Raw genomic sequence first — 57,671 nt, 5'->3', positions numbered from 1 at the left:
ATGCTGACTGGAGTTTGGAAAGAAAAACATAAGGTTTATTCCAACTCGTATAAGAATCCGAATGTCGAGGAATACCCATACTTTTTTAGAAGGGTAAGAGAACAAAGACCCAATTTACAAACGTACTCCATTGCCAACTGGAGGTCTGTACATACTATTCTACAAGAAAACGATGCAGTAGAAACCGTAAACAGAAATACGGATGCAGGTGTTACAAAAGAGGTAGTTAGGACCTTGAAAAATATTGATGTAGATGTTCTCTTTCTACATTTTGACAATGTAGATCATGCTTGCGTCATAAATATGGCTATATCTTGGAAAATAAGAAAATAACATAGGAGCCATTGAGAAAACCGATAAGAAGGTCGGGAAAATACTAAGGGCCTTGAAAAAGCGAAAGGATTTTGAAAAGGAAAATTGGCTTATTTTGGTTTCTACGGATCACGGAGGTGCGGAAAAGGCCATGTAAAGGATACACTGGAGCATACCACTATTTTCTATATAGCCTCCGGAAGGGATGTAACCCCAGGGGAGTTATTAAAACAAGTGAACGTGGTAGATGTCGCTGTTACTGCCTTAAAGCATTTGGAGATCGATATTAAGGAAAAGTGGCAACTAGATGGTGAAGTTTCCGGATTTAAATAGATTTAATGAAATTACATAAAGTATACGTTTGTCGTTTGATTGGGAATGTCGTACACGTCTAATGTAGTGTGCACGGTGTGTAAGTGGTGAAATGTATTAAAATAAGGAAAATTGTGAATAAATCTTAAAAGATTAATTATTTTAAAAAAAAACTTAAAGAATCTTGATTATGAGAAACATACGATCAGAATCTATAAAAGATGGGTATATTAAAATAGATGCTTTGATCTCCTCTTATGAGGTTGATAGCTTGCGGACAATTTATGATGAATTACTTGCCGAGAAGGATAAGACCAAACATTTGCGCAGTGACCTTGCCGGAGGTGATGATTCCCAATCTGGAAAGGTGGAACGAATAACTCAAATTATGAGGCCGAGCACTATATTTCCTGAGCTTCTAAAACACAAGGCTCACAAAGTAGCCCTACAGTGGGCAAAGGATCTGCTGGGGGACGATATGGAACTGGATTTTGATATGATGATAAATAAGGCTCCCCACACTGATGCAGAAACACCTTGGCACCAAGATGCAGCTTATTGGATAGCTATGCCCGACAAAAGGTCCGCCAGCTGCTGGATCGCATTGGATGAGGTGTACGAGGAAAATGGTTGCATGTGGTTTATACCAAAAGATAAAGGGAGTAATATTCTTCCACATAAGAATCTACCCAATGGAGGAGCGCTTTATTGTGAAACGGAAACCGAAAATGCAGAAAGTATTTCTTTATTCCCTGGAGGTTGTACTTTTCATGACGGACATACACTTCATTTTAGTAAAGGTAATAGTACTGATTCCCAAAGACGGGCATTAATATTAAATTTTAGACCTCAAAAAATGATCGACCTAGAAAGGGAGCAGGGAGTGGACCATACCGGAGAAAGGAAGCAAAGAGCATAAGCACTTTAATTAAGTATAAATAGATGGAGTTAAAATTTATTTACCCCAGATGGGGAAGTGCTGAGTTACCATGGCCAATTTTTTTAAAAAAGATAAAGGAGGCGGGCTATCATGGGGTTGAGATTGATCTACCCTTAGATGGTAAAGAAAAAAGTGGAATCTGCGCTATGCTGTCCGATTTCGAATTGGAATTTGTGGGCCAACATTGGGAAACCAAGGAAGTCGATTTTAACAAGCATGCGGAGTCTTATAAAAGGCATTTGTATAACTTGGCCGAAGCCAGTCCCTTGTTCATAAATTCACATACGGGGATGGACTTCTATAGTGTTACTCAAAATTCTAAGTTATTGGAGTTGGCGCATGATATCGAAGTAGAAACAGGAGTTGAAATTACCCACGAAACCCATCGCTCCCGACTCATTTGCAGCTCATGCCTGTTTGCCTTATTTAGAGGAATACTCTTTTCTAAAACTTACATCCGATTTTTCACATTGGTGTTGTGTTGCCGAATCTATGTTGGAAAATCAATCCTATGCTGTAGAAAAAGCTATTGCACATACCTATCATATACACGCACGTGTGGGGGCTCCACAAAGTCCACAGGTGATAGATCCTCGTGATATAAATTATCACAAAGAGCTGGAAATATTTAATGAATGGTGGCTATTGATGATAGCAAATGCTATGAAAAATAATCGTTCCTATATAACCATTACCCCGGAGTACGGCCCATACCCCTATATGCCTTACATACCCAATACCCACAAGCCGATGGGAAATCAATGGGAGGTAAATCAATTCATCAGAAAAGAAATTATTGGCAGCAATAAAAATCAAAAACATATTATTTAAAATAAATACAAAAGCTATGTTAATCAGATTACCTATTATTTTACTTCTACTTATAGTTTGTTCTTGTAATGGGGATGAACATGAAAGTTCGGAAGAATTGGCGGCTCACAACGTCCTTAAAAGAACTTTGGGCCCTGAAGAGGCTTCTAAATTTACGTTTAAATATATAAATAATAACTCTTTGGATACGTATGAAATTGAGGTGAAAAACAATAAGGTAGTAGTTAGGGGGAGTTCTACAACCGCAATGACCAGAGGCGCTTATGACTATCTTAAAAACGTTACAAACTCTATGGTCACTTGGTCGGGAAAAAATATTAATATTCCAGCAGAGTTGCCAGATGCAACCTTAAAGGCTAGCTCTCCATACGAGAACAGATATTATCTAAATGTTTGTGCATTCGGTTATTCAACACCCTACTGGGACTGGGAACGGTGGGAAAAAGAGATTGATTGGATGGCCTTACGTGGTATGAACTTTCCTCTTGCTTTGGTTGCTAGTGAAGCCATTGCCACACGTGTATGGAAGAAGTTGGGGTTGTCACAAGAAGAAATTAACAAGTTCTATACCGCGCCTTCCTTGCTTCCCTGGCAGCGTATGGGGAATGTAAATAATCTGGGAGGAGATCTACTAACGAAAGAATGGCATGATGGGCAGGTAGCATTGCAGCATAAAATTTTGAATAGGTTGAAAGAGCTTAACATGAAGCCTATCCTACCCGCCTTTGCTTAGCTTTGTACCCAAGGATATTAGTAGAATTTTTCCAGATAGCGAGCTGTTACTGGTAAGTTGGGGAGGCTTTCCTGAAGAATATCAAGGTGCTATAATAAAACCAAAAACTCCGTTGTTTCAAAAGATAGGGAAACTTTTTATAGAAGAATGGGAAAAAGAATTTGGAAAGGGTAAATATTATCTTGCCGACAGTTTTAATGAAATGGACCTTCCAAAAACCGATGAACCGATTACGGAACTTTTGGCGGAATATGGAAGTGCTATCTATGAATCCATTAAATCTGGAAACCCAGACGCCGTTTGGGTGGTGCAGGGGTGGATGTTCACCTATCAACGGAATATTTGGAACAAGGAAACTGCCAATGCACTTTTCAGTAAAATCCCGGATGATAAATTGATGATTCTCGATTATGCCTATGAGTATAATGGTATTGCCTATAAAAACGGATATAACTATGAGGTTTTTGAAGGATATAACAATAAACCATGGATCTATGGTTTTATGCTGAACAGTGGAGGGAAAACGGGTCACACGGGGGTGCATAACTATTATGCCACCAATCCTGCAGAACTTTTAAACTCTCCTTACAATAAGAGTAATTCCGGATTTGGTTTTGCACCTGAAGGCATCGAAAATAATGAAGTCACCTTTGAGCTGGTGTCAGATATGGCCTGGACTACAGAAGAAATTGAATTGGATAATTGGTATATAGGCTATTCCAAAGCACGATACGGTGAAGCTCCAGCAGAAATGGCACAAGCATGGCAGTTGCTAAGAGAAACCAGTTACGGTACCATGACAGACCATCCTCGTTTTGGTTTTCAAGGAAATGGTGGCTCCTTTTCTACAGGCACTATCAATAAAGACCCTCGCATTTTCCAAGCCATAGAGAAATTCCTTTCATGCTCGGATGAGCTGAAGGATTCTGAACTTTATAGAGCTGATGCGCTAGAATTTGCGGCTACACTTTTGTGTCATAAGGCAGAAGACTGGTTTGGTTATGCTTATAATGCCCATCAAATTAAGGATTTTAAAACGCGAGACAAGGCCGGGGAATGGGCTTTACAGTTGCTAACTAATGCGGATAGATTATTGGAAAATCATCCCACCTTAAACCTACAGCGTTGGATTGACTTTGCCAGGACGGCCAGTAGCGATGTAAAACAACAGGATAAATATGAAGAGGATGCAAGAAGAATATTAACCGTATGGGGACCACCAAAATTAAAATTGGGAGTTAATGATTATGCGGCTAGAATGTGGGGAGGATTGATCCGTGATTATTATCGAGAACGGATGGCAGGCAAGTTAAAAAGTTTACGATTAAACCAAGCTTATGATAATAGAGCTTTTGAAGACGCATGGGTGAGTGCTAAAGGAGTGAGTGAAATAACCCCTTTGCCGATCCATTGGAGTCAGCCAAGAGCTTAGTGGCACAAGCTATGGAAAGACCTGCTCCAGTTGTGATAAAAGAAGATGATGTCATTGTAGGCGATTGGTCTTCAAAGGATGAATCCATTGAATGGCCCATTAAAAGAGCTCATTTGCCAAAAATTGAGGAAATTAAATTCATTTATTCGAATGGCACTTCGCAAGTAAGTATTAAGGATGTAATGCTAATCGCAGATGGTAAATCCATAACTAAAAGCTCAGAGGTCAAATTTATCGATAGCCAAAATGCAGCTGTTAGCTTTCCCATCAAATTACCCAATGGTGTTAGAGCAAATAATGGTGCGTCCCTAAAAGTAACAATCGATGGTGATGAAAGTGATAGAAAAGCTAAAGGAAGAGTAGTTTTAATTCTTAAAGACTAACGATATAAACGTAATGACATATTAGAAAAGGCTTAAATCCCTGGATGTTTTCCGGGGATTTGCAATGCTTTGGATGCTTAGATTCATTCTGTGACAAGGGTTTGAGGTAATCCTATAATTCAAGTCCTGTCCAACCTAGCTGATACTTGCTATCTGGTATGGAGTTGCTACCTCTACTCGGACATAAAATTTAAGACTGTTTTTTACAAAACAAATATTTTAGAAACATGAAAAAACGCTATTACAGTCCTGAATTAAAGGAGCAAGCAGTTCGGTTAAGTTACCAACGAGAGAACATAAAAGAACTGGCATTTTTAGGGAAGCTTACACTTTTCATAAATTCCAATCCTTTAAAATAAATTTCCAGGTTTTATAACATACTTGTATTTTTATAGAATTGAAGTTGAAAAATTGCAAAATAGTTCAAAATTAAGGATACCTAAAAGGTTACCTTGAAGAGATAATTCAACGTAATCCTTTCTAGTTCTAAGATTGGAAGCGAAAGAAGAACACCTTGAAAAATTCAAAAACCATCCTAGACAAATCCTAGCAGCAATGACATGGTCACTGGACGAGAATGTAGGGAAACTGACTAGAAAGCTAGATGAATTCGGAATTAGAGATAACACACTCATATATTTTTTGAGCGATAATGGAGGAGCTCACAATAATAGTTCTTCCTCTGGCCCTTTAAAAGGCTGGAAAGGAAATGAATTTGAAGGAGGACATAGAGTGCCATTTGTAGTCAGTTGGCCACCTGAAATTGAAGCAAACCAAACTTTTAATGGTTTAAGTTCATCACTAGATATTTTTAAAACTTCATTAGCCGCTGCCAAAATTGAATCCAAATCAGATATGATTCTGGACGGAAAGAATCTTCTCCCTTACTTAAAAAATCAAAAGCAAGGTAACCCGCATAAGGAATTATACTGGAAAAAGTTAGACGAATCGGCTGCAAGACTTAATAATTACAAATTAATCAGCTTGAATGGTTTTGGTTCTGTATTGTATGATTTAGAAAGTGATTTAAGCGAAACCATAGATCTTTCAGGTAAAGATTCAATTAAATTTAAAGAGATTAGCGAAAATTATCACCGATGGGAAGCCGAACTTATTGATCCCTTATGGCGAGAAGGTGAAGAATGGGAAAGTGTTACTTATCATATTCATAAACGTTTAATGCAAAACAAAGAAGCTTTATATAAATCTCCTTCTCAAAATAAACGTTATAAGAAAAAGATTTCAAATTAATTAAATGCGTAAAGCTTCACGAATATGAAGAAAGTCCTGGACAAGTATTTGGAATACAATTCATTACACGAAATAAAAAGTTATATTTGGCCCCTTGAAATCTTTGGTAACTAGGCAAGGGGCACAAAAGAATAGAAGGATACTACCATTGAAAATCAGAATATCCGTGTTTTACTAGCACTCGATTAGGAATGTGATTTTTTATTTATAGCAGACCGTTAGAGGTCGCAGAATGCCATATATGGTCGTTTTGTATGGCTTCCAATTGAATTTGAAAATAGCAAACCGATAATAAAATTTAAGAACGAGTGGAATCTCAACTTCTTTAAATGGATGGAGAATCATAACAAATAATATTGAGAAAAGTTAGGATGAAGAAAGCAATCTAGGTAAAGATACCAATACCTGGCAGGGGCATTTGAACCACTTATGAGAATTGTAAGAGTATAAAGAATAATTCAATTCTTCTTTTGAAGTTTATTCATTGTCCAAGTGTGTTGCAATCTTAATTTTTTACTGTGTAAAATTTAAAATTAGGCAAAAAAATAACAGGGGTCGCGACCCCTGTTATTTTTCTATTGACACAGACCCTTGACACACTTTATGAGACAGTGCTCTGTTATTTTTTTATTTACAAACTTCATGAGATAGTGCTTTCATAATATTGTTATTGTCGATTTTCTTAATTGAATTATTGGAGATTAGGCTTTATAATAAAACTGTAGAAATATTGTTGAGAAGGAATTATATATTGGTTATGTACCAGCCTTCCCCAAGATGTATCACCTCCAACACCCATTTGTAAATGATCTATATTCCATTGTATATTTTTTCCTAATTTAATATTAAAGGGAGTTATCTCCAAGGATCACGTGCATATGCATATAGATTATCGTCCATCTGTAAACCTGAGCGATTTAATCAAAAAGTTAAAGGGCAGAAGTTCTAGGAAATTACAACAAGAATTTCCTGAATTAAAAAGGAAATATTGGGGTAGGTATTTTTGGGCTATCGGCTATGGATGTTGGAGTACTGGTAATATTACAGATGAAATGGTGAATGAGTATTTGGAGCACCATAGAAAACCAGAGGATAGGGGAGGCACAAATTTTATTATAGAGTAATAATCATTGCGGTGACTTTAAGTCACCAGCCTGAAACTATGGACTTCCAGTCCATAGTGGTTCATTAAAATGATAGCTAGAAGACACCTTAGGTGTCTTTTGGAGATTGTTTTTTTGGACTATATAGTTGATTTGATTATTCAAGGCACTAATAGAAGACTATTTTCGGCGTGGGTTTGTTTTAGGTCAAGTCCGGCTATACCTATTGTTTTTTTTAATAAAATACTTCCAATCAGGCAGGATTTAACTATAATTTTCAAGAAAATTATATCTATTATGCTCATCAAGCAGTTTTAGGGTAAATATTAATGCTATACTTAAGTAAAGCCAGTTCTAATTAAACGAATGCTTAGAATCTTCTACATCGGAAGTTTAAGTTGAGAAATTGAAAAAGTCCTGTACAACTACAATGTTTAAACTTTCTTCCAATAAATACTTCGACAGCTCTGCATTGGGAGCTGTTAAGTAAACACCTGTGCACAATTAAGAATTTATTTATTGGGTTTCTAGAGAATTACACTTCTTATTTATTATAAATATTACCCGAATTATTAGATCAAAATATAATTTGGGCAAATATAGGATAGTTAACTGTTAATTTTAAGAACCAGATAAGCTTTTATCCTGTATACTTTTGTTTACCCGGGTTCTTAATTTATCTGCCCCGTTTTAAATATCGTTTTATATCATGGATAGCTAGATAATTTTGCACAACTAAATATATAATATGGATAGAATATTTTGGAAAGACGATGAAGAGCTATTTAAGTTAGCTCGAAAAGAATTGTTCACAGCGGTTATAGGAGATGCCATGGACAAGATGGGCTTGTTTCATCAATTCCTGCTTAGCGGAAATTCAGCCTTTAAGGCAAGATATGTTTACTATTGGAAGAGCCATGACCGTTCTAGAAGCAGATACTTTTGAGGAATTGAGTTTTGGTAGCAAGAATCCTTTAATGGAGAAACCTTTTGGTTTAATGTTAGAGGCTTTGGATGATTTAAAGAAAAATGAAATATATATATGTTCAGGCGCATCTCCCAATTATGCGTTGGTAGGAGAATTGATGATGACCCGTGCAAAGTATTTAGGAGCTGCAGGAGCTGTAGCAAATGGTTATTCAAGGGATACAAAAGGATTACTGGATATGGATTTTCCTGTTTTTTCTTATGGTAATTATGCTCAAGATCAGGCGCCTCGGGGTAAAGTTATAGATTTTCGAGTGCCTATAGAAATGAATGGAGTAAGAATAAATCCAGGAGATATTGTGGTAGGGGATATAGACGGAGTTTGTGTGATCCCAAAAAAGCATGAAGATGAAGTATTAAGAAGAGCCTTTGATAAAGCAAGAAGCGAGAAGGCAGTATTGAAAGCCATACAGCAAGGAATGGGTGCTGTAGAAGCATGGCGAAAGTATCAGATAATGTGATTTTTGTAATTAATTTAAATTGAAACAATGTATATTTTTAAACGTTTTTTTATAGTTTTTTTCTTTTTTATAGGTGTATTTGCAAGTTTTGCCCAGCAAAATATGGATGAGATCCTGAAAAATGTAGACATTAAGATTCCTCGCCTTTCACCAGTACCAGAGGAAGTTAAGGATGTTTCAACTCCTGTTTTTTCTTTAAATGGAACATGGCAGTTTAATGTACAGAATCAGAAGATGGGTTCCATTTCTGTACCCGGCGAATGGGAGATGCAGGGTTTCAAAGTAAGTCCGGGAGAAACAGGCTATTACGTGAAAAGTTTTGATATTCCCAAGGGATGGCAAGAAAACTTAACCTTTATTAGGTTTGATGGTGTAAGTTCTCAAGCGACCGTAAAAATTAACGGCCAGGAAGTTGGTAAACATGAGGGCGGATTTGTTCCTTTTGAATTTGAAATTACAGATGCCTTGAAGCCGGGAGATAATAAAATTATGGTTGAAGTGAAAGCCAATACCATAAGTGATATTTTGGCCTGTACTTCTCAATATGCGGCCCATACTGTTGGAGGAATTCTAAGAAAAGTAACACTATTTAATCTTCCCGATATAAATATTTCTGATATTAAAGTAGAAACGAAATTTGATAAACGCTATAGAAATGCAGATTTAATTATCAAATCCAAAGTTGAAAATCAAGGGAAAGAGCAATGGCCATCTGATGTCAGTCTTCAATATTCACTTATTGATAAAAACGGTAAAGAAATTAAAAGGACACAAGTCAATTTGCAAAAACCCATTGAGTTTAACGGAAATGTTACAAATATCCAAAGAATGCAGATTAGGAAACCAAAGCATTGGAATCCGGAACAACCTTACCTTTACACATTGAAAACAGAAATTTTAAAAGGAGAGGAAGTTTTACAATTAAATAGTCAAAAAGTTGGTTTTAGAGAGGTTGAAGTAAATAAAGGACAATTATTAGTGAATGGAACTCCTATTAAACTGCACGGAGTAAACCGACATATAGTACATCCACTAACCGGGAGATCAATTACTCCTAAAGTTGCTAAGTTAGATGCAAAATTGTTTAAGCAAGCAAACTGCAATTATATTCGTACATCTCATTACCCGCCTTCTGAAGAATTTTTGAAGGCAGCGGATTCTCTTGGGATATTTGTGGAGAGTGAAGCAGCTTTAACCTGGATAGAACACCATGCATCTCCTATATGGGAGCATTGGGATTATAAGGACGAAAGATTTTTACCATATTTTTTGATGGCTAACATAGAAAATATCCAGGCTTATAAAAATCACCCTTCTGTAATTATTTGGTCTTTGGCTAATGAATCTAGGTGGAGTCCGCTTTGGGAAAAAGTTAAAACGGTTGTGGATCAACTAGATGAAACTAGACCCAATTCCTTTCATGATCAAGTTTGGGGTGGATTCAACAATGCTGGAAGTAAAGCTGATATAGCAAATTATCACTACCCCGGAATAAATGGCCCAAAAGCTACAGATACTATGTCTAGACTAGTGCTTTTTGGAGAATATGCTCACTTGTCTACTTATAATAGGAGAGAGTTACTTACAGATCCTGGTGTTCGTGATGCGTATAATGTGCCATTAGTAAACTTTTATGATAGTATTTACAGCCATAAAAATAATTTAGGTGGTGCTATTTGGAGTGGTATTGATGATACTTTCCATTTGCCTGATGGTAAGATAGTAGGTTACGGGCCATGGGGTCCTTTAGATGGATGGAGAAGGCCTAAACCAGAGTATTATGGAATGAAAAAAGCTTACTCTCCGATTAAGGTAGAAAACAAAGGTGTTGTTAATGGGAAATTGCAATTACAAGTAGAAAACTAGGTACGATTTTACTAATCTCAAAGATTTAAAGCTTTTGGCGGAAGTAGATGGAGAAGAAATTAGATTGAAAAAAATATTTCTCCCAGAGAAAAAGATATTATTTTAATTCCTGTAAAATCAAATACTGCGAGAGTGAAATGGACCTTTTATGATCCTGCTGGATTTATCGCTGAGCAAGGTGTGTTAGATTTTGAAAAATCAAAAAATTTAGATTTAAAATCGGATAAAAAGCTTCTGGTTGAAGAAAATAAAGATGCTTATCTTATTCATCAAGGTCTAATTACCTATACAATATCAAAAATAAACGGATTAATTTCCTCTGTCAAAAAGAATGGTGAAACTATCTTGGAAAATGGTCCAGAATTTACAATTGTTCCTATGAATAAAGAAGATGGAGGGAAAAATGATATTGCTGGGGAAACGTATCAGCGAAATATCCAGCCTTTACAAAACTTCCCATGGTATGCAAAATATGCTAAAAACTTTGACATCGTGAAGGAGTCTGATTCCCTTTTTGTTTCAACTGATATTATTTTTAAAGAAGGTAAGGGAAAGGTGACATATGTTTTTTATTCGGATGGTAGGTTTGAAACCCGATATAAAATTAGCGATATTTCTCAAACATTAACCCCTTATCAATACGGTTTAAGGATTGTACTTCCCAAGTCTTTTGATCAATTAACCTGGAAAAGGGAAGGTGATTTTAGTCTGTATCCAGATGATCATATTGGAAGAAATGAAGGAAAGGCTGTAATGAATGCTACTCAAACTACGGGTGTGGTACCCTGGAGAAAGAAACCTGAACATTCATGGAAAGACGATGCCAATGAATTAGGAAGCAATGACTTTAGATCTACAAAAAGAAATATAATAAAAGCTTCCCTATCCAAAGATTCGCAAACCAAAGTTAGTGTGATGTCCAATACGAAACAAGCCTCTCGATCCTGGCTTCAGGAGGAATTTACCCATTGGTTAATTGCTGATTATACAAATAATGGTTCAGAGCCATTCTATGGTACCCCTCACAGTTCGGGTAGAATAAAACTGGATAATGAGAGTGTCCTTGAAGGAGTGTTAACATTGATAATTCAGCAGTAATTAAAAAGAAAAAAGAATGAAAATTACAGATGTAAAAGTGTGGTTGGTAGAGGGTGTTAAATATAATTGGACATTCCTGAAAATTTATACAGATGAAGGAATAACAGGCGTCGGTGAAGCCACAAATTGGCCAGGAAGCCAAATCGTTGAGGCAGCTGCAAAAGAAGTAGGAAGACGTATAATTGGTTTAGATCCAATGAAAGTAGATTTTATTTGGACGAAACTATATCGCGATCTCAATTGGGTAGGACCTTATGGGGCAAGCATGTGTGCAATTTCTGGAATTGACATGGCTTTATTGGACCTTAAAGGCAAAGCGCTTGGGGTGCTTAGGTTTACCAATTGTTAGGAGGAGCGTTTAGAACCAATATTTCATTGTATGCTAATTATTGGTTTACTCAAGGGGAGCATAATAATGATGATTATGCAAGACAGGCAAAAGAAGTGAAAGAAGCCGGGTTTACAGGTTTGAAATTTGATCCATTTGCACATACCAATTACTTCTATGGGGAGGATTTAAATACTAATTTATCTTTGACGAAGTTTCAACAGAACAAAGCATTTGACGTAAGTAAAACTGTACGAGAGGCAGTGGGAGATGAGATGGATATTATGATTGAAACGCATGCAATGTTAAATTTTAAAGTAGCTGTAACCATGGCAAAAAGGCTCGCTTCTTTAGATATTACCTGGTATGAAGAGCCTGCTGGCCCCGAAAACTCTAATACACTGAAAGCTTTTAGAGATAGGATAGATTCTACTGTCTCTATATGTGTTGGAGAAAGACATTATACGAGGCATGGGATAAGGCCAATTTTAGAAAAACACATTTGTGACATTATTATGCCTGACATTACTCGTTGTGGAGGTCCTTCAGAAATGAAGAGAATGGCTAGTATGGCAGAAGCTTACAATGTTCTTATGGCCCCTCATAATCCTAATGGTCCATTGTCTACCTTAGCTTCTGCACACGTTTGTGCTACCATTCCTAATTTTTTTAAGCAGGAATTTATATTTAAAGATGCTCCGTGGCGCGATTCGGTTATTACTCATCCGTTAAATATTGAAAAAGGTGAATTATTATTAAGTGATAGACCGGGATTAGGAGTTGATTTGGTTGAAGAAGAAATGGAAAAACATCCAGGAATAAGAGAACATAGAGACGGATTCTACATTTAATAAAAGAATATGCTTAGTATTAATTTAAAGGGAAAAACAGCTTTAATTACAGGAGTAAGTAGTGGTATAGGTTTTGGAATTGCAAAAATCCTGGCCAGGGCAGGTTGTAACATATCAGGCTGTGCGACTTCTAAGCCAGATTCTTCTAAGGCTTTAGCTTTTAGGGAAATGCTAGATGAAGAAGGTGTATCTAGTATTTACAGCTGTTGCGATGTCACTGATCTTTTACAATTGAAGGGGTTGGTAAAGGATACCTATACAGAATTTGGAGGTATAGATATTTTGGTGTCCAATGCTTAGTGTCAATGTCTTTAAAGGAGCTGAACTCTGTGAAGAGGAGGAATGGGATTTTAACGCAGACTTGAATTTAAAATCACATTGGCAACTTAGTAAACTTTGTAAACCTCTGTTGGAAAAAAGTAAAAAAGGAGTAATATTAATTATGTCCTCTAATCATGGTGAAGCTACTATTCCAGGATGTTTCCCCTATAATGTAACCAAAACGGCCTTAAAAGGTTTGATACAGTCACTAGCAATAGAATGGGGGCCTAATATTCGTACGGTGGGAATTGCCCCGGGTTTTATTGAAACCGAAGGTAATCAGAAATGGTTTGAAAGTTTTATTAACCCCGATGAAGAACGCCGTCGTACCATTGAAATGCATCCCGTTAAAAGGCTAGGTACACCTGATGAGGTTGGAGCTTTATGCGCATTTTTGGCCACTGATGCGGCCAGCTTCATAAGCGGAACCGTTTACCTTATGGACGGGGGGCGTTCGGCTTTAATGCAAGATTAGAGATTTTTACTAGTAACATATTGTTTATCATGAATAAATATTTTTTAAAGAAATGTGCTTTTTTAGTGAGCACAATACTAATTGTTTCGGCTTGTAATAAAAGTGAAGAAATTCTACCTGAAGTTTATCTAAAAGATGTTGTAGCTCCGGAGATATTAATTAATGGAGATTGGGAGGTTTCTACAAAGTTGTCTGATGAATTTTGGAAAACACCAGATACCTTGAATTGGTCTGATGTAAAAGTGCCTGGGGAGCTAATGATGCAGGGAATTGCCATCAAGAGTGATGAGCCCTTTCTTTATCGAAAAAAAGCACGGGTTCCTGAAGATTATGCGCAAAAGCGAATCTATCTACAGTTTGATGGTGTTTACAGTTATGCAAGGCTCTGGGTGAACGGTGAATACATAAGGGATCATTACGGAGGGTTCACAAGATGGAAAGCAGAAATCACGGACTATGTTAAGCCTGGTGAAGAAGCTTTGATCTTATTGGAAGTTACAGATAGGGCCGATAATATATCCTATGCCAGTGGATACGCAAAACATCAGATTGGTGGCGTTTTGAGAGATGTAAAATTATTGGCACGACCAGAAAATCCTTTGGAACAGCTTGTTGTAGAGACCGATTTAGATTCATCCTTTACAGATGCAGTTTTGAAAGTATCGGGTAAATTACTTAATGAGGCAAAGGAAACAAAGGTTCAAATTTCTCTTAAAAGTCCAGAAGGTAAATCGATACATTTGAAAGAACCTTTAATAAGCTTAAATGGAAAAAATCTTTTTGAAATTGAAAACCGGATCTCTAAACTTACCAAATGGGATGCGGAACATCCTAATTTGTATAAGCTAAGATTGTCATTTATTAAGGATGACGAAATTATATGGAGTCAAAGCAAGGACGTTGGATTCAGAGAGGTTCAAGTAGAAGGAAATAAACTAATTGTCAATGGGGAACCAGTCAAATTACGGGGTGCTAATAGGCACGATGTACACCCTACCTTAGGTCGTGTTTCTACTCCTGAATATGAATTAAAAGATGTTTTACTGGCCAAGGAAGCCAACATGAATTATATCCGAACTTCACATTATCCTCCCACTGAGAATTTCCTGGAATTATGCGATAAATATGGGCTCTATGTCGAAGATGAAACCGCCGTTTGTTTTGTTATACCTGGCTACCGCATTGAAGGTTACGAAATAGCTGCCAATTCCCATAACAATCCAAAATACACCAATCGTTATTTGTCACAAATAGAGGAAATGGTCACTGCTAATAGAAATCATCCATCTGTAGTTATTTGGTCAATAGGGAACGAAAGCATATATGGCTCTAATTTTAAAAAATCCTATGATTGGATTCAAGATAATGATAGCACCAGGCCTATAATGTTTAGTTATCCTGGGTCGGTTTCTGATAGTCTTAAAAAACCGTACCAAATTTTAAGTATGCATTACCCTCCTATAAATGGTAATCTAACACAGTATGAGATTCAAACCAAGAATTTTGGTTATAAAAAGATGCTTAGTTATTTTTGATGAATGGGCTCATGTGGCTTCCTATAATAATGAAACTATAATAGAAGATCCTAACACCCGTAATTTTTGGGGACAAAGCCTGGACAGGATGTGGACAAAAACCTTTGAAGCAGAAGGTGGATTAGGGGGTGCAATTTGGGGAATGATAGATGAAACTTTTATGCTGCCGGAAAACCTTGAAGGTTTTAGGAAGTGGTGGGGAATAGAAGATAATACCGTGCAAACCTACAAAGGAACTACCGTAGGCTATGGAGAATGGGGAATAGTAGATGTATGGCGCAGAAAAAAGCCTGAATTTTGGAATACAAAAAAAGCTTATTCGCCTATCAGGATTATGAATACTACTATAGAGGGATATAAGGAAGGAGATTCTCTCAAAATACCTGTTTACAATAGATTTGATCATACCAATTTAAATGAAGTTACCCTTGCATACACCTATAATGGTGTAACTAAAACTTTATCTCCTTTTGATTTGCCACCTCATACCAGGGGAGAGATTTCCTTACCTATAGCGAAATGGAAAGCTGATAAAAAGATTGCGGTAGAGTTTTATAATAATAACGAGAAACTTATAGATCGTTATCTATTAAGTCAGAAACCGGGAAAGACCGCTCGGCAAATTAATTCTGAAGAAAAGGTAGAGGTAAACAGAGCGGATAATGTATTAAATTTTATTACCAGTAATGGTATCATATCACTGGACGCTACTACAGGATTAATAACAAATATTGAAAAAGATGGGAGTAATCTAGCCGTTTCCGGACCTCAAATGGTTTATAAAACAAAGGGTAAAGCCATTTCCTATTCTTCAAACCAAATTAATAATTACAGCAAAAATTGGAATCTGAATGATATAAATTATGCTTTGAATAATAATGAAGCAGTGGTGACTATCAATGGAAGCTATAGCTCTATCATAGCCACCTTTAAAATCCGGATTTTTTATGATGGAAAAATAGAAACAACCTATTCTTTTGAGAACTTGCCTAAAGAATATGTTCGGGAAGTAGGAGTGAAATATATTTTAGAAGATGCTATAACAACCCTATCTTGGGAAAGAAATGGTTATTGGAGTGCATATCCTGAAAATCATTTGTCAGCTTTGAGTGGTAAAACGAATCTTTATCCCAATACTCTCAACGAATATAGACAAAAGCCCGAAAAGCTTTGGAATGAGGATACCAAAAGTTTTTATTATGAAGGAACAAATAAAGAAAATAGCTCCGAATTAACTCGTATAGCCAAAGCTACAAAAGAGAATGTTTATAAATACTCCTTGGGGAATGATAAGAATAAATTGATAACGGTCCAAGGTAATGGAGTCTTGTCCTGCAGATTGTCTAAAACTAATGATCATTTAGAGTTATACCTTTTAAATAAACTTGATTATATAGATTTAAGTTGGGGCAATTATCAGCGGAACTTCCTATTGGATGGAACTTATAAGGGAAAAGCCGAATTCTCACTATTCCCTCAATAAATACGCAATAAAATTATTGTAATGTTTATTCAAAATTTTATAGGCCGTTTTTAAATTAAAATACAGACTTTAAGAAATGAGTAATTCGAAAGTCATCAAAAGAAATGCTTTATTATGGTTGCAAGCCGAAGCAGAATTAGGCGAAGGTCCCCTATGGGTTCCTGAGCTCAATTCATTTTTATGGATTGATATTATAAATGGGGACATTTTCCGCACAGAATTCCCGTCGGGAAAAAGTTATGGTATATACTCAGGGTATAGGCCGTCATCTATAGTGCAGGTGGGAAAAGATAAATATTTGATATCTGATTGGGACTCTATTTATCAAATTGATCTAAAAGAAAATATAATAGACAAATGCACTCAAATGAATTTTAAGCCCGAGGTTCGTTTTAATGATGGAAAGGTAGATCCTTATGGAAAATATTGGGTTGGTTCAATGGCGGTCAATGGGAAGAAAGGAATGGGGAGTCTTTATCGTTATGATATTACAAAGGGGTTTAAAAAAGTTTTGTCCAATATTTCCATTTCTAATGGAATGACCTGGTCTCGTGATAAAAAGACCATGTACTATATTGATACTTTAGATCAATTGGTTTATGCTTTCGATTTTAATAAGAACTCTGAAATATCAAACAAGCGGTCTGTAATAGAAATACCGGAAGAACTGGGTGCCCCAGATGGGATGACAATTGATGAAAATGGAAATTTATGGATAGCGCTTTGGGGAGGGTATTGTGTTATTTGTTGCGATCCGGTAACGGGAAAGATAATCGAAAGGATCAATATAGATGCGCCTTTAGTTACTTCCTGTGCCTTTGGAGGTGAAAATTTGGATATTTTAATAATTACAACGGCGAGGGACTCTTTAAATCAAGAGGAATTACAAAATTATCCAAATAGTGGATCTGTTTTTTATAAAAAAATGGATGTGGCGGGATTTTTATCACCCCATGTAAATTTAGAAAAAGAATATTAAAGGGTCTGTAAATTAAACTCTGTCTAGTATTTCAATTCCTCTGGGGCTAGCCCCAGAGGAATTGGCGTTTATGGCCAGCGGTATCCGGTCTCCAAATTTAATATAAAATTGCTGAATCGTAAGGCTCCAATTATGCAAAGGAGCAGTCCAATTCTTCTCAATGTTTCTTGTAGCCAGGTAGACTAGCTTGAGTAGTGACATATCATTAGTGAAAGCACCTTTGGTCTTGGTAACTTTCCTGATCTGACGATGGAAGCCTTCTACGGCATTGGTGGTATAAATAATCTTTCTAATGGGCTCAGTGTATTGAAAATATTGAGATAGCTGTTCCCAGTTACGCTGCCAGCTTTCAATGACTACAGGATATTTACTTCCCCATTTCTCTTCCAGATTCAATAGCTCATCTTCGGCTACATCTTTAGTGACGGCCCTATAAACCTTTTTCAGATCTTTCATAAATTCTTTTTGATCCTTCGAGGCGATATACTTCAGTGAATTACGAATTTGATGTACAATACAAAGCTGAACCTGAGCCTTTGGATAAACGCTTAAGATGGCCTGTGTAAAGCCTTTGAGGTTATCTGTACAGGCAATTAGAATATCCTGTAATCCACGGTTATGAAGATCGGTTAAAACCTGTAGCCAAAAATTAGCACCTTCGCTCTCAGAGATATACATACCCAGAATTTCCTTTTTCCCTTCTTTTGTAATACCCAGAATGTTATAGAGTGCTTTATGGGTGATTTTCCCATCCACTTTAACTTTATAATGCATGGCATCAAGCCAAACAATGCAGTAGAGCGGCTCTAGTGGACGACTTTGCCAGGCTTTGATATCAGGAATGATCTGATCGGTAATTTGGCTTAAAACGGTATGGGAAATATCGGTGTCATACATTTCCTTAATATGCCCCGAGATGTCACGGTAGCTCATCCCAAGTCCATAAAGACCGATGATTTTTTCTGAAAGATTATCCGCCAGGATTGTCTGTCGTTTTTTGACCAGTTCCGGTTGGAAGCTGCTTTGACGGTCTTCAGGAGTTTCAATATCAAAGGAACCAAAGCCACTTTTTAGCTTTTTCTTTCCCTTGCCATTGCGCTTATTCCCTTTGGAGCGTTCATCACTATTCAGATGGGAGTCCATCTCTGCCTCAAGGGCTTTCTCAATAATATTTTTTAGCATGGGTGCAAAAGCACCGTCTGCACCAAAAAGGCTCTTGCCAGACATGAACTGGTCAAGTACCTTCTTCTCGAATTCTTGTTGTTCTTTTGTAATCATAATTCTATCTGAATGAAATTAATAAATAATTCAATTCAGACAGAGTTTACTTTACAGCCTCATATTAAAGCGTATCAACGAGATTTTTACTTTTATATTCTGAGGGGGACATTCCTTTTATCAATTTAAATTGCTTATAAAAGTATGAAGGACTATTATACCCACTTGAATAACCTGCTTCTGTAATTTGACTATTATTTTCTCTAATTAGTTTACAAGCATTAGCTATACGAATATCATTTAAAAGAGCGGTAAAGGTAATTTTGGTTCTCCTTTTGAAATATCTACAAAAAGCTGTTCTATTCATATCTGTCAAATCCGCGACATCTTTAAGAGTTATTTCTTCTGCAAAATTTTCCATTACATAACTAAAAACTTTATTAATAGTTTGATCTTTATTGTAAATGTTTTCATTAAAAAGTGAACTTGATAAAAGTTTATATTGTTTGGATTCCGAAGCAATTTGTAATATTTCTAAGAAAAGGATAATCTTAACCATTCCATCAGACTTAATTAATTTCTGAAGTTTCTTTGAAAGCTTCGCTCTGGTTTTCTCTTGGAAAACAATTCCTCTCTCAGCTCGTTTAAGCAAACTTCTAACGTCTTGGAATTCTAGTAAATTAAAAAAATTTCCCTCTAATAAATTTTCGGAAAATTGTAAGATGATACAACTACATTTTTTAGTATCTACAGTTTTAGATTTTGGGCTTCTCCATAAGTGTGGAAGTTTTTTCCCCACCAGTACAACTTCACCGCTAGAAAAGGAGTTAATAGAGTCTCCTACATATCTTTCTCCCTTACCTTTTTCTATATATACTAGTTCTAACATTTCATGATAATGCCAGGCATCATCAAAGTATTCCCTGACATCCCTTCTCAAATGAAAAGCACGTTCTATAGGGATATTTAGTTTTCTAAAATTCGCCTTCACTGTGTAAATTTTCGGTCTTAAGCAAATATAGGAAATGTAATTGATAATTTTATAAACCTCCGCTTCTCAATGTTAATTTAACTTTGAAAACAGATATAATTAATGATCTATTTATTAAACATGGCAAAAAACTTAGGTTTTAACAATTATAGTAAAATCTTCAGTTTAATGCCGGATATTATTCATCTTGTATAGATAGTGTTTTGTTAATATTTGATTTTAAGATTTTGTTCACAATAGTAATCACCAAAATTAACTTCGATTATGAATAAATTTATTTTTTTAATTTTTAGCTTATTGTTTTTTCAGGTTAACTCCATTGCTCAAAACAAAAGCACTGTAACAGGTAAAGTTACCGAAAGCAAAACCGGAATGTCTATCCCCGGTGTAAATTTGTTGGAGTTAGGTACTACCAACGGAGTAATGACTGATTTTGACGGGGAATACGAAATAGAAGTTCCTGAAAACGCCACTTTGGTGATAAGTTTTATGGGGTATAAGACTCAAAATATAGATGTAAATGGAAGAAGTCAAATTGATATTGCTATGGAACCCGAAACGTCTGCATTAGAAGAGGTGGTAGTTGTAGGGTATGGAGAGCAAAAGAAAGTGAATTTAACAGGAGCAATATCTACTGTGAAATTTGATGATATCGAGGATAGGCCAATCACAAATGCTACACAAGCACTTGCTTAAGTGTAGCTGCAGGGGTAAATATATCACAGACATCTGGACAACCAGGTGCAGATGGAGGTAGTATAAGGATAAGAGGAGTTGGTACCCTAGGTAATAATAATCCCTTGGTTTTGGTAGACGGGATACCAGAAAGTATGGGGAATGTGAATGCTTCTGATATAGAAAGTGTAACCGTTTTAAAGGACGCGGCATCAGCGGCTATTTATGGTTCTCGAGCGGCCAATGGTGTTATACTTATAACAACCAAAACTGGTAAAAGTGGGAAAATGACAATTAATTATGATGGATATACCGGATTTCAGAAACCGACGAAATTAACTGAATATGAGACCAATTCAGTCAAATTTATGGAGTACCTGAATCAGGCTATATATAATGAGAGCCCATCGGCACAACCAGCATTTACTAATGACCAAATTGAGGAATATAGGAACGGATCTGACCCCTATTTATATCCTAATACTGACTGGCAGGATTTAATGTACAGGGATGCCAGAATAAGTTCTCATAATTTAAGTATACGTGGAGGTAATGAAAAAACGGTTTATTCTTTTTCTGCTTAGCTATATAGATCAGGATGGTATTGTTTTAGGTACAAATACAAAGCAATATATGGCTCGACTTAATATAGACACGAAAGTTTCGGAAAAATTCAATTATCAGTTAAAGTTATCTGGAAGGTATGATGATGTTAATGAGCCTGTAGTAGGAGCTTCTACGGTAATTGGATGGATTGACCGAGCTGTCCCTACCTGGGCTCCATATTTGGAAGACGGTCGATATGCATCTACCTGGCTGGGATTCTTAAATAATACCCATCCATTGGCTGGGGTTAAGGAAGGTAAGAACAATACAGAATGGGATAATCTATTAGCTAATATATCAGCAGAATATGAGATTTTAAATGGTTTAAAATTAAAAGGTACAGCTGCAGTTAAATCCTATCATATGCTTAAAAAAGTATTTAGACCGGAGGTTTTTCTGATCAATCCCAAAACACAGTCCGCCACGGCTCAAAATGTTGGGGGAAGAGCACTATCAGCTTGGAACTAGGTATGATACCGATCGGGAAATTTCTTTTATAACTACATTAAATTATGATAAATCATTTTCTGACATACATAATATTACTGCCCTAGGTGGATTTCAACAGGAAACAAGTAAATTCCAACGTCTTGATGCCTCAAAGGAGGGGTTGCCAAGTAATGAACTACATGAGATAGGTGCAGGATCAGTTAATCCTACAGCAGGAGGAAGTACAGTGAACTATGGTTTGCAATCATTTTTTGGAAGAGTAACCTATAATTTTAAGGAAAAATATTTGTTCGAAGCTAATGTTCGATATGATGGATCATCAAATTTTGCAGAAGGTAAAAAATGGGGGGTTTTCCCATCTTTCTCTGCCGGGTGGAATATTGATAAAGAATCGTTCTTTAATGATATAGATTTTATTGATAATCTAAAATTGAGAGGCTCCTGGGGTAAGCTTGGAAATCAGGCTATTGCACCAAACCAATATTCTCCTAGGTACGCTTTGGGTCAGAATTATTCTTATGGCGGGCAATTAGTAGGCGGTGCTGCACAGACAGTTCTTCCTAATCCAGAGATTACTTGGGAAACTTCTACACAAACCGATATTGGCCTTGATTTAAGAGCTTTTAGTGGAAAGCTTGGGTTTGTTTTTGATTACTATCATAAAGTTACAGATGACATTTTAAGACCTATAAATGTATCTGGAGTTGTAGGTGGGCTTCAGGCGCCAACAGTTAATCTAGCATCCGTAGAAAATAAAGGACTAGAATTTGCTTTATCCCATAGGAATGTTATAGGTGAGTTTTCATATAATGTAGATGCAAACTTGACCACTATAAATAATGAAGTAATCAAATTGGATGCTCCTTCTATTGGAGGTATTTCTTGGCTTGCTGAAGGAAGGCCCATAGATGAGTTCTATACCATTAAAATGCTGGGGATTTTTCAAAATCAACAGGAAATTAACGAACATGGAGCTCAACCCTCTGCTCAACCGGGCGATATTAAATTTCAAGATCTAAATAATGATGGGGAGATTAATGATGAGGATAGACAGCCAATAGCGAGTTCTATTCCAAAATATACCTATGGGTTAAATCTCTCTGCAGAATATAAAGGCTTTGATTTATCTGTTTTATTCCAAGGTGTAGAGGGAAACCATGCTATAACCGAGGAAGAGCAAAAACCATTCTTTAACAATGCGGGATTACCTAAGTTTTGGGTAGATAATGCTTGGACCTCAGAAAATCCAAATAATAAATATCCTCGTTTGGTGCGTGGCAGTAATTATATTAATAATGTATGGAGAAATTCATCATTTTTAGTAGAAGATGCCTCTTATTTAAGATTGAAGAACTTTCAGATAGGCTATACTTTGCCATCAATGATAACAGAAAGGATAAATATTAAAAGGTTACGCGTTTACATGAATGCGCAAAATCCATTAACCTTTACTTCTTACCGGGGTTTGGATCCGGAAAAGAATCCTTTTCAGATAAGGGGGTCTTACTCTAATGTTCAAACTTATTCTCTAGGTCTAAATTTATCACTATAAAAAAACAAAATGATGAAAATTAACTTTAAAATAATAATAGTACTGCTGTTTTTCATATCATCTTGTACTAAAGATGAGCTAAAAGTATCTTCAACCACACAGATATCATCTGAAACTTTTTGGAAAACTGAAAGTGATCTAAAGTTGGCATTGAATGGAATATATAGTTCTTTGGGAAGTTTGGAACAAAGTTATATTTATTTCGATGTATTGACCGATAACGCTTACAATCACTATCCCTGGGAAGGTTTTAAAGCAATTGCTGATGGCACCCATGATACAAGAAATCCTGGTGCAATAAGCTGGATTTGGAATGATAGTTATAAGGGAATAGGCCGTGCCAATACACTGTTGGACCATATCGATTTAATAGAAGGTTTAGACCAGGACTTGAAAAACTCTGCCATTGGGGAAGCGTTGTTTTTACGAGCCTATTTTTACTTTACACTTACCGATTTATACGGGGGTGTCCCAATGCCACTGGAATCTCCAAAAATTGAACATGGTGAATTAGTAAGAGAACCGAAAGAGAAGGTCGTGGAACAAATTTTAAAGGACCTTGATAGGGCTGCAGATTTACTTCCCCAAAACCAAGATCAAGCAGGTAAAGCAACCAAAGGAGCAGCTTTAGGAATGAAAACAAGAGTTTTATTATTTAATGATAAATGGACAGAGGCTGCAATGACTGCAAAAGAAGTTATGCAAATGGGATATGATTTATATCCTAATTACCGGGAGTTATTTCTGAAAGAAAATGAGAATAATGTAGAAGTCATTTTTGATGTACAATATAAAGCACCAGAACAAGGTAATTTTTATCAATTATACCTAGGTGGTTTACAGTACGGAGGATGGTCTTCTATAGTACCTTTGCCGAATCTAGCGGATGCTTATTTAATGGAGGATGGGTTGACCCAAGAAAACTCTCCGCTGTACAATCCAGAAAACCCATATGAAAATAGAGATCCAAGACTAAAGCAAACTGTTTTTGTTCCCGGTTCTACGGTGAATGGTATAGAAAACCATGAAGATGATTATACTGGATTTACGTTTAAAAAGTACACACCTTATGACGAAGATAAAGTAGTGGAACCTATTGGGTATCCCAATACCACGGGAGGAAATGCCATTATTTTGAGATATGCCGATATTCTTTTGATGTACGCAGAAGCTCAAAATGAAGCAGTTGGTCCGGATCAATCAGTATATGACGCAATTAATGCTGTTAGGACTAGACCCAGCGTAAATATGCCTCCAGTAGAACCAGGTTTGAGCCAAGAGGAAATGCGGCAGGTAATAAGACTGGAAAGACGTGTAGAATTTGTTTTGGAAGCTTCGAGATATTCTGATTTGAGGAGATGGGATATTGCTGAAAATGAATTAGATGGCCTTCAGGATCCTGGAGGGGTGCGTAAGTTTGATCCTAATAGAGATTATTTATGGCCAATTCCAGGTGCAGAATTTGATATAGATGGAAACCAACTGGAGCAAAACCCTGGATATTAGAACAGTGACATGTTCAGGACTGATGTTAAATATTTTAAATTTGATATTAGTGTTCCGGAAATAATCAAATGAAGCTTTTTCAAATTAAGAGAATAATGTTTGAAGAAGCTTCATCCATTCTCTTTTATTTAAATGTGGTTTAGCTGATATTTAAAACGAGAAAAGAAAAATCAGTGGATAATTTAGGAAGAATCAATTTTCGAGATAACGAGATATGAGTTCACTTGATATATTAATATTTATTGCTTACGGCTTGGTCATTTTATTGGTTGGTAATTTTTTACACCGATCAAAAGAAAAAGAGAACAGCAGCAGCAATTATTTCTTTGCTAGTAATAGTCTGCCTTGGTATCTGATTGGTACTTCTATTATTGCAGCAAATATTTCAGCAGAGCAATTTATCGGCATGTCAGGGTCAGGGTATGCCATAGGACTAGGGATTGCCACCTATGAATGGATAGCCGCGTTAATACTTATTGTAGTGGCTAAATATTTTCTACCTATCCTTATAAAGAATGAGATTTATACTATGCCTCAGTTTATGGCATACCGATATGATAATCGCATTAAAACCATTCTAGCTGTTTTTTGGATTGCACTTTTTGTCCTGGTAAATATTACCTCAATTTTATACTTGGGAGCTCTTACTATCAAAATATTATTGGATATTCCTTTAATATGGGCAATTGTTGGTTTGGCTGTATTTACTTTGCTCTATTCTGTTTTCAATGGTTTAAAAGCTATTGCCAGTACCGATATTATACAGGTCTTTTTTCTTGTTTCTGGTGGGCTTATGACTACTTATCTAGCCTTAAATGCAACTAGTGATGGTAACGGAATAATTGAAGGTTTTAAAATAATAGCAAATGAAGCGCCCGAAAAGCTACATATGATTATTAAGTCTTCTGATCCCAATTTTACCTACCTTCCTGGATGGCGGGCAATTTTTGGAGGTATTTGGATAGCCGGGATTTATTATTTTGGGGCTAATCAATATATTATACAAAAGGCTTTAGGTGCCAAAAATCTCAGAGAAGCGCAAAGAGGGATGGCATTTGCGGGATTCCTAAAGGTATTAATACCCCTTATAGTTGTTGTGCCGGGTATTGCTGCTTTTGTGCTAGATGCCAAAATAGATACACCCGATGGTGCTTATCCCTGGTTGCTTAATACCTTTATACCTTCTGGATTTAAAGGGTTTATTTTTGCAGCCCTTATTGCTGCAATTGTATCATCATTGAGTGCAATTATAAATAGTACATCTACTATTTTTACAATGGATATTTATAAGAATTTTTTTCATAAAACAGCATCAGAAAAGCAACTTGTAAAAACAGGTCGGCTTTCTGGAGTGTTGGCAATGATAATCGCGGCATCCGTCGCCCCTCTTTTGGGAAGAGTTGAACAAGCCTTTCAATTTATCCAAGAATTTACAGGTATGCTTAGCCCAGGAATTACCGCAATTTTTATTTTAGGTTTGTTCTGGAAAAAGACTACCTCTAATGCAGCATTTTTTGGGATAATTATTTCTCTTCCTGCTTCGATTTTTCTAAAGTTTGTATTCCCAGCAATGCCATTTCTTGATAAAATGTTGTGCGCATTTCTATTTACCTCATTTTTCATGGTTGTTTGGTCATTGTTAGAAGGAAGAATGAAAACCTATCCGAAGGCTATTAACGTAGACAAGCGCATGTTTAAAACAGACCGGGTTTTTAATATGGTTTCCATTGGTATTTTTATTATGCTTCTTGCCCTTTATATTGTTTTTTGGTAAAAGAGCAGTGGGAATTTATGCAATAGAATAAATATAATTAGTGAGTAGTTGAAAGTATATTCTCTTTTATAACAAGAGTTATAGAATGTTTTTTCATAATAACAAGCGAGTAACAGTTTATCAATATGTATAACTAATGAAATGAAAAAAATAGAAATTCGTGTTCATACAATCATAAAGAGTTATTTGATTTTATAATTCTTAAGGGTGAAGAGGTTAAACTAGTAATAAAATAACCCTACTTCTCAAGAGATGTTTTATTAGATTTTTAGTAAAGTATTGATAGTAAGTAAATTACGAGCGCAGGAGTTTATGTTCATGTTTAAAGGAGAATGACTTCATATCGCAAACATAAATTGAATATTCAGAACAAAGTTCGAAACCTAGTGATAAAATACACGGTTGAATTTTAAGATTTTTAATATGCAGAAAGTAATAAGTTTTGGTGAGATATTAATGCGATTATCACCCCCGGGGAATCTTCGTTTTGACCAGGCCACCAGTTTTAATGCTGTTTACGGAGGCGGTGAATTTAATGCTATAGCGTCTTTAGCTAATTTTGGTTTAAAAACAGAATTTGTGACTGCAGTTCCTGAAAATGCGCTTGGGGATTGTGTTATAAATACAATACGTAGTGTAAATGTTGGTTGTGAAAACATTTTAAGGCAAGGCGATCGATTAGGCTTGTATTTTATTGAAATGGGAGCATCGGTTCGATCTAGCAATGTTATTTATGACCGTGCAGAATCTTCAATTGCACAAATTGGAACAAATAATTTTGATTGGGCTAAAATTTTTAAAGGTGCAACTTGGTTCCATTGGAGCGGTGTTACCCCGGCAATCTCCCAGGAAGCGGCTGGGGCTTGTCTGGAAGCCGTGAAAAAAGCTTCAGAAATGGGACTTAAAATCTCCACCGATTTAAACTACCGAAGTAAACTTTGGAACTATGGAAAAGAGCCATATGACGTAATGCCTGAATTACTGCAGTATAGTAATGTCATAATCGGCGATATTGATACCGCTCGGTTTATGCTTAAAAAAGATAAAATAGCACCAGATTATAAAAATAAAGACGAAGTTAAACAAGCTTTTTTAGAGCTTATGGAATTCTTGCCAAACCTTGATAGCATAGGGATGGTATTTCGCGAATCGGTAAATGCTTCCCATGAAAGGATAGGAGGTTTATTATACAATAATAATAAACTCTATAGTGAAAAAATAAGGGATGTTATACCTATAGTAGACAGGGTAGGAAGCGGAGATGCTTTTATGGCCGGATTGCTGTATGGTCTTTTGGAATTTGATGAGAACTTTCAGAAAACAATTGAATTTGCTACTGCCGCCTGTATCTTAAAGCATAGTATTTTCGGAGATGTAAACCGGGTAAGTAAAGAAGAAGTTATAAATTTTATAGATAATGATGGCGCTGCAAAGGTAAAGCGCTAAGAATTTTAAAATAGTTTAAAGAATGTCGCAATTTTCACGCATAGAAGTAGTAGAAATTATGAAGGATACTGGTTTAGTGCCATTGTTCTACCATTCAGATATTGAAGTAGGGAAAAAGGTGCTAAAAGCTTGTTATAATGGGGGTGCTCGGTTATTGGAGTTCACGGCAAGAGGAGATTTTGCCCATGAAGTCTTTAGTGAACTCAATAAATACGCTTACGATTGTTTGCCAGGGATGGTGCTAGGAGTAGGCTCTGTAACCGATGCTGCCTCCGCTTCTTTATATCTATCTTTAGGGGCCAATTTTATAGTGACACCAGTATTTAGGGAAGATATCGCAAAAGTTTGTAATCGTCGTAAAGTATTGTGGTCACCTGGTTGTGGTACCTTATCAGAAATTTCCAGAGCAGAAGAAATTGGTTGTGAGGTGGTTAAGCTGTTTCCAGGGAATACTTTTGGTCCAGGCTTTATAAAAGCTATTTTAGGACCACAACCTTGGACCTCCATAATGCCCACTGGAGGGGTTACTACAGAAGAAGAGAACCTTAGAGCCTGGTTTAAAGCTAGCGCAACCTGTGTGGGCATAGGCTCGCAACTTATAAGTAAAGAACTTTTGGAACAAAAGGATTTTGGAAACCTAGAGAAAAAAGTTCACAATACCATCCTGCTAATTCAGAAGATAAGAAAGTAATTAAAAAAGTTATAACCTATTAAATGAGGGTAACTATAACTTTTTGAAATCATGCATAAGAATGATTTTGAATTTAACTTTGATAAAAGGTATATGCTTTTTTAAAATGCTGAAGTTTCCGATAAGGTTGAAGTATATAAAGATTTATAATTCAATGAGATTAACTTTATGCTTAATAGATAAGGTATTTTGTAGAAGGAATAATCGATACGCTTGTGCAAGCGAGAGGTAACTATAAGATATTAGACGAATGTAAATGGAGATAATAGAAACCTATGAAGAATTTCCAAATTGAGATCAAAATAATTAAAACTCCTAAACACGACAGCTTTAGATTATTCTATGTACCCGCTCAAACCAGACAAGAAAATCTTAAAACTGTTGGGTAATAGCAATACTAGTCGAATTATGTATACGGCAGGAAAAGTAGATATACTTAAATATTGAGTATGGAATTGATTGAAAATAAAAGTAAATGTCTACCAGATAAGCAGCTATTTAGGATGGAGAGATGGTTGATTTCTCTGGTATAAAATACTTAGTAAAGGTTTTTATTAAAAAAATAAAATAGATGATTATGTCTCAAATTATTAAAAAAAGAGGATTAGTATGTTTATTAGCCTGCTTGAGCGTCTGTATGGTTTCCTTGCAGGCGCAAGAGCATTATAAACCAACTTGGAAATCCTTAGATTCCAGGCCAGTGGCAGATTGGTTTCAAGACGCTAAATTCGGAATTTTTATTCATTGGGGTCCTTATTCGGTGCTAAGCCTGGTCGCCTAAGGGTACTTATTCGGAATGGTACCAGTACTGGTTGCAGGAAAAAACGCTTTTCGGAAATGGAGATTTTACCGGAAAAGAGGTGTTCGATTATCATAATAAAACCTATGGGAGAAATTTTAGCTATTACGACTTCGGAAAAAAGTTTAAAGCTGATTTATTTGAAGCTGATGAGTGGAGTTCCTTATTTAAAAAAGCGGGAGCACGTTACGTTGTTTTAACCTCTAAGCATCATGATGGGTTTACATTATGGCCAAGTAAAGAGGCCAACGATAGAGGTTTTCCCTGGAATAGTATGGAAGTTGGTGCAAAAAAAGATTTGGTTGGTGAATTATCACAATCGGTAAAATCGGCTGGTTTAAAAATGGGGCTCTATTATTCCTTATATGAGTGGTACCATCCTTGGTGGCAAAACGATAAAGAACGTTTTGTTGATGAACATTTTTTACCGCAAGTCAAAGATTTGGTACAAACCTACAAACCAGACTTGTTATATGGCGATGGAGAGTGGGATATAACTGCAGAGCAATGGAAATCAAAAGAGCTTTTGGCCTGGCTGTTTAATGAATCTAAGGTTAAAGAATCGATCGTAGTAAATGATAGATGGGGAAAAAACGATAGGCAAAAACATGGCGGTTATTTTACTACCGAATATGAAGCTGAAGCTCCTGAATTTGAACGGCCCTGGGAGGAAACTCGTGGTATGGGCTTCTCCTTCGGATATAACCAAAATGAAGATGCTAAGGACTACAACTCGCCTCAAGCCTTAGTGCTTATGTTGGTGAACATTGTGTCTGCAGGCGGGAACCTATTGCTAGATATAGGTCCTGATGCTAGGGGAAAAATACCTCCTATTATGCAAGAACGACTGTTACAAATGGGGAAATGGTTATCGATGAATGGAGAAGCTATTTTTTCGACAAGACCCTGGAAAAAATCTTTCCAGTGGTCTAAAGGAAGTAAAAAACTAGAATCTGAAGGACATTACTTGGGAGGTGATTTTATTATTCGACAAACCTTGAAACCAAAATCAGGTCAGGCGGTAAAAGAAATATTTTTTACTCAAAATGAGGAAGCTTATTTTGCCATAACCCCCAAATGGCCGAAGAAAGAACTCCGTATCAGGGATTTTCAGCCCAAATCGAAGGTGAAGGTGAGCTTTTTGGGTACAGGACAGATTTTAAGCTGGCATCAGGAAGGAGATGATATGGTGATAGAAATACCCAATTATAATCCGAACAATTTGGAGCCCGAGGAGGAATATGCTTACACTTTTAAAATTTTAAAATAGATAATTTCAGTAGCTAAATTTCCTAACCATTGGAGGTTAATATAGTGGACTCACTATATTATTATTCGTTGCCAATCAACCAGCTCTAATGGAGTTTTATCTGGTTCGCATACAGAATGGAATTGGGAGGCTAACTATTCATTTTAAATCTTTCATACTGGATGCTAAGGGAATTGATCTTATTGTAAAGAAATTGGATAGCTTTTTTACAAACCATAGTCTTGTCAATGTTTTTGAAATAAAAATAGGGGACGTAGTTTCCTATTTAAAAGTATAGATTAAAGAAAGATCTCGAGAACTGGCATATTGTGATAAAGTCATGAATTAGGCTATAAAATTAAAACTAAAAAAGATTAAATATGAACTTTTTAAATTACGCGAAAACACTCTTCGCAATTTTATGTTTTTTATTGACTTCAAGTTTCGCTTTGGCTCAACATATATATGTTTCGGTTAATGGAAGCGATATGGGAAAAGGATCTAAAAATGATCCAATATTGTCCATTCAAAAAGCTTTGGAAAAGGCAAATAAACTGAAGAAAGATAGTGGAAAAGTAAAAGTATTTTTTAGAGAAGGCTCTTATACGTTTGAAAAAACCGTGTTTCTTGACAATAGTTTTTCGAATATTGATCTACAAGCCTATCCCGGGGAAGAGGTTATATTTAACGGGGGTGTTTCTATACCTATAGAGCGAATTGAGAAAAATATACTACCCAGTGATAGTTATCACCCAGAACGGGAAGTTCACAAAGTAAATTTAAAAAAAACGGGTATTACAAATTATGGAGAACTTCGCAATGTTGGATTTTCACGTCCTTACGGTCCAGCCTGGGGAGAATTGTTTGTGAATAAGAAAGCAATGCATTTGGCGCGTTGGCCAAATAAAGGCATGGTTCCAACGGGCAAGGTATTAGATAAAGGCTCGGTGCCACGTGAAGACGATTTCTCAGATAGGGGTGGAATAATTCAGTATGATTCCCTGCGAATAAATAATTGGGCCAAGGAAAAAAACATCTGGATGTCTGGTTATTTCATGCACGGCTATGCAGATGATATGGTGAAAATAAAAAAATTGACACTGTAAAAGAAACCTTAAAAACGGCTTCATCCACGCTTTATGGTTTCGGGAATGGCAAACCATGGAGGCAGTGGTATGGAATCAATATTTTGGCTGAATTAGATGCTCCCGGAGAATATTATATTGATCATGAAACTGGAATTTTATATTTTATTCCACCTAAGGAAGAAGTGACGTCATTGGATTTTTCAATTTTGGAAACTCCTTTTTTTATTTTGGATGGAGCCGAAAATATCACGATCAAAGGGATAAGCTTTGAAAATTCCCGGGGTATGGGAATATCTATGGTCAATACCAAAGAAGTGAGCATTGACGCATGCACCTTTAGAAACCTAGGTAGTTTGGGAATTACTGTTGGAAAGGGTATAGAACCCTTTTCAGAATATAGACATGAAGGCACAGGCACTGCAAAGATTGGAGTGGTGGGCAGTTTGTTACAGCATTTATATAGCAATACCACTTTTAATCGGGAAGGTGGCTCCAACAACAAGATAGTAAATTGTACTTTTTCTGAATTAGGAGCTGGTGGAGTCTCATTAGGGGGCGGAAATCGTTTAACTCTGGAGGCAGGGAACAACATTGTGGAAAATTGTTTATTTTTTGATATCAACAGAATAGAAAAATCATATAGGCCAGCAGTACACCTTACAGGCGTTGGCAATAAGGTATTGCAATGTGAAATTTACGATTTGCCCAGTATGGCCATTTTAATGCATGGTAATAATCACACCATAGAATACAATAACATTCACGATGTTTGTTTGGAGGTAGAGGATATGGGGGCTATCTATTATGGCAGGGATCCTTCTGAAAGAGGCACCGTGGTAAGGTACAATTATATTGCAAATATTCCTGATGAATATAACACAAGCGCTGTGTATCATGACGACGCTGCTTCTGGATTGTTGGTAACGGATAATATTTTTTACAAGGCCGGAAAACTCAATGTATTAATTGGCGGAGGATCTGACAACATCTATAAAAATAATTTCTTTATAGAAAGTAAAGTGGGAATACGAACGGGCAATAGATTACAAACATGGGCAAAGTGGGTTTTGGAAGATGGCGGTCTTTTTCAAAAACGTATGGAAGCAGTACATTATAAAGAATCACCATATGTAGATCAATATCCAAGCCTTAAAACCTATTTTGAAAAAGCGGAAATTCCAACAGGAAACCTAATCGCGGACAACGTTTTTATTAATGTGGAAGAGGTATATATTGGCAAAAAGGAATGGTTGGGGTATGTGGATTCTAACTTTGTCGCCACTAACAACTTACCAGATGTGAACACCAAAGATGAGTTTACAGAGCATATAGTTGATAAAATACCTGGATTAAAAAACTTACGGCTAAAACATATAGGATTAAAAAAGAAAAAGTGGGACGATAATTAAAATGGTTATTTGGAATTTTAACTTACGAGATGACTTATTAAGATGTTCAAGTGGTTTAAACAATGGAGTTGCCACCTTTACTCGGATATAATATTTGACAGGTTAGTGATAGTAAGCATTACAGCAATTGGAAACTAAATGGATGTAAAATAAATTGACTATTTTTACTTAATTGAAGCCAAAATATCACAAATAAGTTCAAAATTAAAGTTACCTAAAAGGTTACCCTGTGTTTTTATATCACAAGAATCACTTCTAATACTATGTTGCGCAAGTTAGGTTTGAATCCTGGCAAGGTCACTAAAGCTAATAACAATTAGCAACCAAACCACGCAAATCTTAGGATTTGTGTGGTTTTTTATTTTATAGGGAGCTCATATTAAATTATTATTGTTTCAATTAGTTAGCTTTTCGGTCCCTAATAGGAAAAGTTTCCCCCCTATACAAAAAATGATATTTTTGTTACTATTCCCTGCGAATTGTAAAGTTCCTCAATTTCCTATACTTTTTCTATGTGTTCAGGACCTTTTGAACAAGCTTCACCTTTTTACAATCCCGAAAAGCGGTGGGGGAGAAATCTGGTGAAGACCCGTGATTATAATATTATAATTTTTTTAACATATATTAGCGGGAAATGGTGATCCCGTATGGGAGTCAGAAGGCCGGAGGCGTGGAGGAATTATAGGCAGTTCTTTTTATTTTTTTCCAATTAAAATAGGCCAGATTAACCACTAAAGACAAGGTAGATATAAATGTAATACTGTGTTTATTTCTAAATATTATTTTATATATGTATAATTACATATATACATACGTTGGCAATAATTATAGGGAAATGAATAAAAAGAATTTTTTGACAGTTATGTTATTGTTGTTCTCCTACACAACATTTGCTTGCGATTGTGAATGTGAAGGTGATTGCAGTTTTATAAATATTGCCCATACTGTTGATTTTGTTGCTTTAGTCAAAGTGGCGGAATATTCGGACTATTTAGAAGAGGAAATTCTGGGATACGACGGATCTATGCCCTTATCTATGACTGTTGAAATAATCAAAAAATATAAAGGAGAAGAAACCAGGAGCCAGATTAAAATATGGGGAGACAACGGAGCTTTATGCCGACCATACACCGCAAATTTTGAAGTTGGAAAATATTATCTGATAGCTCCAGAAAAAGTGAAGGAACAACAAGAAAATGAAAACCTTTCGGATTACGAATTTTTTAGTTGCTGGACTGACTACTTAGAAGTAGATAACGACTTACAAAAAGTTTATGGTCATTACTCCAAAAATAGAGATAAAGTCACTCTGCAGCGATTTGAGAAAGATGTACGAAAATAACTATTGCCAACACTAGTAACCGTTGCACAAGCCTATAATTTCCTCTACAAACAAGATTTCCTATTATATTTAAAGCTTTTTAAGCAAGTGATGCTCTATTCACAAACACTTTTTGGGAAGAAAAAAGGAGGATCAAAACAGCTTGAAAAGCCATTAATTCAGCTTTTATAATAGAAGGAGCGGCGTCTTGGCATTTTTGCAGGGCATTTGCCCCGGACTTGACTTTCCTTGTGGTAAACTTCAGGTACTTCTTCAGGTTATACGCAATGGCGGCCAGGTGCATACATTTGTTGGCCTGGCGAATTCCGATGGTATTTACTTTTCTTAGTCCCAGGAATTCTTTAAGGGTACCAAAAACGGGTTCTACCGTGCCTTGTCGTTTGCCTTTCATATAGCGGCCACGCCTGCTTTTTACCCGTTCAATATTTCTTTCGTATTCTTCCCGAAAGGCGGTAATATTGATCCTTTTTTCGTGGCTCTTGCCAATGCAGGCTTTTTTTATTGGGCAGTCTTTACAATCTGCTCTTGTAGTAAAATAGTTATCCTTTAAGTTTCCATTCTCCATTTTCTGCTTCCGGAAGGTTACCTTTTTTCCTTGCGGGCACAGCCAGTAGTTGCCCTCTTTAAAATATTGGAACCCTTCAGGTCCTCCTTTGTAAGTGCCGTGTGGTGGAATATAGGGTGTAAGACCTTTATTTTCCAGGTATGCATAATTCTCCCCACTGCTATAACCTGCATCTGCCAGCAGATTTTCCCAGATCAATCCTTCCCTGCGTAAACGCCTGTTCAATCTTGTAACAGTATCCTTTAAATATTTTGTGTCTTTCTTATCTGCATGGTAGGCCTGTACATCTGTTATTACGTGGGCTTTAGTATCTACGGCTATATTGCAGAGGTAGTTAAGTTTCCTGGCTTTTCCGGGTTTGACACTGATCCTTGCATCAGGATCTGTGGGGCTGTAGTGGGTTTTGTTGCTGGTATATTTACTGCCTTTGTTCTTTGCACCGGGTTTCATATCCTGGTCCTTACTCCATCTTTTATTACGGCTCTTAATTTCCTGTAATTCTTGTTTACTGGCGGTAATTTCCTGTTGTTCTTTAGGGGCTTTGTTCTCTTTGGCTTTTCGGTCCCTGCTGCTTTGCACACGCAGCTTTGAGAGATGCTCTTCAAGATCTTCTGCCGGGACTTTAAGCTCCAGGCTATCCATAGAAGCATTGGCTTTAACAGGAGCTGAATCAATGGCTTGTGTATGCCCGCTTACCAATCCTGCTTCTACACATAGTTTAAAAACCCGGGTGAATACTTCCTCAAAGACATCATCGTTAAAAAGCTTTCGGGTACGGCTTATGGTGCTGTGCCAGGGTAGTTCTTCATCTACATCATACCCAAGGAAATAAAGGATGTCCAGCCGCATTGCACAATGATCCATTACGCCACGATCTGTAGTAATATTCTCAAGATATCCCACCAGGCAGATCTTGAAATACACCACGGGGTCGATACTTTTTTGTCCGCTCTCCCCATAGAACTGGTGGGTGAGTGGATAAAGGAAATCCAGGTTGAGAGCCTCTTTTAACCTGCGATAAAAATTTTCTTTTGGGATTCGATCACTTAACCTAAAGGAAGTGAAGAGTTTTTCCTGATAGTCTTTTTTGCCTTGCATTCCATGAAATTACCTAATTTCGGTAACTTGTGCAACAGGCACAGTATATAAAAACAAAGAACTGAGTTAAAAAACAAGTTCTCTAAGCTAATTTCGAAACAAAATTTTCTTCATAAGGCAAACCTGATTTAGCGATAGCAAATGCCTGTTTCAGTAGCTTATTACATACAGCGATAAGAGCCAGTTTTTTACTTTTCCCTTTTGCTATAATTCGTTCATAGATCTCCCTGCAGGCCTTGTTGTGTTTACTGGCTGAAAAACTACACATAAACAAAAGGTTTCTGAGTTTTGTATTGCCTATTTTGGTTATTCGGCTTCGACCCCTCACGCTACTTCCTGATTGGCGTAGTGTAGGAGTAATCCCGGTGTAGCTACAGAGTTGGCTGGCCTTTTCAAAGTTGGAAAAACCATCAGTCAAAACGATTAACATAATAGCAGTTTTTTTGCCTAAACCCGGAATGCTTTTAAGTAGAGTTAACTGTTTCTGTTGTTCCTCTTTAACGATCTCAAATAGGCGGTCCTCCAGGATCTGGATTTCTTTCTGCACGGCTTTTAGAGAGCGGTTTAAAGAATGATAAACTGTTTTAGACGGTTTCCCCAGCGTTTTCTCTCCATGCAGCTTATTCTTAATAGCTGTGCTTTGTTTTAAGTAAGTATCGATCAGGCGCAGGAGCTGTAGGCATTCTGCCTGGTTCTTGTCTTTTGCAGTATATAATGGAACCTCATTTACCGTGGCATATTCACAGATAGCTTTAGCATCAGATTTATCTGTTTTTACCTTAGATAATTTCATTTGAATAAATCTCTTAACTGACAGCGGATTTACAACGGAAACCATTACACCTTCTTCATAAAGGAATTAAGCTAACCAGTAATGATAATATCCTGTAGCCTCCATTACCACCAAGCCATCGGCAGGAAGAGCTTTTTGAAAGGCTTTAAACCCATTACCATCGTTATTGAACTGATAATGTTTTCCTTTAGAGTCTACAACATCAAAAACATTTTTACTAATGTCTACTCCATAAATTTGGTTACATTTATTCATAGATAATTGATTAGGAAAGGACGTCTACTTTGCTTTCAACATCTTAAAAACGAGATCAAAGTCTCATAGAACTGAACGAAATTGAAGTAGAAAAGAGAGGGGGTTTTCAATGTTTACGGAATTTATTATTCCCATGCTTAATATAACCTTAATCCTCTCTTTTGTTCTTTCTGATTAGTACGTATAAGTTAAGAAATCAAACTTAAGATGCTTAATTTGTTCTTGAATCGAAACTCCGTGCTTGCTTGCTTAGCGGATTGTCCTGCGGACAATCAAGCTCGCAAGCTCACACAGTTTTTATACGAGACGTTGTAGATAATGAGGTACGGTAAAGGGACATCCTTTACAGAGTTAAAGGGACATAGTTTACACTTTTAAGATTCATAAATTACTTGAAAAAGTGATTTATCATGGTCTGGAAAGCAAAAACTAAAATGGAACAAAAGGTAGAATTCATTCACGAATGGTTAACTCAAAATTACACCATCACAGAACTTTGTAGGTCATTTAATATATCCCGGCCAACTGCTTACAAGTTGATTTCCCGCTATGAAAAAATGGGATTATCAGGATTAATTGAACAAGAAAGAGCGCCAATTAATCATCCCAACAGGACCAATTCTAAAGTTGAAAGTTCGATACTGAAACTCAAGGACAAACATATGCTCTGGGGTGCTAAAAAGATCCGCATTTTGTTGTTTAAAGAGCATCCGGCAGAACTTATTCCAAGTGTGGTCACTGTCCATAACATCCTCTTTAAAAATGGCCTGGTTAAATCTCAAAAGAGAAGCCGCAGAGTTAAGCAGTATTCCCCATTTTTGATCCCAAGAAGTGCAATGAAGTTTGGAGCGCAGACTATAAAGGAAAGTTTTTAATGGGCAACAAAATATACTGTCATCCACTTACCATTGCTGATTCTAAGAGCAGGTTTTTGTTTACAGCGAAAGGACATTATAAAGAGAACTTTCAGTCTGTCAAGCAAGAGTTTACAAAGGTTTTCAGAAAGTATGGCATCCCAAAACAAATACATACCGACAATGGAAGTCCCTTTGGATCTGTGTCTGCTATTCAAAGATATACCAGGCTGTCCTACTGGTTTATCGAGTTAGGAATTGACCCGGTTTATTCCGACCCGGCACGACCAGATCAAAATGGGCGTCACGAGCGTATGCACCGTGATTTAAAGGCAGCTTGCGCAAAACCTTCATCATTCGATCTGAAGGCTCAACAACGTAGTTTAAACCGCTTTGTAAAAGAATACAACCACGTTAGGCCTCATGAATCTTTAGGAATGAAAACACCTGCCGATTGCCATGATTTTTCTACCAGGCCGTACCCTGAAAAAGTCCGCAATTATGACTATCCTGCAACCATGAAAGTGATGAAAGTATGTCAAAACGGATCACTAAGGTGGAAGTCGGTGTACTGGGTATTTTTAACCTCAGGACTTAAGGGAAAATACATTGGAGTAGAAGACCAGGGAAACGGAATCTGGAGGGTATTTTACAGAGAAGTATTTTTAGGTTACTTTAACGAAAAGAAAATAAGAGACAAACAAGTATCAATTAGGCTAAGTCAGAATCTAGTGTAAAGGATGTGCCTTTAACTTTGTAAACTATGTGCCTTAACGAACATGGGAGAAATAAAAGTTATCGTTTTGGTAACTTTTTTATTATCTTTGCTTCAAATAATTTGATGTGAAAATATTTTCGAGAGGAACAATACGTGATTTTTGGGAAAAGCACGGCGATTGTGAACTTCAGCTAAAAACGTGGTATCGTGAAACCGAGAAATCGAATTGGTCATCGATTAACGAACTTAAAAATGAATATCCAAGCGCAAGTATTTTAAAAGATAATCGGATTGTTTTCAATATCAAAGGGAACGATTACCGACTGATTGTCAAATTCAATTTTGAATATCAACTTGCGTGGATAAGGTTTATTGGAACGCACGCAGAATACGATAAGATTAACGCAAACGAAATTTAAGATGAAAATAAAACCGATTAGAAATGAAGCGGACTACCAAAAAGCACTTGAGCGTTTGGAAGTTATTTTTGATGCGAAAAGAGGAACTGATGAAGGCGACGAACTGGAAATTTTAGCAATCGTTATTGACAACTATGAAAATGAGAATTTCCCGATTGGAATGCCTGACCCAATTTCGGCAATCAATTTCAGAATGGAGCAAATGGGCTTAAAACAAAAGGATTTGGTTGAGATGATTGGTTTTAAAAGTCGGGTTAGTGAAATAATGAACAAAAAGCGCAAACTGACTCTGGAAATGATAAGAAAACTGAACGCCAAATTGCATATCCCAACTGAGGTTTTGATCCAGGATTATTGAGCAATTGTGCGGAAAGCACTAAAGGCAACCATGTATAAAAAACAGTTGCCAAGCAACTTTATGAATAAGGCAACCGATTTTTATACGAGGCGTTGGCTGTAATACGGCAGAACTATTAATTAGAAAGGCTAATTTTAAAAAATATTTAAATGATTTTAAGTAAAGAACATTTGGATCTCACTAATAATAGTCAGAAAATAGCAATTGGTTCCTTCATTATTGGGACGATTATTTTCCTGTTGTTTTATCGGACAGAATTAATGGTATTTACTCTGGTTGGAATGCTTTTTCTTTTAATAGCCATTCCGGTAAACATTATATACCTGATCCGACTTTTATATAAGGTTTTTACCTCTAATGGTTACCGAAATCAGATTTTTATAACAATATTAATGTTACTAATTAATATTCCTATTTCTTATTTCTATTTTAAAACCGCACTGGGCATAGCGGATAGAGTATTAATGTTAGATTAAACTACAGCCAACAACATATCCTATGAAAAGCAATAATCGGCTTCTCTTCCAAATTTAATATTTAATTCTCTTTATTTCAATAGTTTATATTTTTCGCGCGTTGAATTTTTGATGAAGCTTGGCTTCAGTAGAAATTCTATGCAAAATAACCCGCTCCGCATCCTATATGTGGTCACTTCTAATCAGTGCCACCAGCATCTCTTTGATTGGTTAAATAAGTCTATCCACTAGCTAAAAAATGTGATCCACAATGGCCACCTATGTTGTTCTGTGGTATAGACTTTTAATATTTTGAGCTTGGTCACTAGTTTAATAGATTATGCTACGACCCCAATTTCGTATGGGGTTTCAGTTTTAATCACGGCTAAAGTTCTGCTCAATAACTTGTGAGCTACCTTGACTATTATTTTCTTGACATCCTTTCCCAGGTGCTGGCGATAGTAAGCCTGCATTACTGGATCTGTTCTTATTGCCTGCCAGGCAGCTTCAACGAAATAGGAACGCATAAGCCTGTGGCACCGAGGATTCATTCCCGGAGACTTTGAATTAGCTCCACTTTGATGTATGACGGGAGCCAGACCTACATACCCTGAGAGGTGTTTTAGATTACTGAAACGTCTTAAATCTCCCAGTTCTGCAATAATTCCAACTGCTACGATACCTCCAATACCGGGGATGCTTTTTAGCAGGTAGTAATCTTTTTTAAAATGTTTGCGACAGTAGGCTCTTAAGTGACTTGAAACATCACGAAGTTCTTTATCTATAAATCGAAAACTTCGCATCTTACTGGCCAGACATTCTCTGGCAGTGCCATACAAAAACTCCTGGGTATCTACCCATTGGCGGAATTGGTGGCTCCAGTGATCATTATCAAACTCCGGTGGAACCTTAACTCCGTAGTAAAGCAATTGCATTTTAATCACAGATTTAATCCGTCGCAGATCTTTCACCAGTTCATTGCGACGACGGAATAGGCTTCTAAGTTCTCCGCGTTTTTTATCAGGGACAATGATACTTACGAGTCGACCGTCTTTAAGTTCCCTGCTAATGAGTTGTGCATCGATTCGGTCGGTTTTGGTATACCGTTCTTTTCCCTTTCGTTGAATATCGGCTGGATTCACCACAAGAGATTTCCAGCCAAAGCTTTCAAAGCTGTGGTGAGCTGAATAACCACAGCATCCAGCTTCATAAGCAGTGGAAACCTGGTGGCCTGGAAAATGTTTTTGAACATATTCCCGTAATTTCTCAGGATCGGGAGGCATAGTAAAAGATTTACCGGAAAAAAGATCTGTGCTGCAGTGTATTTTCCAGCTTCTCTTGTGGATATCAATTCCAATGAATAGCTTTGGTAAAGCAGTAATTCGGGTTTTCATATCTTTAGATTTATGGTGAATTTTAAAGATACTCGATTACTGCTTTTTCATTGATGCTAAAAATAATGCTTAAATCAGTCTGAATCAAAACTTCCTGCTTGCTTGCTTAGCGGATTGTCCTGCGGACAATCAAGCTCGCAAGCTCACACAGTTTTTATACGAGACGTTGTAGATAATGAGGTACGGTAAAGGGACATCCTTTACAGAGTTAAAGGGACATAGTTTACACTTTTAAGATTCATAAATTACTTGAAAAAGTGATTTATCATGGTCTGGAAAGCAAAAACTAAAATGGAACAAAAGGTAGAATTCATTCACGAATGGTTAACTCAAAATTACACCATCACAGAACTTTGTAGGTCATTTAATATATCCCGGCCAACTGCTTACAAGTTGATTTCCCGCTATGAAAAAATGGGATTATCAGGATTAATTGAACAAGAAAGAGCGCCAATTAATCATCCCAACAGGACCAATTCTAAAGTTGAAAGTTCGATACTGAAACTCAAGGACAAACATATGCTCTGGGGTGCTAAAAAGATCCGCATTTTGTTGTTTAAAGAGCATCCGGCAGAACTTATTCCAAGTGTGGTCACTGTCCATAACATCCTCTTTAAAAATGGCCTGGTTAAATCTCAAAAGAGAAGCCGCAGAGTTAAGTAAGTATTCCCCATTTTTGATCCCAAGAAGTGCAATGAAGTTTGGAGCGCAGACTATAAAGGAAAGTTTTTAATGGGCAACAAAATATACTGTCATCCACTTACCATTGCTGATTCTAAGAGCAGGTTTTTGTTTACAGCGAAAGGACATTATAAAGAGAACTTTCAGTCTGTCAAGCAAGAGTTTACAAAGGTTTTCAGAAAGTATGGCATCCCAAAACAAATACATACCGACAATGGAAGTCCCTTTGGATCTGTGTCTGCTATTCAAAGATATACCAGGCTGTCCTACTGGTTTATCGAGTTAGGAATTGACCCGGTTTATTCCGACCCGGCACGACCAGATCAAAATGGGCGTCACGAGCGTATGCACCGTGATTTAAAGGCAGCTTGCGCAAAACCTTCATCATTCGATCTGAAGGCTCAACAACGTAGTTTAAACCGCTTTGTAAAAGAATACAACCACGTTAGGCCTCATGAATCTTTAGGAATGAAAACACCTGCCGATTGCCATGATTTTTCTACCAGGCCGTACCCTGAAAAAGTCCGCAATTATGACTATCCTGCAACCATGAAAGTGATGAAAGTATGTCAAAACGGATCACTAAGGTGGAAGTCGGTGTACTGGGTATTTTTAACCTCAGGACTTAAGGGAAAATACATTGGAGTAGAAGACCAGGGAAACGGAATCTGGAGGGTATTTTACAGAGAAGTATTTTTAGGTTACTTTAACGAAAAGAAAATAAGAGACAAACAAGTATCAATTAGGCTAAGTCAGAATCTAGTGTAAAGGATGTGCCTTTAACTTTGTAAACTATGTGCCTTAACGAACATGATAAAAATGTTTGAAACCCATATAGATTTTTTAAAGAATTGGTTTTACCTTCTGATCTTAGGATCCGTGATATTCTATTTTATCTATAGAGTACTGAGCAGATGGTATAAAAATGGAAAAATCAAAATTCTCCTGACAACCTTATCCACGCTAATTTTAACACCTTTCATATATAATTTAATAATTCTGACAATTTTAGCTTTCTTCTTCTATGAATATCACCCAACAAGAGAATTTAATAAGAGGAGTTGGAGTGAAAACATTCATGATAGACATGAGATGTTTACCAATTTAGTTCAAAGCGACACCTTAATTGGAAGAACAAAAAATGAAATTTTTAACCTACTTGGAGAACCTTACAATCCATTCGATTTAGAAAAGGACACTTCATCCATTTGGAATTACAATTTAGGTAGGGAAGGTCATGGAATAGGTTGGAAATTCCACTCAATGATTATAAAATTTAAAAATAGTAAAGTGGAATCTATAAAAAAGTGGGAAGCAATTGATTAAAAAAAAAGCACTATGATCAACAATAGTAACCGTTGCACAAGCCTGTAAGTTTCTTCTCTGAACTAGATTTTCAAGAAAATTTGCCGCTTTTTAAGCGAGTCCTGTTTTTTATAACTGAACTTCAGGTGGAGAAAAAAGAGGCCTTAAAAAAACTTGAAAAGTAAATAATTCAGCCATTAAAAAAGAAGGATCGGCGTTTTGGCTATTTCGCAGGGAATTGGCCCCGGACTTGAATTTCCTGGTGGTAAACTTCAGGTACTTCCTCAGGTTATAAGCAATGGAGGCAAAGTGCATTCATTTGTTGGCCTGGAGATATTTACCTTTCTTAAGCCCAGGAATTCTTTAAGGGTCATAAAAACAGGTTCTACGGTGCTTTGTCGCTTGCTCTTCACATAGCGGCCACGCCTGCTTTTTACCGTTGGATATTCCGCTGGCATTCTTCCCGGAATGTAGTGATGTTGATCCTTTTTTCGTGACTTTTCCCGATACGGGTTTTTCTTTAGGGCAACCAATAAGGTCGAATCTGGTAGTAAAATAGTTATTCCATAGGTTTCCCTTTTTCGTTTTGATTGCGGAAGGTGATTTTTTTCCCTGGGGGCACAGCCAGTAATTACCATCTTTGAGATATTGGAATCCTTCAGGTCCTCCTTTATAAGTTCCGTTTGGAGGAATGAAAGTGGTAAGACCTTTATTCAGGACTTTTAGTTTAGGCTACTTTAGGGAAAAGAAAAATAAGAGATCGGAAGTATCAAATAGACTAAGTTAGCATCTAGTGTAAAGCATGTGACTTTAACTTTGAAAAATATATGCTTTAACCAACATTTTTGAAATTATCGTAACAAATCAGTTTTTTTTGGGACTGATAATTTCAAAAGGTATTAACTATTTTATAAAAATGCTAAAGGAATTCTCTGGGTTTTTAAAAACAGGCAAAACCACAGATAAAGAAAATTATTTTAAAGATTTCTTCATTTTATTTTTAATTGTTTTTACAATAGGAATTTTAATCAGTCTTGTAAAGGCATATTTTTATGATTTAAATATTATTGATGAAGAAGATTTTGATTCTTTAAATTGGGGAACATTTTTTAGTTACGTCATAGTTGTTCCTTTCATTGAGGAAATTATTTTTAGAGCTCCGTTGGTAATTCCAAGATCAAAAATTTATTCAGGATTGATAAGTCTAGTATTAATTTTCTCAAGTATAATTTATTTAAAAAATGAAATTGCGAGTGCCGTTTTAATAATATTAGTAATTATAATTCAAATATTATATTTATTCAACAGTAAAATATGCTTAATCATTAATGATTTTATTAAAAAATATTATTTAGCACTAATCTATCTAACATCTATAAGTTTTGGATTACTCCATATGCTAAATTATGAAGCAATAAATGTTCAGACTTTTATATCGATTATTGGAAGAACAATAGGCGGTTTCTATTTTGCATTTATAATATCGAAGTATAGCTTTAGTTCAAGCTATTTACTACACGGTAAAAATAATGTTATACCATTCTTAGTATTAGTAATAGCAAATTAACTATTGCTACAAACTTATAAAAACAATGCTCTACCCTGTCTTGATTTGAAACTCAGTGCGAGCAACGTTTTTATACGAAGCGTTGTGAGTTATTACAAAAAATAATAAAATGTTCAAAAGGTAAATGAAGAGAAAAACAAAACGAGTTGTAATCCTGGTGTTTGTTATAATTCTTATTCTTTTCTGTGTATCAATATATAATTTTATTTCCAATAAGAAAATTCTAGAATCAGCTGAACTTGCAGGAGCGTTAGTGACTGACACCATTCCTTTCGATTATTCGCCGTCTGGTCATATATTGATAAAGATTAAAATCAACGAAAACGACAAATCTTATCCTTTCATCTTGGACAGTGGTGCCTCAAACCTGATATTCAGTAAACATGCTTCGCAATTTAATTTGAAGGAGCGAGGTGCAAGCCTGAGTTTTGGTTCAAATAGTCGTTATTTCTTTGCCTCAGTCAATCAACTTGACCGTATAAAAATAGGAGATTTGGAGTTTAAGAATATTGGTTTAAAGAAAACTGAGTTTAATTTTTCATGTATGGACTATGTTTATGGAGTAATAGGAATCGGGATTATGCGCCAGTTGGTTTGGCAAATAGATTTCGAAAAGAAGATAATTGTTGTTTCCACTAAAATGAACAATCTAAATTTCAGCGATTCTAAAATAGAATTACCACTTTCCGAAAATAGAATTAGCCACCACTTAAAAGTTCCTGTAAAGATTTCTAACCAGGATAAACCTATTGATGTTTTACTGGATTTAGGAAGTAATACATCTTTATCTTTAAAGGAATCTTACATAAGAGAAAGTTCTGTAATTCCGGATTACAAAACAATAAAAGGCAAATCCTCAGAAGGATTGGGAGATACAGATAAGTCTTCAGAAGTCTCGAAATACTATCTTTTAGATACATTAATACTGGGCAGATCCGAATATCAAATAAATCAAGTTCCGGCCTACGCTAATTCTCAAAATATCAATCTCTTAGGTTTAGAGATCCTAAATAAGTACAAAACCACCATTAGCTGGAAAGACAAGAGTCTAATATTGGAGCCATATTCAAAAGCTCCATCTTTTATATGGGAAACAGTTGGTTTTGCAATGAATTTTACAGATAAAGCAGTTATTGTAGCAGTAATAGAAGGATCTGCAGCGGACAAGCATAATTTGGTAGTGGGTTCAGAAGTTTTAGCAATTAACGGTGTTAGCCTAAAACGGGATAATTTCTGTTCCATTCAAAATTCTTTAAGGTATAGAAGTAGCGATACTCTTGAACTAAGGATTAAACATCGAGGGAAAATATTTAATCAGGAACTAATAAAGGAACCTATTTTTCATTAAAAAAGTATCAGCTCACAACTGTGGTAATCCTTGATACATTGAATTGTAAAAAATCACTTTAAGAGGTTTTTACTGTTATATGTGGTTTAGCAGTTAATGAAATTCCGCTAATTTATATTGTGCCTTAACGAACAGCTAAAAAACAAAAATATGAGAAAATTATTTGTCCTATTTATTCTCTTTATTTTCCTGACAAGTTGTTCCGGTTTAAAAAAAATTACAGACAAGGAAGTGCAGGAAATTCAAAATTTTAAGGATGCTGAAAAGTTCAATGGAACCTATAGTCTATTTAGAAATGGAGCAAATAAATACAGCTATTCGTTAGATAATATTTTGAAATTCAAAACAGATTTTGATAATGAAAATAGGCTTGATTCTACTCATTTGGTTCAAATTAAAATGCTGGATGAAAAAACACTTAAAGCCGATTTGTTTTCCAAGGATCTACTTATAGAAACAAAAATAGTTAAAGGAAAAATGAGGAAAAATTATTTCATCATTAAGGGACGATTTGAAGTTCCTGCCTTCTATTTAAACGAGCAATTCGAGGATCGCACTATTGCCAAACGGGAATCTGACAGCTGACTATGAATTTGGTGGATGTGGATTTTTAGTCTTAATACCCATCATATGTGCAGGAAATGAGGTCTATGATATAATTTTTGAGAAAATAATGCCTGAGGGTAACAACATATAAAAATACTAAATTAGTGCTAAATCGAAACATTCTGTTCGCGACATAAATTACACCTTTGGACTCCAGACCAATTAATTCTTTGGAAATTGAGTGGGTGTATCTTCTGGAATTCTTTATTTTAATAAGGACTTAAAAGGCGACTTTTAATTCATATTTGTAATATTACTTCTGTACCTAACCTGGAAGTAATAGAACAAAGATTTTTAGTCGCTCTCCTCTCAAATAAATATTCCTTGCTGACAGATAACTCAAACCGATACTTAAGGAGGAATTAAAAATAATTTGAAATTCAAAATAATGCAAGAGGAAATAGTAATAAATAATTTTTAAAAGCTATCATAGGTCCTCAAGAAAGTATGAATTTACTGAAAAATTATCTGCGAAAATTGGATATAACTACCATACAACTATAACCGAATTATACAAGTGCGATAAATATGATTTGATAACAAGAAGTTTTCTGTTGCACTTAAGTTATACGCTAAAATAACGATGGGTAACAATAATAAAAACAATACTAACTTGTGCTAAATCAGTATTTTATCATAAATACTCCGCCGCCACTGTTCTTATAACTGTTCGTGTAAATTTGTGTTGAAGCAGTTCTCAATGCTTATAAAATTAGAAAAGTATAACTATTTTCTTTTTTTAAATACCAGTTTTTCTTTTAAAAGGAAAAAAACTGCCAGGCATAGTTTATAAAACAAAAGTTTTTAGTTATTTCACTCTAATAAAATTTGCTTCTGAAAATTTTAGGGATTCACCAAAAATTTCCTGATACAAGTATCGGGAGTTAGAGCAGTCTTAAGACAGAAAAGTTAATAATGCTGTTATAGAAAAGATGAAGTGGTGGTGTTAAATCAGTTTCAGAAGATGTGAGGAATGAGGCAGCAAACAAGTTTCTGTGGATGAATGCGTAGAGGGTTTTGTTCAAAATATTTTTCCTGCGGAAGGATTGTGAAGAGAAAGCTGGCTTACTTTAAAATGTGTTGTCCACTGAGTAAACGGGAGGACTTCAGTATTGGATAACAGGGAGATAAAAAGCAAATTTTAAGTAATATTAATATGATCGTATCTAAATTAAGTTTGTGAGTATATCGATTTTTTAAAATTCTTCCCCTTAAATTAAAACTATGTCAAGGTTCCAAATTTTCTTCATCCTATTTTTATTAATTACAATTGTAACTGCCTGCGGCAGAGCAGAGAAGAAGGAGGTTGCCTTCTCTAAAAAGCCGAATATAGTTTTCATAATGTCTGATGATCATGCTTATCAGGCGATTAGTGCCTACAGTGATAAACTCACCAGGACACCAAACATTGACCGTATTGCAGAAGGCGGAATGTTATTTACCAATGCCTCTGTCACGAACTCAATTTGTGCCCCTTCACGAGCCACTATTTTGACGGGAAAACACACTCACCTCAACGGGAAAATTGATAACATTAGCAAATTTGATACTACCAATGTTACGTTCCCGCAGCTCTTCCAGGAGGCGGGTTATCAAACTGCAATGTTTGGAAAATTACACTTTGGGAACAATCCTAAAGGTTTTGATGAATTTAAGATCTTACCCGGGCAGGGGGATTATTATAACCCTAAATTTATTACAGAAAAGGGAGATACTATAATAAAGGGGTATGTTACAGATATTATCACCGATCTTACAATAGACTGGCTTGATAACCGCCGGGACGTTAATAAACCTTTTCTACTTATGTATCTTCATAAGGCTCCACATAGATCCTGGCTACCTGCGGAAAAACATTATAAAGAGTTCACCCAAAAAGAATTTCCGGTACCCGCCACCCTTTTTGATGATTATAAACGTATTTCCATCACTAGCCCTTCCTCTGGCGATGAACTTAATAAGCAGGGGAATCTCAATCCTTACAGTACTGCTGCAAAAACGGCTGAGATGAATATTTATAAGCACATGACTTTGGGGTATGACAATAAACTTTCCCGTGAAGTTATAGAGAAATTTGGTTTAGAGGACATGTTCTATAACACTGGCCCCCTTGACAGGATGGATAAGGAACAACGCAGGTCCTGGGATTCAGTTTATGATCCTATTATAAAAGAGTTTGAAGAAAAATTTCCCGGGATGAATGATTCTACTTTAATGGTATGGAAATATCAACGATACATGCAGGATTATTTAGGTACGATAGCCGGGGTTGACGAAAATGTAGGTCGACTGCTGGATTATTTAGAAGAACATGATCTGGAGGAAAATACAGTAGTAGTTTATACCTCCGACCAGGGATTTTATTTAGGAGAGCACGGTTGGTTTGATAAACGTTTTATGTACAATGAATCTTTTAAGACTCCACTGTTAATCAAATGGCCCAATGTAATTACTGAGGGAACCACCGAAGAAGAAATGGTGCAGAATTTGGATTTTGCTCAAACCTTCCTTGAAATAGCGGGAATACATGCTCCTGAAGATATGCAGGGAAAAAGTATGGTTCCTCTTCTAAAAGGTAAGAAAGAGAGGTGGGATAGGGATGCTGTATACTACCATTACTATGAATATCCCGGAGAACATGCGGTAAAACGGCATTATGGAATAGCAACAAAGGATTATAAACTTATTCATTTTTACTACGATATTAATGAATGGGAGCTATATGATCAAAAGAAAGATCCCCAGGAGCTACACAACGTATACTACGATCCCCAATACGCAGAAGTGCGGGAAGAAATGACGAAAAAGCTTAAAGAGATCAGGAAAAAATACAAAGACTCAGAAGAACTTGATAATTATTATATTCAACTTTATGAAGAGCGACAGAGGAATTAATATAAAATTCCTGGGGAAGTACACAGGATCCCATTCTCAACCAGAAACTATTTTCTTTCGTAAATAGAACATAGGTTATATAGATAACTCCTGCCTTTCCATTAACTGTATAGAGTATTAGTTTTGCCCGCTGTGACCCCGATTACTCAAACAAAGCACTGCTATTTGCTTATATTAAATTGTAATTTTCTGGTTACCAGGGACGATATAAATTAATTCAAAATTCGAAGATGTATTTGAAATACTTCATTTTTAAAATCAAATAAATAGAGGATTACACGAGCTCTTATAACCTTATTCGCACATCATAATCTTTTGTATGAGGAGCAAGATTTGAAAAAAAATTTAAAATAGCTGGTTTCTCTTTGTTTATATTAAATATATTTACTTTTTAATTTCAAAGTCCTTCTAATTTTTATTTTAATTTTTCGAATCGTAAAATTTAGTATGAAAAAAATTATACTTTTATTTCCCCTCCATTTTTTCAAATTTCTTTTTCTTCTACTCACTTGCTCCGGAATTGCTCAACAGCGGGAACCTCATCCAGTTTTTGAAAATCCTAAAATGCAGGAAGAAAATCGCCTGCCTATGAGGGCCTCTTATTTTCCTTATGAAAGTGCGGAACTGGCCAGGAAGAATAAAAAAGGTAATTCTAATCGCTTTTTCGACCTTAACGGTACCTGGAAATTTTTTTGGACAAATCATTATAACAAGCTACCTCAATCTTTCGAAGCCGTAAATTTTGATGATTCGGGCTGGGACGATTTTGAGGTTCCTGCTAACTGGGAATTCAATGGTTACGGAGTACCTATATATGTGAACCATCCATTTGAATTTGTTTTAGATACGCCAAATCCTCCTTTTATAGAGCATCCGGATCAACCCACGGGAATTTACAGGCGTAGCTTTATGTTGCCCGAAAATTGGGGAGATAAGCAGGTGTTTCTTCATTTGGGTGCTGTAAAATCTGCCTTTAAACTTTATTTGAATGGAAAATATATAGGTTTGGGTGAAGATAGTAAACTGGAATCAGAATTTGAACTCACTAATTTTCTTGTAGAGGGCGAAAACTTGCTGGTGCTTGAAGTAAGACGCTGGAGCGACGGAAGCTACTTGGAAGCCCAGGATTTTTGGCGAATTAGTGGAATTCAGCGAAATGTTTATTTATATGCAAGGCCTAAAGTGCATTTTTACGACCTCTTCGTGAAAAGTCCTCTTAAAAATAACTTCAGAGATGGAGCGCTTTCTTTTGAAATAGACTTGTGGAACAGGACCATGGAGGATCAGGGGGAGAATGAGGTGCGTGTAACACTAAGGGATGCCGCAGGTACATTGTTATATACAGAAAATAAGAAAACCACAGGTCTAAAGAGGAAAAACGGAAAAACAGTCTTGAAATTTTCAGAAGATCTTCCAAATGTAAAAGCCTGGTCGGCAGAAACACCTTATCTATACGATTTAGCGATCAGCCTTCTTTCTCCTTCCGGGGAAGTACTGGAAAGCATCAATCAAAAAGTGGGTTTTAGAACTTACGAGGTGGTGGGAAACCAATTTTTGGTAAATGGAAAACCAGTTTTGTTTAAAGGTGTTAACAGGCATGAATCTCATCCCGAAACTCATCACGTAGTAACCGAGGAGCAAATGCTTACCGATATCAGGATAATGCAGGAACTAAATATTAATGCGGTGCGCCTTTCCCATTATCCCAATGATCCCCGCTGGTATGAGCTCTGCGACGAATATGGGTTTTATGTTATCGATGAAGCTAATATAGAATCCCACGGGCTCTATTATGACCCGGAGAAAACCTTGGGAAATGATCCGGAATGGGAGTATGCTCATATGTTACGAATAAGCAGAATGGTTGAAAGAGATAAAAATCATCCTTCGGTGGTGGCGTGGAGTATGGGAAATGAAGTTGTAACGGGTGGAATTTTTATAAAGCTTATGAATGGCTTAAAGGATTCGATCCCTCAAGGCCTGTCCAGTATGAGCGGTCTACTACAGAATGGAATACTGATATAATTGTGCCACAGTATCCGCATCCGCAGTATATGGAGCGCTGGGCTCAAAGTAATCCCGACAGACCATACATTATGAGTGAGTATGCCCACGCAATGGGTAACAGCCTGGGAAATTTTAAGGAATACTGGGAGGTCATTGAAAAATATCCCTCGCTTCAGGGAGGTTATATCTGGGACTGGGTAGACCAGGGGATCTATAAGGAAGTAGACGGAAAAAAAATCTTATCATACGGTGGTGACTGGGGTCCGGAAGGTACGCCCAGTGATAATAATTTTCTTATTAATGGAGTTATAATGGCAGACAGGACCTGGAATCCTCACGCTTTTGAGGTAAGGAAGGTGCACCAGGAAATTGGTTTTAAACTCGATCAGGATGAAGAAAAGTTACAGCTTTTTAATAAATATTTTTTCAGAGATCTTTCAAATTTCGAATACAAAATAGAATTGTTGAAGAATGGGGAAATTGCAGCTGCAGGTTCAGTGGGGGGAATGAATCTACCTCCCCGAAATTCGTCTCAAATTTCCCTTCCTTTCAAAATTCCTACCGATTCTACTGCCGAATATCGAATTCATGTCCAGGCACTACTTATTGAAGCTGAAGGGTTAATGCTTAGCAGGAACATTGCTGGCTGAAGAAGAATTTGCCTTAACTCCGCCTCTTCAGGAGAATATCATTTTGGGACTAAGCAGAATATAAGATTTTAGAGAACGATAATCTTCTTGACATTAGCCAGCGCAACTTTTCCATAAAGTTTGACAAGAACACGGGCAGGTTCTATGATTACACCTACAAACGAAATGTTCTTATAGAGCAGGGTCCGGAGCTATCTTTGTTCCGCCCACTAACTGACAATGACTTTGGAGCTGCACTTAATCGTAAAGTTGATTATTTAAAAGATCCCGGGATGCAGCTAAAAAACTTTAGTCATTACAAAACCACATCTGGGGGGTATGAGATTGTTTCAGAATATAAGCTTCTGGATGGAGACGCCAGTTTTGTGCAAACTATAACAATCCATGATAATGGTGTACTTCAGGTGAAAAATAATTTTGAAGTTGTGGAGGCGAATCATTCTATGATACTGAAGTTTGGGAATAGCCTTACCCTTCCTAAAAGTTTAAATACTTTTAGGTGGTATGGGAGAGGTCCCTGGGAGAATTATGATGACAGGAAGGCAAGTGCAATGGTTGGAATTTATGAAGGTAGCGTGAAAGAGCAATATCATCCATACGTCCGGCCACAGGAATCTGGAAATAAAACCGATGTACGGTGGGCCCAGATTTCGAATGGCAAAAGTGTTGGATTTAGAATTAATTACGTAGATGACCTTTTAAATGTTAGTGTTTTACCATACAGCCAGGAGCAGTTATATCCCGCTTCAGAGAAAGGGCAGGAGCATTCCCGTCTACTGGAGGAGGATAAAGTTAACCATCTTAATGTAGATCTCAAACAAATGGGAGTGGCAGGTATTAATAGCTGGGGTAGTTTGCCTTTAGAGGAATACCTAGGTTGCCCTTTAAAAATTACTCCTATACCTACTTTATTTCTCCGATAAAAAAGTAAAAATGAGATTACAAAAGATGCTTTATAAGTTAATTCTCATAGTATTATTGCAGGATCAATAGGCTGTGCAGGCAAAAAATCACCCACTCCTGAAAGACAACCCAATATTGTTTTTATAATGGCTGATGATCTTGGAATTGGCGATATAGGAGTATATGGACAGGAGATCATTAAAACTCCCGTAATAGACCAATTGGCAAGTGAGGGAATGAAATTTGATAATTTCTATGCCGGAAGTACGGTTTGTGCACCTTCCCGTGCTGCTCTGTTAACAGGACAACATACCGGGACCACGGAAGTTCGTGGGAACGGGGAATTTCCTCTTTCTGCAAATAAAAAAATCCTCCCCGAAATTTTAAAGGAAATAGGATATACTAATGCTATGTTTGGGAAATGGGGATTAGGGTTAAAAGGAACCACAGGCTCTCCTGAAACTCGTGGCTGGGACCAATTTATGGGACACCTGCATCACGTAGACGCTCATTTTCAAAAACCCGATTCGCTGGATGTAATTAGAAATGGAAAGCTTGTAAAGGAAAATATCGAAAAAGGCTCTTTTGCCAATGATCTTTTTACAGAAGCTGCAGTAAATTTCATTAGAGAGCAGCCAGTTGATCAGCCTTTCTTTCTTTATCTGTCTTTTACCGTACCTCACGCTGAACTTTTGGTGCCACCTCGTTATCTCAAAAAGCATCTTAATTCTAAGGGTGAAAGCATATACAAACCTGAAAGAGCTCATCCTGAAGGTATGCATTATGGTTCCCAGCAGCATCCAAAAGCAGCTTATGCTGCACTTGTGGAAAGTGTTGATGATTATGTGAGCTGGGTTTTGGATGTTCTTGAAGAAAAAGGACTGGAGGAAAATACCATAGTAATTTTCACCAGTGATAATGGAACTCACGTAGAGGGAGGAAGACGGCTGGAAGATGTAGAATTTTTTAAAAGCAGTGGTAAATATAAAGGCATTAAAAGAGATCTCTATACTAGTGGTATCAAAGAACCTTTTATAATAAAATGGCCCTCGAAAATAGCTTCCGGGACTGTTTCGTATCATCAGGCGGCATTTTGGGATATTTACCCCACCTTGGCGGAAATAACAAAAACTTCTTATACGGAAGAAAATATCGATGGACTCTCTTTTCTTCCCACGCTGTTGAAAAAGGGAACACAACCGGAACATAAATATTTGTATTGGGAGTTTCACGAATCTGGAGGAAAACAAGCAGTTCTTCAGGGAAACTGGAAGGCGGTTCGGTTAGGAGTAAATGAAAACAGGAATGCACCAATTGAACTATACAACCTTAGCGAAGATCCTAAAGAAAGCAATAATTTGGCTGAAAAATATCCTGAAAAAGCAGCAGAAATGACACTCCTTCTGGATAAGGTTCGGGTACCAAATGCTAACTTTAATTTTTGAGTTAGATAAAGCTGCCATAACATATAGAAATCTCTTAGCTCTATTGATTTGTTATGTTCCATATTTCCCGCAAAAATGGATTTTAGCCAGGACTGAAAGTTGTATGAATTGAAACAGGAGGCAAAAGCCTTACAATTCGTTGTCCAAATATCTGCATCTTTTTAATTAATGATTTTCCTGACTACCATAGCTACACAATTCTGCAAAAAAATAGCTCTAAATTAGATATTAGCCTTCTGAAATTGCAAGCGCACCACCATAAGAAAGTGAATGTTTTTATATTGGGGTCTAGAGATATTTCCCTGTGGTTCATAAAACCCAATACCTTCCATCATTGCGTTAAAAATGTGTTTTCAGCAAAACAAATAGGGTCAAAGTTTTTCATAACTGTTAAGTGTTATTTCTGATTATCACCTCCATACTACTTGCATTTAGTCCGTTAAAATTGAATCATCCTAATAATTTCTGATGTAATTCAATTTCTCCGGACTATTTATTTATAGCACAAAAAAATTTTCCTTTTCTATAGTTGATTTTCTAATTTTTTTCTTTTTCTTTGAATATGTAATACATAATACAAAATTGATGAATAATTTATTTGCAGCCACCTACGCTCCTATGAAAGCAGATGGAGAATTAGATTTGGGAATAATAGGAGTTTATTCCAATTTTCTTAAACAGAATGAAGTACACGGCGTATTTATAAATGGGTCAACCGGGGATTTTGTTTCCTTAAGTACAGAAGAACGAAACCAACTATTGGAACAGTGGTCAAAGGAAAAATCTAACGATCTGTACCTTATTAATCACGTTGGTCACAATAATTTAAGGGAAGCAACGGCTATGGCCCGTTATTCCATAGACAAAGCCGATGCTATAGCTGCTATAGCTCCTTTTTATTTTGTTCCTGGAAGGATGGATCAACTGGTAGATTATTGTGCTGCTATTGCAGAGAATGCAGGAGGTCTCCCTTTTTTTATTACCATCTGCTAAGCTCTTACAGGGGCTCAATTTTCAATGTTGGAATTTTCGGCAAAAGCAAAGGAAAGAATAGACAATTTTGCTGGTATAAAATTTACAGAGAATAATGTAGTAGAGTTTCAAAAAGTAAATGCAGACGCTAAGGATCTAAATGTCTTCTTTGGTGTAGATGAGGCTTTTCTTTCAAGCTTGTCTTTAGGTGCCAAAGGCTGGGTGGGAAGTACCTATAATCATCTTGCTCCACTATATCTTGCTATAAAGAAAGCTTTTGAAGCTAATGATATTGAAGAAGCCAACAGGCTCCAGGGATTGGGAATCCAGTTTGTGGAAACTCTTGCCTCGTTTGGTGGTTTTAACGGTGCTGGAAAAAGTTATATGAAGATCCTTGGAGTGGACTGTGGACCATCCCGTTACCCACACGTAAGTCTTACAATTGAACAATTGAAACAAATTGAAGAAAGATTTAATTCCATAGGTCTTACCCCATATTTATCAAAAATATAAGCCAGAAAAGAATAAAAAAATTTTAATCAATAATTATGTCATACATAATACAAAGAGGAAGTTGCATACCTAATTTACCATTAATTCAATTATTATTTTTATGAAGCAAATTATCAAACAATTAAAACTGGCTGATCGAAATTCAGCAGTTTCGGGGAGTGGCTTTTGCTGCTTAAACAAAAAAAGTTTGAAAAGCTATTTCACATTCCTTTTCTTACTTTTTGGGGCTACCTCTTATGCTCAGGAAATGGAAGTGTCGGGCGTGGTAACAGGTGAAGATGGGATTGCATTGCCGGGAGTAAACGTAATTTTACAGGGAACAACCCAGGGAGTGCAAACAGATTTTGATGGTGCCTACACTATATCTGCAAGTGAGGGGGATATACTTGTATTCAGCTTTATTGGTTTTCAAACTAAATCGATTGCGGTTGGAGAAGATCCTGAGATCAACGTAATATTACAGGAGGATATTTCTACTCTTAATGAGGTTGTGGTTACTGGATATACTACGCAGTTGCGTAGCAATATGGCAACATCAGTATCAAAATTAGATACCAAAGTTCTTGAAAGTGCGCCAAGATCCAATCCAGCTACGGCTTTACAGGGAACTATAGCGGGATTAAAAGTATCTCAAAATACGGGTCAGCCGGGAAGCACACCTTCTATTACTCTTCGGGGAGGAACAAATTTTGGCGGTGGAGGAAGTCCGCTGGTTCTTATTGATGGAGTGCCGGGATCATTTTATGCTCTGAATTCAGATGATATAGAATCCATGGAGGTATTAAAAGATGCAGCCTCTACAGCTATTTATGGTGCCAGGGCAGCAAATGGAGTGATTTTAATTACTACCAAGAGTGGACAGGCAGGTAAAACCAATATAAATTATCGGCACCGTTACACTGTGAACGAAAGAAGGGAAACCAAAAATTATCTGGGAGCTGAAGATTTTATCCGTTACAACAGGTTAGGGATACAAAACACACAAAGGGTATTGGGAGCAGGTGCCTTTAATAATTTCCTAACAGGACCTCAGGCAATGGGTACTGGTAATAATACAACCACTTCTCCTTTTACAACCATGGTGTTGACAGATGATAACAGATATTTGCTCGATAGTGAGGGTTGGCAAACAATGATTGATCCTCTCGATCCTGCTACCACTTTAATTTTTCAGGAGAACGAAATGAGTGACCTGTTCTTTCAGGATAGCTTTTCCAAGGATCATAGTTTATCATTTGATGGTGGTAACGAAGACGGCACTTTTTATTTAGGACTTGGATATCTTGATGACCAGGGGCTGGTTTTAGGTTCTGGTTTTGAAAGATATTCCGGTACGTTCAACGCCTCCTATAATATTACCGATAATTTTAAAGTTTCTTCAAACATAATCTAT

Annotated in this window: 54 protein-coding genes and 4 pseudogenes (2 of these 58 running past the window's edge); 51 read left to right on the top strand and 7 right to left on the bottom strand. The window is 36.5% G+C overall.

From position 1 onward, the window contains the following. The 8 genes from LZ575_RS09595 to LZ575_RS09560 all read left to right on the top strand — a co-directional run. Window positions 1–333 carry the 3' portion of an alkaline phosphatase family protein gene (locus LZ575_RS09595; protein ID WP_235330441.1) on the top strand. The gene continues 243 nt to the left of window position 1, outside the view, so 333 of the gene's 576 nt are visible here — the last part of the coding sequence; its start codon lies beyond the left edge, outside the window; its stop codon occupies window positions 331–333. An 84-nt stretch (window positions 334–417) separates the two neighbouring features. Next, entirely contained in the window at window positions 418–645 is a 228-nt protein-coding gene (locus tag LZ575_RS09590) for a hypothetical protein (protein WP_235330440.1), read from the top strand. A 169-nt stretch (window positions 646–814) separates the two neighbouring features. Further along, window positions 815–1,543 carry a phytanoyl-CoA dioxygenase family protein gene (locus LZ575_RS09585; RefSeq protein ID WP_235330439.1) on the top strand — a complete coding sequence of 243 codons (729 nt, stop codon included), beginning with the start codon at window positions 815–817 and terminating at the stop codon, window positions 1,541–1,543. A 384-nt stretch (window positions 1,544–1,927) separates the two neighbouring features. Beyond that, complete coding sequence (locus LZ575_RS09580; protein WP_235330438.1) at window positions 1,928–2,395, top strand: hypothetical protein; 468 nt, start codon at window positions 1,928–1,930, stop codon at window positions 2,393–2,395. Then, the gene (locus tag LZ575_RS22495) at window positions 2,361–3,128 is read left to right on the top strand and encodes an alpha-N-acetylglucosaminidase TIM-barrel domain-containing protein (RefSeq protein ID WP_255702917.1); all 768 of its coding nucleotides are present in this window, start codon (window positions 2,361–2,363) and stop codon (window positions 3,126–3,128) included. The genes LZ575_RS09580 and LZ575_RS22495 overlap by 35 nt, the downstream gene beginning before the upstream one ends. Beyond that, entirely contained in the window at window positions 3,121–4,560 is a 1,440-nt protein-coding gene (locus LZ575_RS22490) for an alpha-N-acetylglucosaminidase TIM-barrel domain-containing protein (RefSeq protein WP_255702916.1), read from the top strand. Before LZ575_RS22495 ends, LZ575_RS22490 begins: the two co-directional genes overlap by 8 nt. After that, window positions 4,560–4,943, top strand: coding sequence for a hypothetical protein (locus LZ575_RS09565; RefSeq protein WP_235330437.1), 384 nt, complete (start codon window positions 4,560–4,562; stop codon window positions 4,941–4,943). Before LZ575_RS22490 ends, LZ575_RS09565 begins: the two co-directional genes overlap by 1 nt. 492 nt (window positions 4,944–5,435) lie before the next feature. Further along, window positions 5,436–6,194, top strand: a complete 759-nt coding sequence (locus LZ575_RS09560) for a sulfatase-like hydrolase/transferase (protein WP_235330436.1) — start codon at window positions 5,436–5,438, stop codon at window positions 6,192–6,194. Between the two features lie 691 nt (window positions 6,195–6,885). Here LZ575_RS09560 and LZ575_RS24265 read toward each other — a convergent pair. Beyond that, window positions 6,886–6,993, bottom strand: a complete 108-nt coding sequence (locus LZ575_RS24265) for a hypothetical protein (protein WP_409187210.1) — start codon at window positions 6,991–6,993, stop codon at window positions 6,886–6,888. 43 nt (window positions 6,994–7,036) lie between these two features. Here LZ575_RS24265 and tnpA point away from each other — a divergent pair. The 12 genes and pseudogenes from tnpA to LZ575_RS09505 form a co-directional block, all read left to right on the top strand. Further along, window positions 7,037–7,318: pseudogene (gene tnpA / locus LZ575_RS09555) on the top strand (IS200/IS605 family transposase); the annotation flags it as partial. Between the two features lie 727 nt (window positions 7,319–8,045). Beyond that, the gene (locus tag LZ575_RS09550) at window positions 8,046–8,243 is read left to right on the top strand and encodes a hypothetical protein (RefSeq protein WP_235330435.1); all 198 of its coding nucleotides are present in this window, start codon (window positions 8,046–8,048) and stop codon (window positions 8,241–8,243) included. Then, a complete protein-coding gene (locus tag LZ575_RS09545) occupies window positions 8,194–8,745 on the top strand; it encodes an RraA family protein (protein WP_235330434.1) in 552 nt (183 codons plus the stop codon). The genes LZ575_RS09550 and LZ575_RS09545 overlap by 50 nt, the downstream gene beginning before the upstream one ends. Before the next feature lie 27 nt (window positions 8,746–8,772). Then, the gene (locus LZ575_RS09540) at window positions 8,773–10,611 is read left to right on the top strand and encodes a glycoside hydrolase family 2 protein (RefSeq protein ID WP_235330433.1); all 1,839 of its coding nucleotides are present in this window, start codon (window positions 8,773–8,775) and stop codon (window positions 10,609–10,611) included. A gap of 132 nt (window positions 10,612–10,743) precedes the next feature. Then, the gene (locus LZ575_RS09535; RefSeq protein ID WP_235330432.1) at window positions 10,744–11,709 is read left to right on the top strand and encodes a hypothetical protein; all 966 of its coding nucleotides are present in this window, start codon (window positions 10,744–10,746) and stop codon (window positions 11,707–11,709) included. A gap of 16 nt (window positions 11,710–11,725) precedes the next feature. Further along, window positions 11,726–12,058: a hypothetical protein gene (locus LZ575_RS09530; protein WP_235330431.1), complete on the top strand. Its 333-nt coding sequence runs from the start codon at window positions 11,726–11,728 to the stop codon at window positions 12,056–12,058. Between the two features lie 26 nt (window positions 12,059–12,084). Beyond that, window positions 12,085–12,888, top strand: a complete 804-nt coding sequence (locus tag LZ575_RS09525; RefSeq protein ID WP_235330430.1) for a mandelate racemase/muconate lactonizing enzyme family protein — start codon at window positions 12,085–12,087, stop codon at window positions 12,886–12,888. Between the two features lie 9 nt (window positions 12,889–12,897). Then, the gene (locus tag LZ575_RS22485; protein WP_255702915.1) at window positions 12,898–13,188 is read left to right on the top strand and encodes an SDR family NAD(P)-dependent oxidoreductase; all 291 of its coding nucleotides are present in this window, start codon (window positions 12,898–12,900) and stop codon (window positions 13,186–13,188) included. Then, window positions 13,181–13,684 (top strand): SDR family NAD(P)-dependent oxidoreductase, encoded by a 504-nt coding sequence (locus tag LZ575_RS22480; protein ID WP_255702914.1) that lies wholly within the window; start codon window positions 13,181–13,183, stop codon window positions 13,682–13,684. Before LZ575_RS22485 ends, LZ575_RS22480 begins: the two co-directional genes overlap by 8 nt. Before the next feature lie 65 nt (window positions 13,685–13,749). After that, complete coding sequence (locus LZ575_RS09515; RefSeq protein WP_235330429.1) at window positions 13,750–15,219, top strand: glycoside hydrolase family 2 protein; 1,470 nt, start codon at window positions 13,750–13,752, stop codon at window positions 15,217–15,219. Next, on the top strand, window positions 15,167–16,702 hold the full coding sequence (locus tag LZ575_RS09510; protein WP_235330428.1) for a DUF4981 domain-containing protein: 1,536 nt from the start codon (window positions 15,167–15,169) through the stop codon (window positions 16,700–16,702). The genes LZ575_RS09515 and LZ575_RS09510 overlap by 53 nt, the downstream gene beginning before the upstream one ends. A 76-nt stretch (window positions 16,703–16,778) precedes the next feature. Further along, complete coding sequence (locus LZ575_RS09505) at window positions 16,779–17,681, top strand: SMP-30/gluconolactonase/LRE family protein (protein ID WP_235330427.1); 903 nt, start codon at window positions 16,779–16,781, stop codon at window positions 17,679–17,681. A 12-nt stretch (window positions 17,682–17,693) separates the two neighbouring features. On the opposite strand, the gene LZ575_RS09500 is transcribed toward LZ575_RS09505, so the two are convergent. Beyond that, window positions 17,694–18,959 carry an IS256 family transposase gene (locus tag LZ575_RS09500; protein WP_409187199.1) on the bottom strand — a complete coding sequence of 422 codons (1,266 nt, stop codon included), beginning with the start codon at window positions 18,957–18,959 and terminating at the stop codon, window positions 17,694–17,696. 64 nt (window positions 18,960–19,023) lie between these two features. Beyond that, on the bottom strand, window positions 19,024–19,890 hold the full coding sequence (locus tag LZ575_RS09495) for an AraC family transcriptional regulator (RefSeq protein WP_235330426.1): 867 nt from the start codon (window positions 19,888–19,890) through the stop codon (window positions 19,024–19,026). A 264-nt stretch (window positions 19,891–20,154) separates the two neighbouring features. Between LZ575_RS09495 and LZ575_RS09490 the strand changes: the two genes are divergently transcribed. The 14 genes from LZ575_RS09490 to LZ575_RS09425 all read left to right on the top strand — a co-directional run bounded on the left by LZ575_RS09490 (window position 20,155) and on the right by LZ575_RS09425 (window position 34,477). Then, the gene (locus tag LZ575_RS09490) at window positions 20,155–20,586 is read left to right on the top strand and encodes a carboxypeptidase-like regulatory domain-containing protein (protein ID WP_235330425.1); all 432 of its coding nucleotides are present in this window, start codon (window positions 20,155–20,157) and stop codon (window positions 20,584–20,586) included. A 20-nt stretch (window positions 20,587–20,606) separates the two neighbouring features. Beyond that, the gene (locus tag LZ575_RS09485) at window positions 20,607–21,149 is read left to right on the top strand and encodes a TonB-dependent receptor plug domain-containing protein (RefSeq protein WP_235330704.1); all 543 of its coding nucleotides are present in this window, start codon (window positions 20,607–20,609) and stop codon (window positions 21,147–21,149) included. Then, a complete protein-coding gene (locus LZ575_RS09480; RefSeq protein ID WP_235330424.1) occupies window positions 21,118–21,639 on the top strand; it encodes a hypothetical protein in 522 nt (173 codons plus the stop codon). The genes LZ575_RS09485 and LZ575_RS09480 overlap by 32 nt, the downstream gene beginning before the upstream one ends. Next, complete coding sequence (locus LZ575_RS09475; RefSeq protein WP_235330423.1) at window positions 21,605–23,173, top strand: SusC/RagA family TonB-linked outer membrane protein; 1,569 nt, start codon at window positions 21,605–21,607, stop codon at window positions 23,171–23,173. The genes LZ575_RS09480 and LZ575_RS09475 overlap by 35 nt, the downstream gene beginning before the upstream one ends. A 9-nt stretch (window positions 23,174–23,182) precedes the next feature. After that, window positions 23,183–24,679 (top strand): RagB/SusD family nutrient uptake outer membrane protein, encoded by a 1,497-nt coding sequence (locus LZ575_RS09470; RefSeq protein WP_235330422.1) that lies wholly within the window; start codon window positions 23,183–23,185, stop codon window positions 24,677–24,679. A gap of 214 nt (window positions 24,680–24,893) precedes the next feature. Then, window positions 24,894–26,453 (top strand): sodium:solute symporter family transporter, encoded by a 1,560-nt coding sequence (locus LZ575_RS09465; protein ID WP_235330421.1) that lies wholly within the window; start codon window positions 24,894–24,896, stop codon window positions 26,451–26,453. A 423-nt stretch (window positions 26,454–26,876) separates the two neighbouring features. After that, a complete protein-coding gene (locus tag LZ575_RS09460; protein WP_235330420.1) occupies window positions 26,877–27,899 on the top strand; it encodes a sugar kinase in 1,023 nt (340 codons plus the stop codon). Between the two features lie 22 nt (window positions 27,900–27,921). After that, window positions 27,922–28,590: a bifunctional 4-hydroxy-2-oxoglutarate aldolase/2-dehydro-3-deoxy-phosphogluconate aldolase gene (locus tag LZ575_RS09455; RefSeq protein ID WP_235330419.1), complete on the top strand. Its 669-nt coding sequence runs from the start codon at window positions 27,922–27,924 to the stop codon at window positions 28,588–28,590. A gap of 571 nt (window positions 28,591–29,161) precedes the next feature. After that, complete coding sequence (locus LZ575_RS22475; protein WP_311196046.1) at window positions 29,162–29,371, top strand: alpha-L-fucosidase; 210 nt, start codon at window positions 29,162–29,164, stop codon at window positions 29,369–29,371. A gap of 31 nt (window positions 29,372–29,402) precedes the next feature. Next, window positions 29,403–30,659 (top strand): alpha-L-fucosidase, encoded by a 1,257-nt coding sequence (locus LZ575_RS22470; protein WP_255702908.1) that lies wholly within the window; start codon window positions 29,403–29,405, stop codon window positions 30,657–30,659. An 88-nt stretch (window positions 30,660–30,747) separates the two neighbouring features. Further along, entirely contained in the window at window positions 30,748–30,936 is a 189-nt protein-coding gene (locus tag LZ575_RS09440; protein ID WP_235330418.1) for a hypothetical protein, read from the top strand. 82 nt (window positions 30,937–31,018) lie between these two features. After that, entirely contained in the window at window positions 31,019–31,744 is a 726-nt protein-coding gene (locus LZ575_RS09435) for a hypothetical protein (protein ID WP_235330417.1), read from the top strand. Between the two features lie 83 nt (window positions 31,745–31,827). After that, the gene (locus tag LZ575_RS09430) at window positions 31,828–33,135 is read left to right on the top strand and encodes a right-handed parallel beta-helix repeat-containing protein (protein WP_235330416.1); all 1,308 of its coding nucleotides are present in this window, start codon (window positions 31,828–31,830) and stop codon (window positions 33,133–33,135) included. Window positions 33,136–33,970: 835 nt separating this feature from the next. After that, on the top strand, window positions 33,971–34,477 hold the full coding sequence (locus LZ575_RS09425) for a hypothetical protein (protein WP_235330415.1): 507 nt from the start codon (window positions 33,971–33,973) through the stop codon (window positions 34,475–34,477). A 79-nt stretch (window positions 34,478–34,556) separates the two neighbouring features. Here LZ575_RS09425 and LZ575_RS09420 read toward each other — a convergent pair whose 3' ends face one another. After that, on the bottom strand, window positions 34,557–36,140 hold the full coding sequence (locus LZ575_RS09420; protein WP_235329611.1) for an IS1182 family transposase: 1,584 nt from the start codon (window positions 36,138–36,140) through the stop codon (window positions 34,557–34,559). 82 nt (window positions 36,141–36,222) lie between these two features. After that, a pseudogene (locus LZ575_RS09415) lies at window positions 36,223–37,188 on the bottom strand (IS110 family transposase). 410 nt (window positions 37,189–37,598) lie between these two features. Here LZ575_RS09415 and LZ575_RS09410 point away from each other — a divergent pair. From LZ575_RS09410 to LZ575_RS09395, 4 genes are all read left to right on the top strand, one after another. Further along, window positions 37,599–38,063 carry a helix-turn-helix domain-containing protein gene (locus LZ575_RS09410; RefSeq protein WP_235330414.1) on the top strand — a complete coding sequence of 155 codons (465 nt, stop codon included), beginning with the start codon at window positions 37,599–37,601 and terminating at the stop codon, window positions 38,061–38,063. Continuing rightward, window positions 38,063–38,779 (top strand): integrase core domain-containing protein, encoded by a 717-nt coding sequence (locus LZ575_RS09405; RefSeq protein WP_235330409.1) that lies wholly within the window; start codon window positions 38,063–38,065, stop codon window positions 38,777–38,779. The genes LZ575_RS09410 and LZ575_RS09405 overlap by 1 nt, the downstream gene beginning before the upstream one ends. A 106-nt stretch (window positions 38,780–38,885) precedes the next feature. Beyond that, window positions 38,886–39,179, top strand: coding sequence for a type II toxin-antitoxin system HigB family toxin (locus LZ575_RS09400; RefSeq protein WP_235330413.1), 294 nt, complete (start codon window positions 38,886–38,888; stop codon window positions 39,177–39,179). A gap of 1 nt (window position 39,180) precedes the next feature. After that, a complete protein-coding gene (locus LZ575_RS09395; RefSeq protein WP_235330412.1) occupies window positions 39,181–39,537 on the top strand; it encodes a type II toxin-antitoxin system HigA family antitoxin in 357 nt (118 codons plus the stop codon). Window positions 39,538–40,330: 793 nt separating this feature from the next. On the opposite strand, the gene LZ575_RS09390 is transcribed toward LZ575_RS09395, so the two are convergent. Further along, on the bottom strand, window positions 40,331–41,386 hold the full coding sequence (locus LZ575_RS09390) for an IS110 family transposase (RefSeq protein ID WP_235330411.1): 1,056 nt from the start codon (window positions 41,384–41,386) through the stop codon (window positions 40,331–40,333). Between the two features lie 267 nt (window positions 41,387–41,653). Between LZ575_RS09390 and LZ575_RS09385 the strand changes: the two genes are divergently transcribed. From LZ575_RS09385 to LZ575_RS09375, 3 genes are all read left to right on the top strand, one after another. Next, the gene (locus LZ575_RS09385; protein WP_235330410.1) at window positions 41,654–42,049 is read left to right on the top strand and encodes a helix-turn-helix domain-containing protein; all 396 of its coding nucleotides are present in this window, start codon (window positions 41,654–41,656) and stop codon (window positions 42,047–42,049) included. A gap of 69 nt (window positions 42,050–42,118) precedes the next feature. Continuing rightward, window positions 42,119–42,835, top strand: coding sequence for an integrase core domain-containing protein (locus tag LZ575_RS09380; protein WP_235330409.1), 717 nt, complete (start codon window positions 42,119–42,121; stop codon window positions 42,833–42,835). Between the two features lie 51 nt (window positions 42,836–42,886). Then, window positions 42,887–43,393 carry a hypothetical protein gene (locus LZ575_RS09375; RefSeq protein ID WP_235330408.1) on the top strand — a complete coding sequence of 169 codons (507 nt, stop codon included), beginning with the start codon at window positions 42,887–42,889 and terminating at the stop codon, window positions 43,391–43,393. Between the two features lie 263 nt (window positions 43,394–43,656). Here the strand turns inward: LZ575_RS09375 and LZ575_RS09370 are convergent, their stop codons facing one another. Further along, window positions 43,657–44,010 (bottom strand): hypothetical protein, encoded by a 354-nt coding sequence (locus LZ575_RS09370; protein ID WP_235330407.1) that lies wholly within the window; start codon window positions 44,008–44,010, stop codon window positions 43,657–43,659. 236 nt (window positions 44,011–44,246) lie between these two features. Here LZ575_RS09370 and LZ575_RS09365 point away from each other — a divergent pair, with 236 nt between their 5' ends. The 10 genes and pseudogenes from LZ575_RS09365 to LZ575_RS09315 form a co-directional block, all read left to right on the top strand. Continuing rightward, window positions 44,247–44,939: a CPBP family glutamic-type intramembrane protease gene (locus LZ575_RS09365; RefSeq protein WP_235330406.1), complete on the top strand. Its 693-nt coding sequence runs from the start codon at window positions 44,247–44,249 to the stop codon at window positions 44,937–44,939. Window positions 44,940–45,063: 124 nt separating this feature from the next. Beyond that, on the top strand, window positions 45,064–46,287 hold the full coding sequence (locus tag LZ575_RS09360; RefSeq protein ID WP_235330405.1) for a retropepsin-like aspartic protease: 1,224 nt from the start codon (window positions 45,064–45,066) through the stop codon (window positions 46,285–46,287). A gap of 150 nt (window positions 46,288–46,437) precedes the next feature. Further along, on the top strand, window positions 46,438–46,872 hold the full coding sequence (locus LZ575_RS09355; protein ID WP_235330404.1) for a hypothetical protein: 435 nt from the start codon (window positions 46,438–46,440) through the stop codon (window positions 46,870–46,872). Window positions 46,873–48,117: 1,245 nt separating this feature from the next. Continuing rightward, complete coding sequence (locus LZ575_RS09350; RefSeq protein ID WP_235330403.1) at window positions 48,118–49,788, top strand: sulfatase; 1,671 nt, start codon at window positions 48,118–48,120, stop codon at window positions 49,786–49,788. A gap of 447 nt (window positions 49,789–50,235) precedes the next feature. Further along, window positions 50,236–52,106: pseudogene (locus LZ575_RS09345) on the top strand (glycoside hydrolase family 2 TIM barrel-domain containing protein); the annotation flags it as partial. Further along, entirely contained in the window at window positions 52,107–52,445 is a 339-nt protein-coding gene (locus tag LZ575_RS09335; RefSeq protein ID WP_235330701.1) for a DUF4981 domain-containing protein, read from the top strand. It abuts the pseudogene before it with no gap. A gap of 65 nt (window positions 52,446–52,510) precedes the next feature. Further along, window positions 52,511–53,368 carry a beta-galactosidase small subunit gene (locus LZ575_RS09330; RefSeq protein WP_311196104.1) on the top strand — a complete coding sequence of 286 codons (858 nt, stop codon included), beginning with the start codon at window positions 52,511–52,513 and terminating at the stop codon, window positions 53,366–53,368. Window positions 53,369–53,494: 126 nt separating this feature from the next. Then, complete coding sequence (locus tag LZ575_RS09325; RefSeq protein ID WP_235330402.1) at window positions 53,495–54,793, top strand: arylsulfatase; 1,299 nt, start codon at window positions 53,495–53,497, stop codon at window positions 54,791–54,793. Window positions 54,794–55,378: 585 nt separating this feature from the next. Then, window positions 55,379–56,278: pseudogene (locus tag LZ575_RS09320) on the top strand (dihydrodipicolinate synthase family protein). 187 nt (window positions 56,279–56,465) lie between these two features. After that, window positions 56,466–57,671: the 5' portion of a SusC/RagA family TonB-linked outer membrane protein gene (locus tag LZ575_RS09315; RefSeq protein ID WP_311196044.1), read on the top strand. It continues 1,998 nt past the right edge of the window; only the first 1,206 of its 3,204 coding nucleotides appear in the window; it begins with the start codon at window positions 56,466–56,468; its stop codon lies beyond the right edge, outside the window.

The sequence above is a fragment of the Antarcticibacterium sp. 1MA-6-2 genome, from assembly GCF_021535135.1.
Classification (GTDB): domain Bacteria; phylum Bacteroidota; class Bacteroidia; order Flavobacteriales; family Flavobacteriaceae; genus Gillisia.
The sequence above is the reverse complement of the archived record's forward strand: the minus strand, read 5'-3'. Positions and strand labels throughout refer to the sequence as shown.

Bases quoted from the DNA above. Each gene is read 5' to 3' on its own strand.
- LZ575_RS09585 (WP_235330439.1), top strand. From the start codon at position 815: ATGAGAAACATACGATCAGAATCTATAAAAGATGGGTATATTAAAATA.
- LZ575_RS24265 (WP_409187210.1), bottom strand. From the start codon at position 6,993: ATGGGTGTTGGAGGTGATACATCTTGGGGAAGGCTGGTACATAACCAA.
- LZ575_RS09550 (WP_235330435.1), top strand. From the start codon at position 8,046: ATGGATAGAATATTTTGGAAAGACGATGAAGAGCTATTTAAGTTAGCT.
- LZ575_RS09545 (WP_235330434.1), top strand. From the start codon at position 8,194: ATGTTTACTATTGGAAGAGCCATGACCGTTCTAGAAGCAGATACTTTT.
- LZ575_RS09540 (WP_235330433.1), top strand. From the start codon at position 8,773: ATGTATATTTTTAAACGTTTTTTTATAGTTTTTTTCTTTTTTATAGGT.
- LZ575_RS09530 (WP_235330431.1), top strand. From the start codon at position 11,726: ATGAAAATTACAGATGTAAAAGTGTGGTTGGTAGAGGGTGTTAAATAT.
- LZ575_RS22485 (WP_255702915.1), top strand. From the start codon at position 12,898: ATGCTTAGTATTAATTTAAAGGGAAAAACAGCTTTAATTACAGGAGTA.
- LZ575_RS22480 (WP_255702914.1), top strand. From the start codon at position 13,181: ATGCTTAGTGTCAATGTCTTTAAAGGAGCTGAACTCTGTGAAGAGGAG.
- LZ575_RS09510 (WP_235330428.1), top strand. From the start codon at position 15,167: ATGAGATTCAAACCAAGAATTTTGGTTATAAAAAGATGCTTAGTTATT.
- LZ575_RS09505 (WP_235330427.1), top strand. From the start codon at position 16,779: ATGAGTAATTCGAAAGTCATCAAAAGAAATGCTTTATTATGGTTGCAA.
- LZ575_RS09500 (WP_409187199.1), bottom strand. From the start codon at position 18,959: ATGATTACAAAAGAACAACAAGAATTCGAGAAGAAGGTACTTGACCAG.
- LZ575_RS09490 (WP_235330425.1), top strand. From the start codon at position 20,155: ATGAATAAATTTATTTTTTTAATTTTTAGCTTATTGTTTTTTCAGGTT.
- LZ575_RS09480 (WP_235330424.1), top strand. From the start codon at position 21,118: ATGAAAAAACGGTTTATTCTTTTTCTGCTTAGCTATATAGATCAGGAT.
- LZ575_RS09475 (WP_235330423.1), top strand. From the start codon at position 21,605: ATGTTGGGGGAAGAGCACTATCAGCTTGGAACTAGGTATGATACCGAT.
- LZ575_RS09470 (WP_235330422.1), top strand. From the start codon at position 23,183: ATGATGAAAATTAACTTTAAAATAATAATAGTACTGCTGTTTTTCATA.
- LZ575_RS09465 (WP_235330421.1), top strand. From the start codon at position 24,894: ATGAGTTCACTTGATATATTAATATTTATTGCTTACGGCTTGGTCATT.
- LZ575_RS09460 (WP_235330420.1), top strand. From the start codon at position 26,877: ATGCAGAAAGTAATAAGTTTTGGTGAGATATTAATGCGATTATCACCC.
- LZ575_RS09455 (WP_235330419.1), top strand. From the start codon at position 27,922: ATGTCGCAATTTTCACGCATAGAAGTAGTAGAAATTATGAAGGATACT.
- LZ575_RS22475 (WP_311196046.1), top strand. From the start codon at position 29,162: ATGATTATGTCTCAAATTATTAAAAAAAGAGGATTAGTATGTTTATTA.
- LZ575_RS09440 (WP_235330418.1), top strand. From the start codon at position 30,748: ATGGAGTTTTATCTGGTTCGCATACAGAATGGAATTGGGAGGCTAACT.
- LZ575_RS09435 (WP_235330417.1), top strand. From the start codon at position 31,019: ATGAACTTTTTAAATTACGCGAAAACACTCTTCGCAATTTTATGTTTT.
- LZ575_RS09425 (WP_235330415.1), top strand. From the start codon at position 33,971: ATGAATAAAAAGAATTTTTTGACAGTTATGTTATTGTTGTTCTCCTAC.
- LZ575_RS09420 (WP_235329611.1), bottom strand. From the start codon at position 36,140: ATGCAAGGCAAAAAAGACTATCAGGAAAAACTCTTCACTTCCTTTAGG.
- LZ575_RS09410 (WP_235330414.1), top strand. From the start codon at position 37,599: ATGGTCTGGAAAGCAAAAACTAAAATGGAACAAAAGGTAGAATTCATT.
- LZ575_RS09405 (WP_235330409.1), top strand. From the start codon at position 38,063: ATGGGCAACAAAATATACTGTCATCCACTTACCATTGCTGATTCTAAG.
- LZ575_RS09395 (WP_235330412.1), top strand. From the start codon at position 39,181: ATGAAAATAAAACCGATTAGAAATGAAGCGGACTACCAAAAAGCACTT.
- LZ575_RS09390 (WP_235330411.1), bottom strand. From the start codon at position 41,386: ATGAAAACCCGAATTACTGCTTTACCAAAGCTATTCATTGGAATTGAT.
- LZ575_RS09385 (WP_235330410.1), top strand. From the start codon at position 41,654: ATGGTCTGGAAAGCAAAAACTAAAATGGAACAAAAGGTAGAATTCATT.
- LZ575_RS09380 (WP_235330409.1), top strand. From the start codon at position 42,119: ATGGGCAACAAAATATACTGTCATCCACTTACCATTGCTGATTCTAAG.
- LZ575_RS09375 (WP_235330408.1), top strand. From the start codon at position 42,887: ATGTTTGAAACCCATATAGATTTTTTAAAGAATTGGTTTTACCTTCTG.
- LZ575_RS09370 (WP_235330407.1), bottom strand. From the start codon at position 44,010: ATGGTAATTACTGGCTGTGCCCCCAGGGAAAAAAATCACCTTCCGCAA.
- LZ575_RS09360 (WP_235330405.1), top strand. From the start codon at position 45,064: ATGAAGAGAAAAACAAAACGAGTTGTAATCCTGGTGTTTGTTATAATT.
- LZ575_RS09355 (WP_235330404.1), top strand. From the start codon at position 46,438: ATGAGAAAATTATTTGTCCTATTTATTCTCTTTATTTTCCTGACAAGT.
- LZ575_RS09350 (WP_235330403.1), top strand. From the start codon at position 48,118: ATGTCAAGGTTCCAAATTTTCTTCATCCTATTTTTATTAATTACAATT.
- LZ575_RS09335 (WP_235330701.1), top strand. From the start codon at position 52,107: ATGGCAGACAGGACCTGGAATCCTCACGCTTTTGAGGTAAGGAAGGTG.
- LZ575_RS09325 (WP_235330402.1), top strand. From the start codon at position 53,495: ATGGCTGATGATCTTGGAATTGGCGATATAGGAGTATATGGACAGGAG.